Raw genomic sequence first — 57671 nt, 5'->3', positions numbered from 1 at the left:
GCCTACACCGGGCTGGTCTATGAAACCGAGTGCTACTTCCCAGCCTGGGTCATTCCTGAAGACCACATGGTGACAAAAACCACTGAAGACTGCTTCGAACTGCTGTTCGACAAGAAGCCTCTGGTCGATAAGTGGACTTTCTCCACCAATGGCGTTTCCATCATGGGCCGTTACAACATTCCTGTGATTGGCTTCGGTCCTGGTAAAGAGCCGGAAGCTCATGCGCCCAATGAAAAAACCTGGAAGGATCACCTGGTTAAGTGCGCCGCCATGTACGCCGCCATTCCAGGTATGTACCTCCATAACCTGGAAAAATAAATTCCAGTTTCGCTGGCAGGTTGGTTCCCCCTGGGGGAACCAACAACTGAAGCAACGCTAGTCGTCGGCTCTCAAGAGGAAAGTCGACCTACGACTGACTTTTTATAAACAGGTAGGTCGGCGTTCTCCAACAGCCGATGACCGCCCCGAAGATAAAGGGATGGGACCATGAACGTCCTGATAAAAAATGCGACCCTGGTCAATGCGGATACCAGTGAGCGGGCAGATCTTCTGACCCGTAATGGCAAAATTGAACGCATTGCCCCTGTCATAGAAATGACAGATAGCGAGAATACCGAAATCATCAACGCCGCCGGTCAGTATGTGATACCCGGCGGCGTTGACGTTCACACCCACCTGAATATTGATGTGGGCATTGCCCGCAGCTGCGATGACTTTTACAGCGGTACCGTTTCCGCCGCCTGCGGAGGCACCACCACCATTGTTGACCATATGGGCTTCGGTCCGGCGGGCTGCTCCCTGCACCATCAACTGGAACGGTACCATGAGTATGCCCGGGACAAAGCGGTTATTGACTACAGTTTCCATGGCACCATCCAGCATATTGACGACAGCATTCTGGATGAAATGGAGTCCATGGTCGTCGATGAAGGCATCAGCAGTTTCAAACTCTACCTCACCTACAACTATAAACTGGATGACAGCCAGGTTCTGGCCGCTCTTGAACGATTAAACGAGCTGAATGCCCTGACCTGCGTCCACCCGGAAAACGACGGAGCCATTCGGTTCCTGAAAAACAAATTACTGGACAATGGGCAGAAAGCGCCCATTTATCATGCCCTCAGCCGACCACCTGAGTGTGAGGCGGAAGCCGTTGGCAGAATGATCAACCTGGCTACCCTGGCCGGGGACGCCCCCATATATATTGTGCACTTGTCCAATGGCATCGGCCTGGAATACATCCGCCAGGCTCACCAGCGGGGACAGGCAGTCTATGCCGAAACCTGCCCGCAATACCTGTTGCTGAACATCAATAGTTACAACACCACCGGTTCTGAAGAGCACCCCTGGGATGAAGGCCTGAAGTACATCATGAGCCCGCCACTGCGGGATCACTACCACCAGAAGCAACTCTGGGAGGGGCTCAATGATCGTACCATTAGCACCATTGCCACCGACCATTGCGCCTTTACCATGGCCCAGAAACGGGCCGGACGTGATGGCTTCCAGTATTGTCCCAACGGTTTGCCTGGCGTTGAGAACCGGGTTCCCCTGCTCTTTTCCGAAGGGGTGATGAAAGACCGGCTGTCCATCAACCACTTTGTGGAACTGGTCAGCACCCGCCCGGCACAGCTGTTTGGTCTTTACCCCAACAAAGGGTTGATTGCCGAAGGGGCTGACGCCGATCTGGTGATCCTCGACCCGGACCGGGAAGTCACTCTCAGCCAGAGACTGATGCATGGCCGGGCAGATTATTGCCCCTATGAAGGCTTGAAGCTCCAGGGGTATCCGGTCATGACCCTGTCCAGAGGCAAGATCATTGCCCGGGATGGCCAGTTCACCGGCTCACCGGGTCACGGCCAGTTCATACCCAGAAAACCATTGAATGAGTCTTTTCGCTACTGGGTGAATTAATTTTCAGAATTGCCGTCAGTTTTCACAAGCATCAAGGATTATGTTATGTCCGTTGGTACCTCTCAGGAACGCCTGGATGCCCGGGCCAAGGTAACAGGTCGCTGTCGTTTTACCAGTGATCTGACCCTGCCCGGCACCCGTATTGCCAGATACCTCCACAGTACAATTGCCCATGGCAGGGTCAAGGCCATCGACACCTCTGAAGCCGAAGCCATGACTGGGGTAGAGGCCGTATTTACTTTTGCCGATATTCCCAAAATACCTTTTGCCACGGCCGGCCATGCCTTCAATCTTGACCCGGCGGCACGGGATAAAGAAGACCGCCTGCTGCTCACTGAGCATGTTCGCTATCACGGTGATGAAATTGCCGTAGTCGTGGCAGTGGACAGCCTGACTGCCAGCCAGGCCCTGAAAAAAATCAAAGTCACCTATGAAGAATACCCGGCCCTGTTGAGCCACGAACAGGCATTGGCAGAAGGGGCTACGGAAATTCACCCGGGCAGCCAGAACCGGGTGGGTGAACACAGTTACCAGTGCGGTGATGTCCAGCAGTCATTGCAGGATTCCGATATCCGCGTTGAAGGGCAATACCAGACCCAGATGGTTCAGCACTGCCATATGGAAAACCATGTGGCCTGGGCCTACATGGACGACACCGACCATATTGTTGTGATGTCTTCCACCCAGATTCCCCATATCTGTCGCCGTATTGTCAGCCAGGCCCTTGATGTCCCCATCAGTACCGTACAGGTGATCAAACCGGCAGTTGGTGGCGGTTTTGGCAACAAGCAGGATGTGGTGCTGGAACCCATGGTTGCCTTCCTGACGAAAAAACTGGGTGGTATTCCCGTGATGCTGGAGCTGGACCGTGAAGAGTGCCTGACCAGCACCCGCATGCGTCACCCTTTCCGGGTCAACACACAATGTGGGGTCAATAAGGACGGCACACTGAAAGCGCTGACCATGGATGTCTCCTCCAATACCGGCGGCTATGCCTCCCATGGACACTCTATTGCCAAGGCGGCAGGCTCCAAGATTGCCCCACTTTATCCACAGGCGGCACTCTCTTATCAGGCAGTGACTCACTATTCCAATTTGCCCGCGGCAGGTGCCATGCGGGGCTATGGATCCCCCCAACTGGTGTTTGCGGTGGAGTCCACCATGGAAGACGCTGCCCGGCTCATCGGCATGGACAGCATTGATTTTCGTCTGCGCAACGCCGCCCAGACTGGGGATATCAACCCATTGACCGGTAAACCCATTGAGAGCACAGGGATTCGTGAATGCCTGAGCAAAGGCCGCGAACAATTCCAGTGGGATCAGAAAAAAGAGCAACATCAGGCATTTAAAACCGGCAACATCCGTCGGGGGCTGGGCATCGCCGGCTTCTCCTACGGCAGTGGCACTTTCCCCGCCTCAGTGGAAATTGCCGGTGCCCGCATGGTGCTCAATCAGGATGGACGGGTAACCGTACAGGTAGGCGCCACAGAAATTGGTCAGGGCTCCGATACGGTGATCGCCCAGATGGCCGCTGAACGACTGGGTATTCCCACCTCTTCCATTAAAGTGGTCTCCACCCAGGACACCGATACCACACCTTTCGACCCCGGTGCCTTTGCCTCCCGCCAGACCTATATTGTTTGCCAGGCCGTAGCGGAAGCCGCCGACCAGCTTCGCGGAAAAATCCTGGAGCACGCCGCCCTCATGCTGGAAGCTCCTCTGGAGCAGCTCGAACTCGCGGACAATACCATTATCCACAACGGCCAGAACAAACGGCTGCCTCTGGGAGAACTGGCACTGGATGCCTACTATCACAAAACCCGCGGGCAACAACTCACCGCCGATGTTTCACGAAAAGTGACCACTAACGCCTATTCCTATGGCTGCACCCTTGTGGAAGTAGAGGTCGATATCGAGCTGTGCCAGGTAACCATTCTCGGCATTCGCAATGTTCACGACGCAGGTAAGGTAATTAATCCCGACCTGGCTGCGGGACAGGTGTACGGTGGAGTCGGCATGGGCATTTCCGGGGCTCTCAGTGAAGAGCTTCTGACAGATCCGGAAACCGGGTGGATCTACAACAACAATCTGCTGGACTACAAAATTGCCACCATGATTGATGCTCCGGATATCCAGTGTGACTTTGTGGAGACCCACGAGCCCACTGCCGCGTTCGGTAACAAATCCCTGGGTGAGCCTCCCCTGCTGTCCGTTGCCCCGGCCATCCGCAACGCCATATTGGACGCTACCGGTGTCGCCATGAACCAGCTGCCCATGTCACCAAAAGCCCTGTTCAGGGCCTTCCGTTCTGCCGGGCTGATTAAGGAGTAAGGGTATGTTTCCCATTGAGCAGTATTACCGGGCCAGCAGTATCGACAATGCCTGTGCCCTGCTGGCGGATCACCCCGACAGCAAACTGATTGCCGGAGGCACCGATGTGCTTATCCGTCTTCGTGAGGGCAAACGTGGCTTCAGCCAACTGGTGGATATCCACGGAATTGAAGACCTGACCCGAATCACACGCCATGATGATGGTACCCTGGTGATTGGCTCTGGAGTCTGCTTCACCCAGTTGATTGATTACCTGAACCACCATGACCTGTTACCGGCCCTGGTGGAAGGCGCCTCTTCCATTGGCGGCCCCCAGGTTCGCAACATGGCCACCATCGGCGGCAATATCTGTAACGGTGCTCCCAGTGCCGACAGCGCCGCTCCTCTTCTGGCCTATGATGCCGTATTAACCCTGCAGAGCCGGACAGGAACCCGGGAAATGCCGGTCGAGCACTTTTATGCAGGGCCTGGCAAAGTTCACCTTGAACCCGGTGAGCTGGTAACCCGGATCACGGTTCAACCTGACAGTTACCAGAGCACGGATCGTCAGAAAACCGGCAGCCATTTTCACAAATACGCCATGCGCAAAGCCATGGATATCGCCACTATCGGTTGTGCCGCAGCCTGCACAATAGAGGACAACTGTCTTCAATCCATGAAACTGGCTTATACCGTGGCAGCTCCTGTCCCCAGGCGTTGCCGAACCCTTGAAGAACAGGTATCCGGCCAGCCGGTTTCCCGCTCACTCATCCGGGACATAGCCGCCATGGTTCTGGAAGAGCTCTCCCCAAGAAATTCCTGGCGTGCCAGCAAGGACTTCCGGGAGCATATTATCCGCACTCTCGCCGACCGGGTGGTGACTGAGGCCATGATTCGTGCCGGGGCACGACTGGAAAAAGCTGGAGATGCTTTATGAAACAGATTATTCAATGCCAGCTTAATGGCAAACCGGTCGAACTGGTGATCGACGTTAGACAGTCACTGCTGGAAGCACTTCGGGAGCATGGCCTGACCGGCTGCAAGGAAGGCTGCGGCGTAGGCGAATGTGGTGCCTGCACAGTACTGATTGATGATGTACCTGTGGACAGCTGCATCACTCTGGCCATCAGGGCGGAAGGAAGGGCGATTCGTACCATTGAGGGAGAGTCGGTTAATGGGGAACTGTCGTCCGTTCAGCAGGCCTATATTGATGCCGGGGCCGTTCAGTGCGGTTTTTGTACCCCGGGCCTGGTGATGAAAACCACCTCTTTCGTGGAAGGCCTTGCTCAAAAAGGAGGCTGCTGTCAGGATAGCTCTTCAAATAAAAGCGCCAGGGACAACATCCGCCGCGAGCATGCAGGCAACCTGTGCCGCTGCACCGGTTACCAGACTGTGGTTGACGCGGTAGAAAAAAGCATTGAGTACCAGACTCAAAAGGAATAATCACTGATGACCCTGAATCCAGATCCGGTAACGCTGCTGATTGCCAACACGATCAAGCCTGGTAAACAGGAAGAATACCGTATCTGGATGGCAGGCATCAGTGAAGCTGCCCGGAAATTCGATGGGTACGAAGGCACCCAGGTGATCAAGCCCACCCGTGAGGATGACCGCAGCCTTCATACCCTGATCCGCTTTCGTGACCATGTAACCCTGTCGGCCTGGGAAGAGTCGGAAGAACGTTATCAATGGCTGGAAAAACTGCCAGATCTGGTTGAGTCAATTCAGGCAGAAAGACTTGAGGGCATTGAGTTCTGGTTCGAACCGCCCACGAAGGCCCTGCAGAAACCACCCAAATACCGAATGGCCCTGGTCACCCTGCTGGCCATTTATCCACAGATTTTTTTCATCCCGCCCTTCATTTCCATGATGCTCCCAGAGTCCATGCCACGCTTTCTGGCCACGTTGATCAGCTGCCTTTGCACCGTGCTGCTGATGACCTGGGTGGTGATGCCCACCATGACCCGGGTGTTTGCTTTCTGGCTATTTAAAGAAGGCCGCAAAAAGAACCGTAAACAATAGCCGCTTGATCATCACGAAATTAAAACTGTTCATGTTATCTCTGAAAATGGCCAGTGCCTGACCCATAAGAGGTCAGGGCTTTTTCTTTCAGTCAATTCGCTTAATGATCATGTTATTTTTCTCTCCTGCTTGCTTTTCCAGACAGTCTTCTTACTCATATTTTTTTCATAACATTAAGAAACTGCCTGGAAAATACTTCCACAAATAAATCACCTTGATTAGCAGGATGGAAAAATAAGACACGCCACTGTTTATGCGGCTTCTACGACTTCTGCAACAAAATGATGAAAGTGCATTTACTCAAAAGATACCGTCATCACACTGTAGTGCGAGAACTCGATTAATGCCATAAATTAAAAGGCAGTTAACCTCCAGCAACCGGATCTTTAATCACCAGGATTTCCGGTACTTCATTCTCCTGCTGATGTTCACCGGAAAATTTAACAAATGACTCCCGTGTTAAAAGGCCGGCAATTGCCCCGGCAACCACCGCATAAACAATTAACATCATCGCGGACTGAAAATCCCCCAGTGCAGGTTGTTCTGGATGGATTCCCGCTGTACCGGCGATTTGAGCCCACAAACCACTTCCGGAAAGGGCCAGACCGGGAATGGCCATCAAGACACCGGTCCAGAAAAACTGGAGGGTATTCACATGGGAACTGGCAGCCCCCATCAACCGGGCAGGCACCATTGCCAGGGCAATCGGGAAGTTCATAGCCGTTCCACCGGAGAAGAAACCAATCACGAAAAAGACGACCGGGCTGGCACTGGCCGGATGATGAATCAGATAGGTCAGGGCACAGGCATGACCAATAGCTGAAACCACCGTAATCGGGCAGTTCATCCTCACCTTTTCAGAGAACCATACCCAGAACGGACAACCGAAAAGCATTCCCACAAAAGCAAAGGATGAGATGGCGACAGCCTCCGGCTGAGACAGCCCTACCTGGGTCAGAAAGATAGGCCCCCACACAAGACTGACCGCCATATGAGCCCCGAACACCATGCCCGCATGAACCGTATTCAGCCAGAGCCGGGGACGCATCATCACTTCAATCATGCAACTGGCAACCTGCAGTACAAGCCGCTTGATACCAGGCCATACAATGGAAACACTTTCGGGCAGACGGGGTTCACGAATGAACATAAACATCAGCACAGACACAGCCGCGATAATCACCACCAGCATATTCAGCGCCATTGACCAGCCATAGTGTTCCACTGCAAAGCGAATCGCGTTCTGGTTAAAATACGAACCGATGGCACCAATGGCCTGTACCAGACTGAACATGATGCCAAACCGTTGGAGACCGAACCATTTTCCCCCTACGACGCCCGCACCCACAAAGCCAAAGGCCCCGCCAACCGCCAGCAGCAGGTTTGACAGCACCAGCATTTCAAAAGAATTGGCATTGGCAAAACCGATCCCGCCCAGGACCGTGAAGACACTCACAACAGGAAGTACCCGGACGCCGAGGTGGTCCAGAATAGAGCCGGAAAATAGTTGCACACCGGCTACGGCCCAGGTGTAAACCGATGCTATAATCCCCACCTGGGTCAAGGTAAGACCCAGGTCATCAGCAATGAAGGTGCTGGTTACTCCATAGGCTATCGATATTGCAAAACAGGTGATCACATAGAGGGTGGTAACCCCCCAGATAATCCACGCCTTTAGTCCACCTAACTTATCAAATTTTGCCATGTGACCTTCCCCTTTTAGGACTGCATGTACTGTTATTTGTGTGTTACACACCACCAACAAAACCTGACCATTTGGTCAACTTTGTGCCTATCTGAAGCGTCATGCAATCTTTTTGATGGCTTCTTATGATTTAAATCAAAAAAATCGGACAATAATTAACACCACCCGCCATATCTGACCTTTTTTTAACCAGACAGCTGATATTCAACTATTGGAAACGGAAAGAAAGTAACTAATAAGTTCAGAGACAATGACAAGAAAATTGAAACAACCCAATACCCCACAGGAGCTTTAAGATAAATTTTTATCATCATCAAAAATAGCCATCTGAATCCTGATCCCTGCTCTTTTTTCAGGAAATTCTGATTCAGAAAACACACTACAAATGACGTTAAATTTCTGAAGATATAGACTTTCAAATACATCAACCCACAAACATTAAATCAAAAAAAACTGCACAAAAATCAAACAAACCAAAAACAGCTCATCATCATTTAATCAATTTTGTTTACCGTCCATTGATTTTGATCAATTTATCTTTTTCAAGTTATTTCTAGAATCCGCGACTTAAACAGGTCACCAGAGAAATCATAATGAAAAACCGGTGGTTAATCGCAGCTTCCGCAGTGGGTATTCATGTTTCAATAGGTTCTGCCTATGCGTGGAGTGTTTTCAACCTCCCATTGGAATCAACCTATGGCTGGTCCAGAAGCGAGGTAGCCTTTACGTTCAGTCTTGCCATATTCTTTCTGGGCCTTTCTGCAGCGGTGATGGGTCATTTTGTTGAAAAAAATGGGCCCAGGGCCGCAGGACTGCTTTCAACCCTTTTGTTTGGGGCAGGCATGCTGGGTTCCTGGGTCGCCACTGAAATTGGCAGCCTCCATATGCTCTGGCTGAGTTATGGCGTTCTCGGGGGAGTGGGTCTTGGAGTCGGTTATATTGCTCCGGTTTCCACCCTGATCAAATGGTTTCCAGACCGCCGGGGCCTGGCCACAGGGCTTGCGATCATGGGCTTCGGGTTTGGCGCCATGATTGCCGCCCCGATTTTCAGTGCATTGATCAGCCTGATGGGCATCCCCTCTACTTTTCTGACGATGGGAGTCGTGTATTTTGCACTGATGCTGGGTTCATCGCTCTATCTCGAACGCCCTCCCACCGGTTGGATGCCAGACAAAATGCGTGCAGAGATTGCTTCCGGTGAGCGCGAGCACAAAGAAGACCTGTCACAAATGACGGCCTCGGAAGCGGTCAGAACATGGCCCTTCTGGGGGCTGTGGATCATGATGTTCATTAACATTACCTGCGGCATTGCCATTATTTACGCCGCTTCTCCCCTGGCTCAGGAGAGCATTGGCCTGACCCCTGAAGAAGCCGCCGCCATGGTCGGGTTGATGGCTCTGTTCAACGGCGTTGGTCGTCTTGCCTGGGCATCCTTTTCGGACTACTTCGGAAGACCGCAAACTTACGTTGCCTTTTTTATTTTGCAGATCGCCTGCTTTTACTTCCTCCCAAGCCTGAGCAGTGCGCTGCTGTTCCAGGCCACTCTGTTCTTAATCCTGACCTGCTATGGTGGGGGGTTCGCCACTCTGCCAGCCTTTATCGGAGACCTGTTTGGCACCCGCCAGCTGGCGGTGATCCATGGCTACACACTGACGGCATGGGCTCTGGCTGGACTGACAGGGCCTCAACTGGCCGCCTATGTCCGTTCAATCACGGGCAGCTATGCCTCCACCCTGTACCTTTTTGCCGGCCTGTTTTGTGTCGCTCTGGCGGTTTCCCTGATGATCCATGCATACGTCAACCGGAAATCGTCCTCTACTGAAGGAATGGCACAACTCAGCATGGAGTGAAGCATTCTGCTTTTTGACGCCGACTTTTCAGGAACTGCCAGACCCAACCATATAGCAGAGAACGTCGCTGGCAACACAATTTACAGGCTGTGAGTAAGTCAACACACACAGCGGCTTCCGTCGCTTACCTGCAGCCTGGCTCGTTTTAAAGTAAGGAGAAAACATGGCCGAATTCAATGTATTGGGAAAACGGGTGTCCCGGGTGGATGGCCAGGCAAAGGTAACGGGCCGAGCGGTTTATGGCAATGACATTCATATGCCAGGCATGCTCCACGGCGTTTGCCGCTATGCGGATATTCCCGCCGGTGAAATTGTGAACATCGACACCAGTGACGCTGAAAAGGTTGAAGGTGTCGTTAAAATTGCCACCTACAATGACATTCCGGGCAACCCACTGGTTGGGGTTATCATCAAGGATTACCCTCCGATTGTGAAAGACCGGGTTTGCTTTACCGGGGATGTGGTGGCCGTTGTAGCCGCCGAAACCTATGAAGCCGCCTGCCTGGCAGCGGACAAAATCAAGGTTGAATATAACCCTTTTCAACCGGTCTGTGATGTGCACGCGGCCCTTGAAGACGGTGCCCGCCTGATTCATCCGGAGATGGGTTCCGACTCTAATATTGTGGCGACGCACCACACCGTGAAAGGGGACGTTGAACTCGGTTTCAGCCAGTCGGAGCATGTGATTGAGCGCACCTACCAGGTGGGCTTCCAGGAACACGGTTATATTGAGCCGGAGTCAGTAACTGCTTACATCAACCCCACCACCGGCAACCTGGTAGTGACCGGCTCTATACAAAACCCCCACGCAGCAAGAGATGCCGCCGCTGCTTTTCTGGGGCTTCAGCACTGCGACATTGAAGTGGACAAAGCGGTCATGGGAGGGGCGTTCGGAGGCAAGGACCACTCCATTGATAATATCGTCTGCCGTGTCGGCCTGATGGCCAAGCTGACCGGTCGCCCCGTGAAGTTTACCTACACCCGCGAGCACTCCATTCTGGAGAGCACCAAGCGCCACCCCTATCACATGACCTATAAGGTCGGCTTTGGCAATGACGGCCGAATCAATGCCATGAAAATCGACATTCTGGCCGACAGTGGTGCCTACGCTACCTGTACACCCTTTGTAACCTGGCGTTCTTCGGTACAGGCTGCAGGCCCCTATGCTATTGACCATGTTCGTGTGGATATCAAAGGTGTTTACACCAATAACTCAGTCAGTGGAGCCATGCGGGGTTTTGGCTCCCCCCAGGTGGTTTACGCCAATGAATCCCTGATGGATGAAATTGCGGAAATCTGTGGTATCGATGCCATTGACGTCCGTCGGCTCAACGCCCTGAAGCAGGGTGATACCAGCATAACCGGACAGGTGTTCAATAATCACACGGTGTCTGCCACAGAAGTCCTGGAAAAGGCCGTCAGCCAGTCCGAGTACAAAGCCAAAGTGGCAGAGTACCAACGCAGAAATGCCGGGAATGACCCGGTCAAATACGGCATTGGCCTTGCCATCAGTTACCGTGGCTGCTCCATGGGGGCCGAAGGGGTAGACGCCTCATCAGCTCTGGTCTCCGTCAATACCGATGGCAGTGTCAACGTTTCTACCGGGGTCAGCGAAAACGGCCAGGGCCTGCAAACCACCATGAGCCTCATTGCCGCCGAAGAGCTGGGTGTGGATATTACTGCGGTTAAATTCATTGAGCCCTCAACAGCCATGATCTCCGATGGTGGCCCCACCGTTGCTTCCCGGGCCACCATGACGGGAGGAAACGCGGTAAAAAATGGGGCAAGGGAGGTGAAGGAGCGAATCTTCAACGTCATTGCCCCCGAGCTTGAAGTTGAGGAACTGGCTCAAACCCAGTGGCAAAATGGTGTCATCAGCAACAGGGAAAGGCCTGAGCTCTCCATCCCGTTTGCTGAAGCTGCCAACAAAACCAAGTGGGCAGGCAAAAGCCTGGCTGCCTACGGCTGGTATGATCAGCCAGACATTCACTGGGATGAAGAAAAAGGCACTGGAAGCCCTTACGCCACCTGGGTGTATGGCTGCCAGGTGATTGATCTCAAAGTGGATACCAGCACCGGTAAAATTGAACTGCTGGATATTACCGCAGCCCACGACGTTGGTCAGGTGATCAGCACCGTCGGCTATGAAGGCCAGGTGGCAGGAGGCATTGCTCAGGGAGTAGGACTGGGTGTCCTGGAAGACTACAACATTGAGCACGGAGAACTGAAATCCGAAAACCTCGACAGCTACCTCCTGCCCACCATCAAGGATATTCCCGCCATCCATGTTATGGCAGTGGAAAACACCGATCCCGGCGGCCCCTTTGGAGCCAAAAGTATCGGTGAACCCGCCACTGAACTGGCGGCTGCGGCGATCAACAATGCGGTCAGTTTTGCCCTGGGCCAACGTATACGACAACTTCCTTTGACCCTGGAGCAGGTGGTACTGGGCTATAACCTGAAGAAACCCGCCCGCCAGAGCGAACTGATGATGGCATCGGAGGAAAAGAAACATACCCACCGCCTGAACAGTTTTTCCGTTCGCAACCCTGAATCACTGGAGCATGCTCTGGAGTTACTGGCCGATGGCTCCGCCACCACCTTAGCAGGAGGAACCGATGTACTGGTCCAGGGACGATTCCACTCTGAAGAAAGCACACTGATTAATATTTCCTCACTGCCTGGGCTCTGTGATATCACAGAAACTGCTTCAGAGGTGAGCATCGGTGGTGGGGTTACCTTTAATGATCTGACCGATCACCCGGCCATTGCTGAACACTTCCCTCTGCTGGCCACCGCCTGCCACACCATTGGCTCTCACCAGATACGGAACCGGGCCACCCTTGGTGGAAATATCGTCAATGCCGCACCCTGCGCAGATTCAGTGCCCCCACTGGTGATCTACGCAGCGGAAGTCGAACTCCGGTCTTCAACCAATACCCGCAGGATGCCTCTGAGCGAGTTTATTACCGGGGGATATCGAACCCGGCTGGATACCGGGGAGCTGTTAACACAGGTGATTATTCCCAAATTACCCACCGGGGGTTTTATTCAGAAATACAGTCAGCTTGGCCGCCGGAACGCCCTTAATATCACCCGGTTAAGCCTGACCAGTCTGATGAGCTTCGATGAGCAAGGAAAAATCAGTGAGTGTCGTCTGGTGGATGGGGCACTGTTCAGCAAACCTCAACGCCTGACAGCATTGGAAGCAGTGTTAACCGGACACCCCCTGAGTGAGGCCACCCTGGAAAGAGCCGACGGTGTACTGATCGATATGATCGACACGCAGATTGGCGGGCGCTGGTCGGCAAAATACAAACAACCCGTCTTTCTCAATATGTTCAGAGACCTGATGACTGACATTCAATTAGAGATGCAAAAAGAACTGCAAAAGGGAGAAGCCTGATGAACCAGCCTCGTGAAATGACCCGCATCAGTCTCTCTGTGAATGGCGTTCACCATGAACTTGAGGTGGACGGCAACACCCGCCTTCTTGATCTGGTTCGAAACCAGCTGCACCACACGGGCACCAAAGAAGGGTGCTCTGTAGGAGAGTGTGGAGCCTGTACCGTGATTATGAACCAGAAGTCAGTGTGCTCCTGTATGGTGCTCGCAGCCCAGTGCGACGGTGCTGAAATCACGACCATTGAAGGACTGGAGCAGGATGCGGAGGCTCAACGATTGCAGAAAGCATTCATCGAAGAAGGCGGTGTCCAGTGTGGCTTTTGCACACCGGGAGTTCTTATGAGCACAAAAGCGCTTGTGGATAAACACCCCAACCCCACCCGGGAGCAGGTGCTGGATGCCCTGGAAGGCAACCTCTGCCGCTGCACCGGCTATCAACCCATTCTGAAGTCCGTGGAAACCTTCCTGGATGAAAAAATAGTGGATGCCACTGCTTCATAGCGAATGGTCAGAGTAGCAGGCAATTCTGACGGGTTGCCTGCTAGTACAGGAAAGCATATATATCCCTACATGCACATACCCGCAGCGTAAGAGAAAAGCACAGCTTTTGTTGCGCTTCGCTATGCTCAGCAGCAACCTACTGCATTCGTTTACGTAGGTTGCTGCTGAACGCAGTGAAGCGCAACTGAAAAAAACACAGAAGTGAATACAGAAATCAGGACACCCATGGCCTGTCATCTGCCAGCTGTTGCTCAAAGGTACTGATAAAAAAGTCTTTGAACAACTGGCAGCTATGATCCAGCTGCTTCAGTTCGGGGTAGTATAAGTTCAGCACCCAGTCGGCGGTCTTGTATTCCGGGAGCAGCTGAACCAGCTGGCCACTCCGGAGACTCTGCTCCACCACGTAGCGGGGTAGATAGCCAATACCCATGCCCATTTTCGCAGCATCAAACAGAAGATTGGTATCGCTTACTTCAAGGTTATCCGGAATACCCACCAGTTTTACCTGCCCATCCACCTCAAACGCCCACTGTCGTGAATGAGTCAGGGAGTCCGCATACAGACAGGTATGCTCCTGTAAATGCCCTGGCAATCTGGGGACATCACGCCCTTCCAGATAATCCGGCGAAGCCACCAGAACAAAGGGCTCCCGCAGCAGATTTCGCTTTACCAGAGGCAAGTCCCGGCTATCCAGAGGCTGATAGGAAGCCTGGGCGTTGATAACCAGGTCATAGCGCCCATGTTGATCCAGGCCGTATGGATTGATATCCAGGGAAAACCGGACCTTTCGATAATCCCGGTTAAAGGCGTTGATAATGGGCAGTAATACATTCTGGGCAAAGATGGGGGTGCAGCAGATGCGCACCATGCCCTGGGGCTCATCCACGAAGCGCTCCATATCATGGATCAGCGTGCGGATATTGTCACTGATCGGACCAAACCGCTCAAACAGACACCGCCCGGCAGAAGTCAGGGTAAAACCGCCACCCCTGCGGCAATGAAGCTTGGCCCCCAGTTGATGCTCCAGATCACTGAGCCAGCGGGAGCCTGTGGATACAGACAAATTCATCTGCTCAGCAGCCGCAGTGATGGACCCCGTCCGAACCATACGGACAAACAACTCCATTTTTCCCGGCAAACTGTGGTCACTGTGATCAAAGGGGACGTGGGCTCGGGGACTACCTGCTCCATACTCTGGCATAAGATATCCATGCAAAACAGAATCATGGAATGAATTATACCCGTCCATTTTGGTGGCACATTGACCTATGTACAGAACAAAGCTTGCAGCAATAGAAACAAACCAGTCTGACTATTTGCTGCTTCGCTATTCTTTCACATACGCACAGGATACCCTGCCCAGCCTGAACAAGCTGTTGCCGTCCGGAATTGGTGGATAGCAGCAGTGGAAAGGTTGTTTCAGCAACTGAAGCCGTTCCCATAAGTCGCAACTCGCTATGAACGATTTGGTCATAACTACCTGGGAATGCTTCAGTTAGCCGCTTCCTCGACCTGATTGGCGTAATTAAGAACGCCCCTTAGTTCCAGGAAGGGAGGCCTTCATCAAAACATCTGCAACTGGGGGGATGATGATAGGGCGTACACAATTCATTGCAAGGATAATCAGGCCACTGCACATAAGGCTGAGGCTCTTCCTGTATGGAGCGCAACCAATCTTCAGCGTAACTGCTGACGGCTGGAATCTTTTTGGTCATAGAGTAATGTTGGGATATAACTCCAGGCGCCTTGGCTTGTACATTAAGAGATAGGTAGCTATTGCTAATACCAAATGAAGCCGTGACAGTGAAATCACTCTTGCTTTCAATTAAAGCGATCGGGGGCTGTTCGTCACTACTATGGAAACAAGTTAACTTTGCCGGCTTCTCTGACTCATTATTATAATGGATCAGATAACCATCGCCATCGGAAACAACGTCCATATACAATGGCTCTGCAGTCTTCTCTGAATACCACTTGCCCAAAAAATCATCACATACTGCTGCATGCTCTCCAGCGAAAGCTGGAGGCATCAGCATCAAAGTGGAAAATGCAATCAGTATTTTATTTTTCATTAATTTATCCATTTAGTGCGAGCCTGCACTCGCAGTTGCAGCATAAATACCTGTTTCAACTCGCAATGAACGTTGCTTGTCGAGGTATAAAAATAAGCAATAGATGTCTAACAATAGGCTAAACAACATCTTTATAAAATCGAACGAAATGCAAATAAAAACCCATAGATGGTTGATTATCAAGATAATAAAAAAACCAACGATTGCTAGCATATTAAACCACTCAAAAGCACACATTGATCTAAATCAATTATCAGGACACAACCAACTTTCTCCCAGTGATGAGCTTCACATTGTTAATTAAAGAGGTTTTCTTTGTAAGAAAAATAGACACTCTCCTCATGAAATGACTTTTAAAAACAATTATACAAGTCACCTTGGTGATGACCTGTTGATAGCCCTGAACCAAATATATATGCAGCCAGAGGTTACGGCAGCACCACTTCTCACCCCGTACTCAGATTATATCTCTGGCCTTTACACGCTCTATTGCAAATATGCAAAACCCTCCTTTCAGCCCTGATATTCCCCTTCGACCGTGAATAAGAATAATGGAACCTGTTAATTGTTGAGCAGCTTTTGAGAAGAAAAGAGCGTTCTTACCCTCGGCGTCAGCGCTCCAGAAAACTGCAAGGTTAGAAAAGAACAGCAACGGAAGAATCAGAGTATGCAAACCAAACCCCTGCTGTCTCCAAGGGAGGCCGCTGAAAAAATCAAATCCGGTGACCGTGTGATGATCGGTGGTTTTATGGCCACCGGTTCTCCCCTTCGCATCATTGAGAGCCTGGAAGCACTGGGCACATCAGGGCTGAACATCATCGGCACCGATACTGGCTATGCCGACAAGGGCATTGGACGACTGATCTCTAATAAGCAGGCAAAAAGCGTAAAGGCTTCCCACATTGGCCTGAACCCTGAGACCGGTCGTCAGATGACCGCCGAAGAACTGGATGTTGAGTTGATTCCCCAGGGCACCCTGGCTGAACGGATTCGCTGTGGCGGTGCCGGTATGGGCGGTTTCCTCACCAAAACCGGTATCGGCACCATGGTGGAAGAAGGCAAGCAGAAAATCGTTGTAAACGACGAAGAGTATCTGCTGGAAGAAGCGTTGAGAGCCAATGTTGCCCTGGTCAAAGCCTCCATCGTCGATCGTGCGGGCAACTGCATCTTCAACAAAACCACCAAGAACTTTAACCCAATGATGGCCACTGCCGCAGACCTGGTCATTGTTGAGGCGGAGAAAGTGGTTGAAGTGGGAGAAGTTGAAGCGGACCGATTCACCCTCCCCGGCACCTTTATTGACTTTATTGTGCCCGATGATAGCGGCCTGATGGACTGAGGACTTCTGAACCATGGATAAAAAAGCACTGCGCAACCGTATTGTCAAAAGGGTTGCTGAAGAATTGAAACCCGGTTCCCTGGTCAATCTGGGCATCGGCATGCCCACCCTGGTGGCCAACCATGTTACGGATGAAATGGGCATTCTGTTTCAGTCAGAAAATGGCATGGTAGGCATTGGTCAGAATGCCGTTACAGACGATACCCTTGACCCGGATATTACCAACGCCGGAGGCCAACCGGTCTCCACCGTAGCAGAAGTTTCCTACTTTGACAGCAGCCTCTCCTTCGCCATCATCCGTGGAGGTCATGTAGACAGCACGGTACTGGGGGCTCTGGAAGTAGATGCTCAGGGCAACCTGGCCAACTGGATCATTCCCGGAAAAATGGTACCCGGCATGGGCGGAGCCATGGATCTGGTCACAGGTGCCAAGCAGGTCATCATCGCCATGGAGCACTGCAATAAGAAAGGCCAGCCAAAAATTCTTCAGGAGTGCTCCCTCCCTCTGACTGCCAAAGGCCAGGTGAACCTGATCGTGACAGAAATGGCCGTCATTGAGGTGAACGACGAAGGGCTCCTGTTAAAAGAAATCGCAGTGGACACCACTGTGGAAGATGTGATCAAGGCAACTGGCGCTGAACTGAAGGTGGCCAGCAACCTGAAAACCTTTGGAGAAGTTGAATAATGCAGCCCGGAATGCAACAAGAAGTCGTCATTGTCAGCGCCGCCCGTACCCCCATTGGCGTATTCAACGGTTCACTGGCCAGCATCAGTGCCAAGGACCTCGGTATTTGTGCCGCAAAGGGAGTACTTGAAAAGGCAGGCGTCCAGCCGGAAATGGTTGAGGAGCTGATTCTCGGGAACGTACTGGGCGCCGGTCATGGCATGAACATCGCCCGGCAGGTAGCCCTGGGCGTGGGCATGCCAGAAGCAAGCACTGCCTTTAACGTCAGCAAAGTCTGTGGCTCCGGCCTCAAGGCTGTAGCACTGGCCGCCCAGGCTATTGCCTGTGGTGATATAGAAATTGCCCTGGCCGGTGGTTCTGAAAATATGAGTCAGGCGCCTTATGTTATGCCCAAGGCTCGATGGGGGCAGCGCATGGGTCATGGTCAAATGCTGGACACCATGATCAGTGATGGCCTGACCGATGTATTTAACCACTACCATATGGGCATCACCGCTGAAAATCTGGCGGAGCAATATGAAATCAGTCGTGAAGCCCAGGACGAATACGCAGCCAAAAGTCAGCAGCGGGCCCTGGCGGCTCAGGAAGCCAACCGTTTTGCAGAGGAAATCATCCCTGTGGAAGTGGTCAGCCGAAAGAAAACCACTGTTGTCGATAAAGACGAAGGCCCACGGGAAGGCACTACGGCTGAAAAGCTTTCCAAACTTCGCCCGGCCTTTGCCAAAGAAGGCACCGTAACTGCAGGTAATGCCTCCAGCATTAATGACGGTGCTGCCATGGTTCTGCTGATGTCCCGCAGTAAGGCGGAGTCCCTGGGGCTGAAGCCCATGGCCGTTATCCGCTCATCCGCTTCCGCAGGCGTTGCTCCAGAAGTCATGGGTTACGGACCGGTTCCAGCCACCCAAAAGGCCCTTGCCCGGGCTGGACTGGAGATCAATGACCTGGATCTGGTAGAAGCCAATGAAGCCTTTGCTGTACAGGCATTGTCGGTGACCGAGGGTCTGAAACTGGATCCCGAGAAAACCAACGTCAATGGCGGAGCCGTTGCCCTTGGGCACCCCATCGGCGCTTCCGGTGCCCGGATTCTTGTGACCCTGCTGCACGAAATGGAAAAACGACAGGCGAACAAGGGGCTGGCCACGTTATGCATTGGCGGTGGTATGGGCATCGCCATGGTGGTCGAGCGGGAATAACCCGCTTCCTCAAAACCAGGACCTGGTACTCTCCAGCTCCTGGTTTTTTTAACAGTGGATATTAAGAATCTGCCCGTCTTTCTGGAGCGCTTAACCATCACCCAAACGGGTACCTTCTTAATCTCCATTTATCTGTGATATTCGATAATTAGGGGGAACCTGAAATGGTGGAGCTGACCGCAACCTCAAACCATGAAAACAGTACAGACAGCCTGCTGCAACGCTTTGCCGGGGGCTGTGTCGCCCTGGTGCAGAAATACCTGCCCGATCCTTTTATTTTTGCAGCACTATTAACCCTGTTTGTTTTTGTCATCGCCATGCCCATCAGCCATCAGGGGCCCATGGCCCTGGTCAACGCCTGGGCCGGGGGCTTCTGGAGCCTGCTGGCTTTTGCCATGCAGATGGCACTGGTGGTTGTTACCGGTCATGCCATGGCATCGGCTCCGGTCTTCAAGCGAGGACTGGCCCGGATTGCCCAGGCGGCAAAAACGCCCACTCAGGCCATCTACCTGGTTAGCCTGATTTCTGCCCTGGCCTGTCTGATCAACTGGGGATTTGGCCTGGTCATTGGTGCCCTGTTTGCCCGTGAACTGGCTGCCCGGGTAAAAAACGTCGACTACCGTTTATTGATCGCCTCTGCCTACACCGGTTTCCTGTTCTGGCATGCCGGACTGTCAGGCTCAGTGCCCCTGTCCATTGCCACCGAAGGCAACCTTGAGAAGGTTACCCAGGGGGCCGTTACTGGCGTAGTGCCCACTTCTGAAACCCTGTTTGCTTCTTTCAATCTGGTGATTATCGCCATCATGCTGCTGGTCATCCCACTCATCAACCGTGCCATGCATCCCTGTGCCAGCCAGGTAGTCAGCATCGACCCCAACCTGTTAAAAGAAGAACCCGTTGAAACAAAACCACTGGATCAAATGACCCCTGCTGAAAAAATCGAGAACAGCCGTCTGCTGTCACTGATCCTCGGCCTCATGGGTTATGCGTTTATCGTGGGTTATTTTGTTGAAAAGGGTTTCGCCCTGAACCTGAACATTGTCAATTTTGTCTTTCTGTTCACCGCCATTATTCTCCACGGAACTCCCCGTCGACTGCTGGATGCGGTATTCTCAGCCGCACGCAACACCGCAGGCATACTCCTTCAATTCCCCTTTTACGCGGGCATCATGGGAATGATGACAGCAATGGGCCCGGACGGAGTCTCCGTTGCCGGTGCTATTTCAGACGGTTTTGTTGCCATATCCAATGAAACCACCTTCCCCCTGTTTACCTTTCTCAGTGCCGGTGTCGTGAATTTCTTTGTGCCTTCCGGTGGAGGTCAGTGGGCCGTCCAGGCACCCATCATGATGCCCGCGGGCCTCGAGCTGGGAGTGGATACCGCCAAAACCGCCATGGCCATTGCCTGGGGCGATGCCTGGACCAATATGATCCAGCCTTTCTGGGCGCTCCCTGCACTGGGGATTGCCGGTCTCGGCGCCAAGGATATTATGGGCTACTGTCTGGTGATTCTGATTGCCTCAGGGGTATTAATCAGTACTGGATTGATGTTTTTATAGGCACTATCTGAAGGCTTACTCTTAAACATTCTATTACAACCCGGATGGATTCCTGCGGCACGGAACCCAACCGGGTCATGCCAGTAAACGGCTAACCTGGTGCTTTGGCTGCCTCCTGCTTGACATCAGATGCATCACTACGGCCTGAAATAAGCGCATCCAGCCGGTTAATGGACATCAGCATAATGACTGCCATAACTGCAGCCCCAATACCTATCTTGAGAAAGTAGTCTGCATACACCGGCAAAGTAGTCAGTGAATCAACAGCACCAGACGACTCAGGCACAGCGATATAACCGGCCAGATTCGCTGCTATGATGGATGAAACCCCAAGAGTTAATGTCCGGAACCCCAGAGTGAAGCCCATCATGTGCCCAGGCACCAGCTGTGCAAGCACAGATATCCCCAATGCGCTGATCAAGAGCTCACCCAACCCTTGGAAAAAGTGGGTCAAAATCAGCCAGATCGCAGACACACGACCAAAACTGTCCGCCATAAATGAAGCACCAAAAGCCAGTGACAGAAAAGCAAATGCGCAACACACCATGCCCAATGCAAACTTGCCAGACAGGGATAATCCTTTCTTTTGTTTAGCACTCCTTTCATACCAGAATGCAAGAATCGGACTGAGAATAATGATCCAGAACGGGTTCAGTGCCTGACTGGACACCGGATCAAAAGGAATACCCAAAAATACATGGCGGGTATTATGAATGGCAAAGAATGTCAGAGAACTGCCCATCTGTTTGTAAAGAATAAAAAAGGCAACGGAGAAACCCAGTAAGACCAGGCTGGCAAGCATCTTACTTCTCTGCAGCCTGTCCTCCTTACGCATGTATGACAGGAAAATAAAAATGGCTACAACCACTGCAACTATCAACATGACTTCCATAATTTCATGGTGTGCGATCAGCCAGCTTCCCAATCCAGTTAATCCAACCATGCCCAGCACAACCAGAAGAGGCTTGCCAACCCCGATTTTTGCAAAATCAGGGAGAGAACCAACACCTTTAACCCAGCTGCTCAGGGAAAGATAGATCAGAACAGTCAGTATGTTCCAGGCTCCAGCAATGGCAAAACCGACCGCATATGAGTATTTATGAGCAATAACAGGGGTAATCACCAGGGAAATGCAAGAACCCACATTGACCATCATATAATACAGTGTGAAGGCACTATCAATACGAGGATCGTTTTTGTCATAGGCTTTTGAAATCAGGTTTGAAGGGCAGTTATTTGCCATGGCCCTGCTTACACAACCTCCTGCCAACCCCAGCATGGCCAACTGAAAACTGCCAGTGTAAGCGGCAAAACTCAGTACAAACAGAAAAATGACAATAGCCGTATTACCAATAATTAACGAGCGCTTAACCCCCAAATGGCGATCGGCAAGGTAACCTCCCAGCGCATAAATGATCGTTGAAAATGCTGAGGCGGCGCCATTGATCAAAAAAGCCTTCCCCTCAGGCAAACCAAGATCATTGACCATAAACACCGTGACAATAGCGCTCATTCCATACATGGAAAGCATGGCCGGAAGTATGATCATGCACATCAACCGAAATGCAGGAGGCTGGCGCATAAAAGCTATAGACATAAACATCCCCCATTTATAAAAATGGTGACAGGTGAAAAATCAATAAAGTCAGATAGTTACCAAAAACCTGGAAATAACAGGCATCACATCAGTCAACAACAAAACCACACAAGTGTTTTACTACTGCGCCATTTTTTTATATTGATTCAAATCATAGAAAAACATCCAAATACAGATAAGACCACACTTTATCTATCCTCCCCTTTTAACTGGCTCCCTGCACATTTTTCTATCAGCCAGAACCTTGCCCATTTAATAAAAAAAACTACTTATGTAAAAAACAAATATTCACTACGCATTGGATGCACAGAACAGAACTAGAAACATTTCCTAAATCCAAACCAATATTATTGACGATGATCATCTATATGCAATGACTGGAAATTATAAAAATAACATTCAAAAATCAACCGCTAGAATATAAAACCATAGATAACTACCTGGCAATTTTTATTAATTTGAAAGCATGCTCATCTACTTTAAATAACTTTTATAATAAAAAAACAAATTTACGAAAAACATGCCGGATCTCAATCCGGTAATCAGTAAATTCAATCTATTTATTTTTACCCCACTATTCTTTAACCGTTACCGCAAGACATCAATGCCCTGTATGATCAGGACTTTTCTTCTTGTCCATATTTGGGAAGACACGAATATGGCCCTGAGGCACCCTGACTACTGACTGAAAAATAGTCCTTATCACCAATGGGTATTTTATCTACAGATTTGTCTCTGGAGCGGTTTATACTTTCACCGTCAGTTGAGCAGGATTGCAAACTCTCACTTCGCCCTCCCCCTACAGAGGGCTGGCTTCATTAATTCCTCAAAAAATAAACAAACTGTCATTTATTAAACAGCAATTAACAATACGATTAAAGTAAAAGTAAATCAACTCAGCCTCTCTTGACACACATCAACTCCCCCATTTCAAAGCCCATCTATTCTTACCATCATATTCAATAGCGAACACTCGTTCACACACTTACTGCTTCATATCAAACAATTTTTAACCATTCTTTTTTATTTATAACAGCGGGAAAAAATCAAACAACCGGCCATTCAAGCAAGATAATAAAACATACATTAAAAAACAGTTTTCATTTATTTTATTAATGGAAAACAGGAAGCTGTTGTTATTTAAAAAAATCAATCAGCTGATTGATCAGCAGCTTTCGCTCTGAAAAAAGTAACACAACATCATTCACTGGTCATTTTAACCACAAGCGAAGAGTAATAGAACCATGAAAAAAACAATACTTGCCACTGCCATTATGATGGTTTCCGGCACGGTCTATGGTGGCTGGACATCAGAAGACGGCCGTTTAACCATTGGGGGAGACGCCGAGATAAACTTCGATGTCACCAAAGATAAAAATGGTATTGTCTATGGCAGTAGCGACAACCAGGAAACCAATACTGAATTGGCTGATGACTCCCGCTTTAAGCTGGCGGTCGAATGGAAAGACGTAAAAGAGAGCGGGTCTTTCATCACAGCCAAGGCAGAGCCTCTGATCAAAACCAACGGTAACGTCGAAGTGGATGATATGTACTTCGGTTTTGGCGTTGAAAAAACATGGATGTTCCAGATTGGCCGCTATGAAGCCATGGACCTGTTCCCTCTGGGTAAGGATATTGCCATGTTCTATGCCGCCGGTTCCGATGGCATTGGCAGCGGTATCTATTACTATATGGCCAAGGAAGGCAGGGGCCGCAGCGGTGATGCCGGCCAGGCCAGGATTGTCGGGCATATGGACAACTGGACCATGGAAGTTTCCAGCGTCTATGGCAATACGGCTGATATCCTTTCCGGATCCGATCGATACGTGACGGACTATACCAATATTGAGTCTGACAATAACAGTTTCCTTCTCCGTCCTGCCATGAATTACCTGAGTGATGACGGAACCGTCAGTGTCAGCTTCGGTGGGGAATTCGAAACCAATAAAGATTCTGTCACCATTACACGCACCGCTGATGATGAAGTGTTTGATATTGCTAACCGTTATGGTTTATCCGCTACCACCAGCCTGACCTTTGGTCAATTGCTCTGGAATATCAGCGCTGCCCACCAGAAAGCCAAGGATGCATGGAAAGCAACTACTTATAACACCAACATTACCTATAATAATGCAGCGGCAATCGGGGTGTCTTATGCAGAAAACAATTTTGATGCCAAAGACGACAAGGCCAAATCCTATTTAATCTATACCTCCTATACCCTGCCTATTATGGATTTCAAAAATGCCGAGGTTACTTTTGCCTTGTCCTATTCTGACACCAAAAACGCCTTTGGTGTTAAAGACAAAGATGAAAAGACAAACGCTTTCAGAACCCGATTCAACTATTACTTCTAATCCAATCACTCTGTAAACAAACAGCTGCCTGAAAGGTTTCAGGCAGCTCTAACTTGTTTTAAATCGAACAGACAAAAAAATGAAATACAAAAAAACCGGTAACAACCGGCTTTTTTGATATCAACTCTGTAAATCCATATTACTTCTCCTGACGACAGATCAACCCCATCACCAGGCACTGGGCAAGGTGCATGGAGGTACTCAAAGAGCGCATCCCCATCATTTCCGCTTCTTTCACTTTCAGGAAATGATCCACAATTTCCTTGCTGGGATGAATACTGTGATCGGTAATCACCAGGGTTTTACAATGGCGCTCATGGGCCATCTGAATGCATTCATTGGTCTCATCCGCATGGGGGTGATAACTCACACACATCAGAAGATCCTGTTCACTGATTCGCTTCAGCTGATTCTTGTGCATGGCACCAATGCCATCGAGCAGAATCACATCCACATCCGCCCGCATCAGGGCATAGCACAGATAATAGGAAACCGGAAAAGCACGCCTGACCCCGGTGACATAGATGGTTCTGGCGTTCATCATCAAGTCAATGGAGCGGTCAAAATCCGTGGGTGAAATGGCTGTAGACAGGTTATCAATCGCCATGCCCTGGGGACCGGCAAAAGCATCCAGGAGATGGTGCCCTTCCTTCACTGCCGAAGCCGTTCCTGACGCCCTTCGAACCCGCTCCCGATAACCACTTACCTGACCTTTCAACTGACTTCGATAGAGCTGTTGGAGGTCAGAAAATCCCGCAAATCCAAAAAAGTTGGCAAAACGAACCAGTGTGGAAGGCGACACATCAATCTCACCGGCAATGGCCACCAGGTTTTCCAGCGCAACGGTGTTGGGATGTTGAACAAAAAAGTCCCCTACCAGTCTGAGCCGCTTGCTCATGGCATCATACCGGTCAACGATCTGTCCCTGGAGCTCCTCGAGCGTCCGGGGTGGAACAGGTTTCTGAATTGTCTTCATAGGGACCCACTACTTTTCATATCTTCGTACAGTCTTGTGCCAGACCTTATGGCTTGCTCTCAATGCCTTTACATGGGCAGTGCCATTGCCGGAAAAAATAACACAACAATGGCTCTGCAAACATGAACTGCCCTTTAATCTCCCTGAGCACCGTAGAACAGTTCAAGCTGGTGCTTTGCCGCCTCCTCAACCGAAGGCATAACCGCTTCCATAAAAAACAGACGGTCGAACGCCTCGGGATGAGCCATCATGGTTTCCCGTAATTTACGGCCAAAAGCCATTCTCAGCACGGTACCAATATTAAACTTGGCAGCCGCACCACGGCGCATTTTAATCAGATCTGCCTCCGGGATACCACTGGTGCCGTGAATAACCAGGGGAACATCGGTGGCTTCAGCAATGTTGGCCAGGCTTTCATGGTCAATGGTGGCGGTTGGCTGCGTCAGGCGGTGAATATTACCCACAGATACCGCCACAGCATCAACCCCGGACTCCCGGGCAAACGCTTCAGCTTCAAAAGGATCCGTGGCGATGGTCTTGATGTGTGGCCGGATATCGTCGTAGGGCACCGAACCAATTTCTCCCTCTACAGAGACGCCACAGGCGTGGGCCACTTCCACCACCGCACGGGTACGACGGATATTTTCTTCAAGAGGGAGCTGTGAACCATCAAACATCACAGAGCTGAAGCCATGATGGATCCCCTTGAAGACAATTTCTTCCTCATAGGTATGATCCAGGTGGGCACACACCGGTACACTGGCTTCTTCCGCCAGTGATCGAATCATCCGGGCGGCACTGACCACCCCCATGAAATCCACCAGCGTTTTGTTCGCCGCCAGTATGACAGGACGACCGTAGCATTCAGCTGCATTCACCACGGCCCGGGCATCTTCAAACCCAAACACATTGAAACAGGGTACAGCGTAATCGGATTTAGCCGCTTCGGGCAACAAATCCCTTAAATTTACCAGCATTGTCGTTCGCCTTATTTAATGTGGAACTGCAGCCACGGCAAACATGCAGTCTTTGTTATAGCGCTTGTTCAAACTGCATTTCCGGCTCATGGCTGTCTATCCGTTGTTGTTCATTATTTGAATTTGGCAATCATGCCCTTAATACCAGGTATGGTGTTTACCTGGTCCGCATGAGCTGGCTCGAAATACTGGATCAGTGACTTCGAGGTTTCCCCGACAATGATGGTGAAGTAGTACATCTGGTACCCCGGGGCCGCTACGCTGGGGTGGTAGCCCTTATCGATGGCAATGACACTGCCATCCTTAACCATATAACAGGGGCCGCATTTCTCTTCTTCGGTATAAAGGAACTGGGCGCCAAACCCCTGGGGTGGGTCAAAACGGAATTGATAGACCTCTTCATAACGGGTCTCAATCCCTTCACGGTCTTCGTCGTGTTTATGGGTCGGAAAGCCTGACCAGCCTCCCTTGCCAACGGTGAACAACTCACTCACCAGCAGGCGACCGCGCTTGTCCGCATTCCCCTGCCCCAGGACGTGCTTGATCTTGCGGTGAGTCTTGGTGTCATCACTGCCATACTGCACCACCTGCACGTCATCGGGACGGACAGCGAAGGCTTCCAGTTTTTCTTCGTAACGGCCACCGGCAATCATCACTTCTGCATTGTCAGTCAGGCATTCAATTAATACTTCACTGTCGATGGGGGCATAAACGGCACTGGGGTGTCCATCCCAGATACGTTCACGTTCGCCGATGTTGTCAAATACCTCTCCGTCCACCGTAATACGACAAGTACCGCTGGCCAGGACGGCAGCGGTTTCATAGTTGGCCAGGTGATACCTGTGGGTTCCACCTTTGCTTAGTTGAACACTGTTGAAATAACACAGTGGTGTGGTGTCATCGTTTTCACCAATGATGGCTTCGTTGCGATTGTCAAACGGCTCTATATGCTTGCCCATGGTATTTCCAGAAATAAGTTTCTATCGGTAGGAGCGCTGCATATGTCGGTCGGCATTCTTCTGGCTATTGGCATAGCTTGGCCATAATGAGTGTGCTGACAAGGTGCCAGCGCTCTGTTTTGCCGGCTTAGTTGCCGACTTCCTTCCCTGAAGGAAGCCGGGCTGCTGTTGACGAATTAAGAAGCGCTCTCGCTTTTTCAGAACCGGGGAGGCGCTGAAAAAATCTTCTTGGTACACACTGCCTGTGGGTTTTCCCGGCTTTCAATAAAATCAGCCAGTTCCTGAGTGGTCGGCATGGCCTCTGTACAGGTGTCTTTGGAAACGTTGATGGCGGCGGCGGCAGACCCCATTTTCACAGCTTCCCTGAGGCTTTTACCCCGGATCAGCGCCAGCAGAGTGGTCCCCGCATAGGAGTCACCGGAACCAAACGGTTTTTTGACCTCCACCGTAAAAATGCCCTGCTCAAAACGTTCACCCGAGCGGGTGTAGACCTTGGAACCCAGCTCACCGGCTTTGAGCAGAATGACCCGGGTGGCTCCGGTCATAAAACGCTCAGCTGTGGCGTCGTCGTCTTTATTGTCGGGTGCCACCAGGGCCTCCAGCACATCAAACTCCTCCCGGTTGCCAATCAGAATGTCGGACATGGCCGCAGCCTGGGTGTAGTAAATGGCGGACTCAGCTTCAGATCCCCAGGAATAAGCCCGGTAGTCCAGATCAAGAGCCACCACCGTACCGGCTTCCCTGGCCAGGCCCATGGCATGGAAGGCTGCCTCTCTGGAGGGGCTTTCCGACAGCGCCGTCCCGGTTATCAACAGTACTTTGGCACTGGCAATGTAATCGGCATCAATGTCTTCCGGGGTCAGGGTCAGATCAGAAGCATTATTACGGTAGATCACCACTGAGCCGCCGCTGGGTTTGATTTCGCAGACGGACAGGCTGGTTCTTGAACCAGAGTCGTCCACTTTGACGCCTCTCAGATCCACACCAAACCCTTCCAGATGGTGGCAGACAAACTGACCAAGAGGGTCATTGGATACCGCGCTGATCAATCCAGGACGGCCACCCTGACGGGCAATCGCAGCGGAAATATTGGCGGGAGAGCCCCCAACCGATTTGTTGAATCCGGCCACGTCCCTGAAATCGGTATTGGCCTGCTGGGCGTACAAATCGACGCCCGCCCGGCCAAAACTGATCACATCAAGCGGACGCTCCTGCTTGAAGATGAGATCGGTCATACCGCTACCCACTTGCTGTCGTTGTCCGCAGACTCAACACAGCGCTCAATGAAACGAACCCCTTCGATGCCATCATCAATACCCGGGAACCAGATGTCAGCCAGCTCCTGCTGGGCATCGTTATCCGCAGCGACCATGGCATGGCCCATGTTGCGGTAGAGGTTGGCCCAGGAGTCGAACAGACCTTCAGGGTGTCCGCCACCAATGCGCTCGAAGCGAGCCGCTTCATACAGATAACCCAGGCCCCGGTCCAGTTTGCGGAACGGCTCACCCAGTGGAGCGTACTCAATCTGGTTGGGGTGCTCATCCCACCAGCGGATGGAGCCTTTCTCGCCAATCACTTCCACCTTGAAAGAGTGGATATTGCCCACAGCCACTGCAGATGCCCAGAGAGTACCCACTGCCCCGCTCTTGTACTTAAGCATTACGTGGGCATCGTCTTCCAGCTGGCGGCTTTCCACAAAGCTCTTGCGCATGCAGCTCAGGCTTTCCATCTCCAGGCCACTGATCAGGTGACCCATCTGCAGGCAGTGAGTACCGACATCACCCAGCACATAGGAAGGTCCGGAGGCTTCCGGAGAAACCCGCCAGGCCAGGCCGGGATCGTTCTTTTCGACTTCTTCAGCATGGAAACCGTGGGCAAACTGCATATGAACAATGCGAACCTTGCCGATATCCCCACGCTCAACCATCTCCCGGGCCTGGGCTATAGTTGGATAACCGGTGTAACCATACATGACACCAAACACCCGATTGTGCTTCAGGGCGATTTCCTTGAGCATTTCGGATTCAGCCGCAGTAAACGTCAGTGGCTTTTCACAGACCACATGCATACCGTGCTCAAGGGCCATTTTGGAGATTTCAAAATGAGTTTTGTTGGGGGTGGCAATGCTCACCGCCTGAATGCCGTCTTCGCGCTGGCTTTCAGCAGTAATCATCGCTTTGTAGTCGGTGTAGCAGCGGTCTGCTTCCAGGCCCAACTCTTCAACACCAAACGCACGACCACGGTCAGGGTTGATATCAAACGCGCCCGCTAACAGCTTGAAGTTACCGTCACGCTGGGCAGCGTCCCGGTGGATATAACCGATCTGACTGCCCTTGCCACCACCAATCTGGCCCCAGCGCAGTGGCTGCTTGAGATTATCTTTGCGGATCATGGTTCACTCTCTGAATCTGGTCTTTAAAATGGTCTTCTATCTGCAGAGTCGGCTTCCCCACCGGCCCTGCAGTTGCTCTGATTGTCTTTTCAGGAATAGCCTTTCGCGATCAAACGCCAGGACGCTGGTGCCTGCGGTTTTCTTCCCAGTCGGCCACCGCTTTGGCAGTGCGCTCATCACGGGTCACCCCGGGCAGCCCTACTTCCCACCAGCAGTCACACTTGGACCAGGCGTTGGGGTCAATGTCCACTACGATCACCGCCGTACGGTCCGCAGCCTTGGCCCTGGCAAAGGCGTCATCAAACTCATGCATACCATTGATCTTGATGGCCATGGCGCCCTGGGCTTCGGCGTGCTTGGTGAAATCAACCCGGGCCAGTTCACCGGTATTCTGGCTTCGGCAGTCCTTGAGCAGGTTATTGAACGACTCGTTACCGGTATTGTTCTGGAGTTTGTTGATTACCGCGAAACCGGCATTGTCACAGACCACCACGATCATCTTGTGACCGGTCAGAACAGAACTGTAGATGTCGGAGTTCATCAGCATGTAGGAGCCATCACCTACCAGAACCACTACGTCGTTATCCGGGTTGGCAATCTTGGCGCCCCAGCCACCGGCAATTTCGTAGCCCATGCAGGAATAACCAAACTCAATATCGAACTTGCCAATCTGGGTGTTCTGCCAGTTCATGGCCAGTTCCGCAGGCAAGCCACCAGCAGCGGTCAGAACCGTGTCGCCTTTTTCGCTGAGACGATTCACCGCCCCTACCACCTGAGCATAAGAGGCCATTTCCCCGTCAACAGGCGTGCTTCGCTTTACAACCAGAGCCTTCCACTCATCCGTGACTTCCACGCCTTTGGCAGACCACTCTTCGCTGAAGCGGACACTGTCCAGCTTCTGGCTAAGCAATGACAGTGTGGTTCTGGCATCACCAATCACCGGCACAGAGCGGTGCTTGATGGCGTCAAAATTGGCAACATTAATGCTGACAATCTTCAGATCTTCATTGCGGAACACAGACCAGGAGCCCGTGGTGAAATCCTGCAGGCGGGTACCCACCGCCAGAATCAGGTCCGCATGACCCGCCATGTAGTTGGCGGAATCAGAACCGGTCACACCAATGGGTCCACAGTTCAAAGGGTTGTCCTGGAGCATGGTGGCTCGCCCGGCAATGGTTTCCACCACTGGAACATTATGGGCCTCGGCAAATGCCTTCAGCTCATCACTGGCTTCAGAGTAATGAACACCACCACCGCTGATGATCAGAGGACGCTCAGCCTTTTTGATCAGCTCAACCGCTTCTTCCAGCATCACCGTTTCAGGCTGTGGACGACGGATACGATGCAGTTTCTCTTCGAAGAAGCACTCAGGAAACTCAAAGGTATGTCCCCAGACATCCTGTGGAATACCCAGGAAGGCAGGCCCGCAGGTGGCAGGGTCCAGCATGGTATCAACGGCATGGGGCAGAGAGTGAATCAGCTGCTCGGGATGGGTGATGCGATCCCAATAGCGGGTCACTGCCTTAAAGGCATCGTTGGTGCTGATCGTAGGGTTGTGGAAATGCTCAGTCTGCTGCAGCACCGGATCCGGCAGGCGGCTGGCATAGGTATCACCGGAAACCATCAACATGGGCAGACGGTTGGCATGGGCCACCCCTGCGGCAGTGATCATATTGGCTGCACCGGGGCCAATGGAGGTGGTGGCAACACCAATTCTCTGACGCTTATTGGCCTTGGCATAGGCAACGGCAGCCATGGCCATGGACTGCTCATTCTGGCCACGCCAGGTTGGAATAGTGTCTTCTATATTTTTAAGCTGCTGGGAAAAACAGGTGACATTCCCGTGACCGAAAATGCCAAAACAGGTGCCAAAGAGCTGCTCAACCTTGCCATTAACTTCTATTTTCTGGGCAACCAGGTATTTGGCCAGGGCTTCTGCAGTGGTTAAACGTATCCGTTTCATTGCCAATTAAACTCGCTGTTAGTCGCTGGTGAACCAGCTTTTTTTCCCGGAGATTCTTTTACAGACCCGATCCGAAAGAGTTGTTCTTTTTTCGTCCATTTCATTCCCGAACAATAATCCCCCTTTTTTGCTCCATCCGTAGAGCAGGCAGGGGGAACACCCCGGGAAAACAGATTTACGGTGTCACTTACAGGCCCGCCTTTTCCACATAGCGGGTCAGGTTCTCATGGGCCATGTTGGCGTAAGTCTGAGGATGAGCGACCGCAGGATCCTGCTCCGCTTCTACCACCAGCCAACCTTCATAATCAAAGCGCTTCAGGGCGGCAAAGATCTCATCCCAGTTCAGGTCGCCATCACCGGGTACAGTGAATACACCGTTCAAAACCGCTTTCAGGAAAGGCAGGTCTTTTTCCCGGGCATCCTTCATCACATCCAGGCGCACGTCCTTGGTGTGGAAGTGAACAATCCTTTCACCCACCAGGCTGATCAGTTCAGCAGCATTACCTCCGCCATAGGTGGCGTGAGCAGTATCAAATGTCAGACCAACAGAAGGGCCGGTGTACTGGATGAACAGTTCAAAGTCCCGAGGGGTTTCACAGATGGTGCCCACGTGATGGTGGAATGCCAGGCGAACACCGTGCTCCTTCAGGTAGTCGGAAAATTCAGTCAATTTGGCGCCATACTCTTTCCACTGCTCTTCCGTTAGCTCAACGCGCTGGGAAAGGGGCTTTTCAATATCGCCGTGTACGGTATTGCTGACTTCACCGGCAACCATCACCTTGCAGCCACAGCCTTTCATCAGGGCCAGGTGGCTCTGCACTGCAGCAATTTCTTCTTCAACACTGCGGGAGCACAGCTCAAGGCTGTACCAGCCGGAAGCCAGTACCAGACCATTCTCTTCCAGTTTTGGCTTGAGTTCTTCAGTAGTGCGTGGGTATTTCACGCCCATTTCCGACCCTTTGAAACCGGCTTCATGCATGCCGGCCAGGCAGGTTTCCAGAGGAATTTCTCCCCCCAGGCTGGGCATATCATCATTGCTCCAGGTCAAAGGACTGATCGCCAGTTGAACCTTGCTCATTGTTCCAGCTCCTCAATTTTGCTATGAAGGAAAGTCCTTCCTCGCTTATTAAAAAGTTCGCTAAAAATCAGTTGTCACGGCTTGGGGTCTATCTAACAAAAAAAAATAATTTCCAGTCAACTTAAATATAGAAATTTATTTTTAAACGATAACCTTTTTTGACAGACGTCAACATTTCCAAAAAGCAAAACACGCATTCTAAAAAACATTCCAACGGTCACGGCGACTTTTGCCATTTCAACCGGGGCATACCAACACTGCACCGCCTGGCTTTTTGCGGTTTCAAAAAACGGGTATTGCCACCGGAGAGTGAAAAAACCTAGAAGAATGAGGAAAGCTGGATGAGTGACAGTCAAACGCAGACGCACGACTTGCGATACATCACCAAGATTTGTCTGGTGACAGCTCTGGGGGGGCTACTGTTCGGGTACGACACCGCAGTAATCTCTGGAGCCATTGGGCCTCTCAGAGAGTACTTTTCACTCTCTCCGACCATGACGGGATGGGCTGTATCCAATGTGGTGGTCGGCTGTATCATCGGCAGTTTTTTTGCTGGCCGGATCAGCCTGGCCATTGGGCGGAAAAAAGCCCTGGCCCTCTCCGCCGGGTTGTTTTTCATCTCTGCCCTGGGTTCAGCCATCGCACCTGACTTCACAATTTTCATCATAATGCGCATGGTGGGAGGGCTGGCGGTTGGCCTGGCCTCTGTGGTCTCTCCCATGTACCTGTCTGAGGTGTCACCCAGGAATTATCGTGGACGCGCCACCAGTCTTCATCACCAGTCGGTGGTTATTGGTCAGACCGTGGTTTTCTTTATCAACTACCTGATTGCCAAAGGTGCCACAGAAGCCTGGCTGGTGGACTGGGGCTGGCGTTATATGCTCGCCTCTGAAGTGGTCCCGGCCCTGTTGCTCGGCAGCCTTCTGTTTATCATTCCGGAATCACCTCGCTGGTGCGCCCTGAAAGGCCGCGATGAAGAAGCCCTGGATACCCTGAGCCGGATATCCAACCCTAAGCATGCCAGGGCAGTGCTGGCAGAAATCAAGAATTCAATGAAGAGCAGCAACACCTCTGCCAAAGTCAGTCTGCGCAAATCGGGGGTTATGCCCATTCTGGTCATTGGGATAATGATTGCCTGTATACAACAAGTGACGGGTATCAATGTGATCATGTATTACACCCCGGAAATTCTTAAACCCCTGACCGGGGCAACCGATACAGCCCTGCTGCAGACAACCATGCTTGGGATTGTGTTTATTTTCAGCAACTTTCTGGGCATGTACCTGATTGATCGAACCGGCAGGCTGCCCCTGATGAAGACCGGTTCCATTGGCAGCTTTCTGGGAATGCTGCTGGCCAGCTGGGGCATCTTTAACCCGACCACCGGTTATGTTGCTCTGCTGGGCCTGGTCGTCTACCTGATTTCATACTCCATCAGCTGGGGTTGCTGCACCTGGGCATTGATTTCAGAAGTGTTCCCTAACCGAATCCGTTCTCAAGCCATGGCCCTTGCGGTGTCAGCCCAGTGGGTTACCGGCTTCCTGGTTACCCAGGGCTTCCCAATGCTCAATGGCAATGCCTGGCTCCAGGACAAGTTCAACGGAGCCTTCAGCTTCTGGCTGTTCAGTCTCTGTTGCCTGTTTGCCTTCTGGTTTATCTGCCGTTACGTGCCAGAGACCAAGGGAGTCAGCCTGGAAAAAATGGAAGCCCATTTAATGTCCCGGTTCAAACCGTCCTCTGACCAGAAAATCAGCACATCAGCGGTGCAACCAAACCTGTAATTCACCCAATTTTCACTCCAACTTTTCATTCAATGTCAGGAGATCAAACAATGAAGTCCACCGGCAACCGCTTCAAAATTGCCAATGCTCCCTGTTCCTGGGGCGTGGAAGACCCTAACAATCCGGATAACCCACCCTGGCAGCAGGTGCTGGACGAAGCCGCAAAGGCCGGATACAAGGGCCTTGAGCTGGGTCCTTACGGTTTTCTGCCTACAGACCCGGCCGTATTACGGGATGAACTGGGTCAACGTGACCTGTCGATCTGTGCAGGCACTATTTTCGAGCCACTGTGGGATAAAAACCAGCAGGACAACACCCTGGAAAAAACCCGCAATATCTGCAAACTCCTCAGCACTCTTGGTACTGAGTATCTGGTGGTGATTGACAGTGTCAATGACCTGAGAAGTTCATTTGCCGGGCTGAAAGACCTGGCCCCCAGGCTGGAAAAGGACCAGTGGCAGACCATGATGACCACCATCAACCGGATTTCCGACATTGCCCTGGACGAATACGGCATCAAGCCGGTACTGCACCCTCATGCCGGTGGTTATATTGAGTACGCCGATGAAGTCACCCGGGCCATGGACGATCTGGCTCCTGAAAAAATAGCCCTGTGCCTTGATACCGGACACTGTGTGTATGCCAGCATGGATCCCGTTGAGTGGCTCCGTGACTGCAAAGACCGCCTGGCTTATGTTCACTTCAAGGATGTGCGGGCGGAGCGCCTTGAGCATTGCATCTCCACCCGGATGGGTTTCTGGGACGCGTGCAAATACGGCATTATGTGCCCCATTGGTGAAGGCTGTGTGGACTACCCTGCCGTCAAGCAGGTACTGACTGAAATAGACTACAAAGGCTGGATTGTTATTGAGCAGGAAAGAGATCCAAAAGCCGCTGGTACTTCTCTGGAGGATGTCCGGAAAAGCCTGATGCACCTTGAGAAATCTGGCTTCTGCTAGCCGGCAAGCTCCCGCCTGCTTCCACAACATGCGAAGCAGGCCGGGACGCTATCCGGGCGATTTCCCCAGAAAACAGTTGGGCTGATACTTTCGAGAGCAAAACTCAATAGGTCGAATGTTCGTAAGCCCTGCAGCCTGCCCTCAGCTTCAAAGGTAATGGGTATAGACAATGAAATTTGCACTACACGGCATGTGCTCGCTGCACAGTAATTTACTCAGCGATATTCGCCTGGCCAGGGAAACCGGATATCAGGGACTGGAAATACACACAGAAAAATTGTGGCGCTATATTCACGCGGGCCTGACCAGCGACCAGTTGCGACAACGATTGCATGAGGCACACATTGTCCCAACCGCAATAGACATCATTGGACGCGTAGAAGCGCCTGACAAAGACACACAGGCAGAGGTGTTTAAGGAAGCAGCCATCTTATCTGAATTTGCCCATGATATTGGCGCAGAGACCATCCAGCTGAATGCCTTTGAAGCCCTCAATGCCTTGTCAACCGAACAGAATATTCGAGTAACCGCCCGGAATATCCGGCAGATATGCGATATCGGCAAGGATCATGGCATACGCTTCCAGTATGAAGGTGCAGCCTGGACACCCATTGCAACCCTGGAGGATTACTATCGACTGTTTGACGCCGTTGGCCGTGATAATTTCGGCTTTGTCATTGATACATGGCATCTATGGGCATGCCGTGGCGCCGCTCCAGAAGACATTGCCCGCATCGACCCATCTTTAATCTACAACGTCCATATTTCCGATGGCCATCGACCACAGGCGGGTGCGCCATGGCCCGATGAACGGGAGTTGCGTGGCTGTGTTATTGGCAATGGAGACATCCCTCTGAAAGAGTGGGTCAGTGCCATCCGGGAAACCGGCTACACCGGCTTTTATTCCGGTGAGTTCCTTAATGACCAGCTCTGGGAGTCCGATCATTACGAAATCGCCAGCGATATGCTGACAGGAATGCAGTCTCTGTTTTGCTGACTGTCAGGAACCATTAATACCCAGGATCCTGTTGCGCTTCACAAAGTGAAGCGCAACAAAAAAGAACACATTTACTGCCAGGCACTTTAACGACAGTTGCATGGCGTGTGGCTGTGCCCGCTTGAAATCCCCTCCAGCCAGCATTCCAAACGGAAAGTTTATGGAATGTTTTTTTCATAAATCAAAATAAAAAATAATATTTTCCACACTATTGACATGCATCAACACAGAATAAACAGATTTGATCAAACTATACCGGCACATCATCGGCACTACGCTCAACTCAGAGATCACCTGAGCAGGGGATCGCTGCTTTTTATGTGAAAGCAGCACGAGCCGTTCTTTATGAAGAAAGTGCAGCCTGCGTACAGCAATGAGTAGGCCGCCCGCCGCTCAGGCAGCTGCATTTCATAAAAAAAATCCAGTGACACCCCAGGGGGGATATGATGAAACATCTGACAAAAATGCTATCGGTTTCCATCTTTGCACTTCTTGCAGGCTGTAGCAGCCAGGACGATGGCCGCATCAAGATCGGAGCCTCATACTGCGCCTTTAACGACACTGGACAGATGTACATCAAAGACGCCATGGACGCCAAAGCCAAGGAGCTGGGTGATGTGGATATCGCTTACACCGATGGCAAGGAAGACATCACTCTTCAACTCAATCAGGTAGAAAACTTTATTGCCCAGGGCGTGGACAGCATCATCGTCTGCCCCACCAACTCCGATGCCGCAAAATCCATCTCCGACGCCGCCATTAAGGCCAACATCCCCCTGGTGTATATGAACCGCAAGCCCACTGAGTTGCCAGAAGGGACTTATTATGTGGGTTCCGATGAGCGCACCGCAGGCCAGATTCAGGGCAAATACGTTGCTGAAAAGCTCGACGGCCACGGCAAGGTCGGCATTATCATGGGATTGCCCGGTATGGATAACTCTGTAAACCGGACAGAAGGTGTCAAAGACATCCTTAAAGACTTTGCCGATATGGAAGTGGTTCGGGAACAAACCGGGCGCTGGTTGAGAGACCAGGGCATGACCGTCGCGGAAAACTGGATTGCCTCCGGCGATGACCTGAAAGCCATCATTGCCAATAACGATGATATGGCTCTGGGTGCCGTGGCTGCTCTGGAAGCCAACAATATGAAAGACAAAGTCCTGGTTATGGGAATAGACGCCACTCCTGATGCCCTGGCCTTCATGAAAGAAGGGCGGCTGGATGCCAGTGTATTTCAGGACCTGTCCGGGCAGGGTGAAGCCAGTCTGATGACTGCTTATAACCTGGCCAAGAAACAACCCGTTAAAAGGGAAGTCCTGATTCCTTTTGCTCTGGTTACTCCGGAAAACTACAAAGACTATATGTAAGCACCTGAAGCAGGGAGAGCAGCTTGCAGACGCTCATTCGTAGCTCTTTTGAAAAGCTCTTATGAAAAGCTCTCATTAAAAGCTCTCCCTGTCACCGCAACACTTTCAGGCCGCATCACCAGAATCCGGGCGCGCACAAGACAGAAGGCGCACATAGCAGGGGCAGCCTGAATCAGAACGGAGGCAATATGCAATCAGAGGCAGAAGTGGTTCTCGACATGCGGGGGATTTCAAAATCCTTCCCTGGTGTCAAGGCTCTGGATAATGTTCAGCTGCGCCTGAAAAAGGGTGAAGTGATGGCGCTGATGGGTGAAAACGGCGCTGGCAAATCCACCCTGATGAAAATCCTGTTTGGTATGTACACCCGTGACAGCGGCACCATCACCCTGGATGGTCAGGAAATTCAGTTTGATGATGCCCTGGACGCCCTGGAAAACGGTGTATCCATGATTCACCAGGAACTGGCCCCGATTCTCCATCGAAACGTGGCTGAAAATATCTGGCTGGGGCGTGAACCCGTCAAAGGTGCCCTGAAGCTGGTGGACCATGAGAAAATGATGGCGGACAGCGCCGAGCTGCTCAACAATCTGGATCTGAAGATCGACCCGAAAACGATCATGGCTGACCTGACCGTCGCCCAGATGCAGATGATAGAGATCGCCAAAGCCATCTCCTATGACGCCCGCATCATTATTATGGATGAACCCACATCCTCCCTGACCGACAAAGAAGTCACTCACCTGTTTGACATTATCCGCCGACTGAAAAGCGAGGGCGTCTCCATCGTTTACATCAGTCACAAAATGGATGAAATCTTCCAGATATGCGATGAAATCACCGTATTTCGTGACGGCCAGTATATCGACTGTGTGCACACGTCCAACACCAGCCAGCCTGAACTGATCAACATGATGGTGGGACGTGACCTTAAGGATATGTTTGTCCGGGAGTTTCACGCCATTGGCGAACCCATGCTGGAAGTGGAAAGCCTCTGCCTGGATAAAAAATTCAATGATGTCTCCTTTATGGTGAAAAAAGGTGAGATTTTTGGCATTGCCGGACTGGTGGGAGCAGGCCGGACCGAGTTGATCGAAACCATTTTTGGCGTACGTGAAAAAACCAGCGGCCATATCCGGATTGATGGCAAAGCGGTCAATATCGGCTCACCTTCAGAAGCCATTAAACATGGCATGGCTCTTTTAACGGAAGATCGTCGTGCTTCAGGGCTCAGTCTGATGCTGTCAGTAGAAGACAATGGATGCATTGCCAATATCGACAGTTACGTTAACCAGTTCAAACTCCTTGATCTGGCCCGCCTGAAAGGGGATACCCGAAAGGAATGTGAAAAAATCCGGGTTAAAACCCCTGCCATGTCGACCCAGATCGGCGACCTCAGCGGTGGCAACCAGCAGAAAGTCCTGTTAGCCCGGTGGCTTCTGACTCAGCCCGATATCCTGTTTCTGGATGAGCCCACCCGGGGTATCGATGTCGGCGCCAAGGCAGAGATTTACAAACTGGTCAGCCATCTGGCCGCCGAAGGAAAAACGGTCATTGTCGTTTCATCGGAAATGCCAGAGCTGCTGGGGCTGTGTGATCGCATTCTGGTCATGCATGAAGGCAAGGCAAAAGGAGTTGTGGGCCGGGAAGAGGCCAGCCAGGAATCCATTATGGATATAGCCCTGAATTAATCAGCCAGAAAACAGCCACCCGATGAAATACGGCTTCGAACGACCATAACCACCGCCGTATTCCATAAAAGGTAATGATCCAATATCCAGGTAATTGAGTTATGCCCACTACAGCCATATCCACCAGCGAAAAAAGTCTGGGATGGGATGAAAAGAAAACGCTACTGAAATCCATCGTCAGCAAATACGGCATCTATTTTGCGTTTATCGGCATGGTGATCTTCATGTCGTTCATGCACCCCGCCTTTCTGACGGTGACCAACCTCCTCAATATTGTCCGCCAGGTGACCAGTATTGGTCTGATCGCCCTTGGGGTAACCATCATCATCATCACCCGGGGGATTGACCTGTCTTCCGGCTCTCTGCTGGCTCTGGTTTCCGTTGTGGCCGCCTCTCTGGCCCAGAACCCGGAATGGGGTACCCGAATGTACCCCGGCCTGCCCGTACTGCCCGTCATCGTACCCATTGTTGCCGGCCTGGCCATTGGAGCCTTGTGCGGTGGTATCAACGGCTTTTTCGTTGCCAAAACTGGCATACCGCCGTTTATTGCTACCCTGGGCATGATGATCGCCGCACGGGGTGCCGCCATGATCTACAGTGATGGCCGCCCGGTCAGCTCCCTGATACCGTCCTATAACTTTATGGGACAGGGGGAGATACTCGGTATTCCCTTCCCGGTCATCCTGTTCGCCATTATGGCCATTATCTGTTACATCCTGCTGAACCACACCCGCTTTGGCAAATACGTTTATGCCATTGGGGGCAATGAGCAGGCCGCGTTTGTTTCCGGGATCAACGTCAAGAAATACAAAATTCTGGTTTATGTTCTGGGCGGTGTCCTGTCTGCATTGGCAGGTCTGGTCCTGTCAGCCCGGATCAGTTCCGGACAGCCCGGCCTTGGCAATATGTTCGAACTGGACGCCATCGCTTCAGCCACCATTGGCGGCGTCAGCCACTCGGGTGGTATTGGCACCATTCAGGGAACAGTGGTTGGCGCTCTGATTATCGGTGTTATGAACAACGGCCTGGACCTTCTGAACGTCTCCGCCTACTGGCAGATGGTGATCAAAGGTATGATCATTGTCGCTGCCGTGGTCTTTGATATGCGCAAGAACGCGAAGAAGAACTGAGGTTGTCTGTGATTACCGTCCCCGATCCCGCCTTTTTCCTGGTTGCCATTCCTGCTGTCGTGATCAGTGGCCTGGGCAAAGGCGGCCTCGGTGGCGCCCTGGGCATGATTGCCGTGCCCCTGATGTCTCTGGTGATGTCGCCGCTTCAAGCCGCGGCCATCATGCTTCCTCTGCTGCTGACCATGGATGGCTTTGCCATCTGGGGCTGGCGTCATCATGTGGACTGGCGGATCATGAGGATCATTCTGCTGCCCGGTCTGCTGGGTGTGGTTCTGGGGGTTCTGATTTTTTTCCAGCTACCGGAAAAAGGGATCCGCCTGATCATCGGGGTGATCGCCCTGCTGTTCTGCCTCCATCACTGGCTGGGAAAATACCTCCAGTCACCGGGCAAGCCCGGAGCAGTAGCCGGGGTTTTCTGGGCAACGGTCAGCGGATTTACCAGCTTCGGGCTCCACTCCGGTGGCGCCCCCATGAGCATTTATCTACTGCCCCAGAAACTGGACAAACAGGTACTGGCAGGCACCATGGCGGTGTTTTTTGGCATCATTAACTTTTCCAAACTACCGGCCTACGGTCAGATGGGACAACTGACCACCAGTAACTTACTGCTCTCCCTGATTCTGCTGCCCTTATGCCCTATCAGCGTCCGCCTGGGCATGAGACTGGTTAATCGACTCAGGGAAGAGTTGTTCTACCGGGTGCTTTATATGGGGTTATTTATCACTGGCCTCAAACTGGTGTGGGATGCTATTTGACACCAACCCTCACCAGGGTTCTGGATAAGATGTTGAAAGGAACCTCTCCTCTCACCCTTTTTTCGCCAGTGACAGAATCAGTCCCTGAATCAGGCACAGAGAGGTGGACAACCCCCGCACTCCGGCGGCCTCGGCATCCCTGACGCAAAGGGAGAGGTCCGCCTCTTCCGCCAGAGGGCTTACCTCATTATCCGTAAGAGTAATCAACCGGGCCTCTCTCATTCGGGCATGCTGCTGCATCCATAGCGTCTCTTCCCCATAGGGAAAATAGCTGATCAGAAAGACCAGGTCTGTCCTTCTCAGACCCGCCACTTCCTCCTGGTGCAGCCCCCCTCTATCACCGAGCAGTACACAACGCCGGTCCAGTTGCCAGAGGCCATAGGCCAGGTAAGTCGCCACCGGATGCGCCCGGCGAACCCCCATGACATACACCGTATCCGCCTGCTCAATCAGGTTCACTGCTCTGAGCACATCCTGTTCGCTGATGTCCTGCTCCATGGCCCGAAGAGACGCACAGGCTGTCTCAACCAGAGGGGAAAGAACCCCCTGCTGTGGACTTCCCTGGTAAGCGGCCTGAACCCTCTCCGCATAGGAGCCGGTATAGTGCAGCTGAGTCCTCACCGTTCGACGCATCTCACTGAAGCCGTTAAAACCAAGGGCGTTGGCAAGCCGTATCACCGTTGAGGGAGGCACCCCGGCTTCACTGGCCAGCTCAGCAACGGTGCAAAGGGCCAGGCGGTCCGTGTTATCCAGCAGATAGCGGGCCAGCTGCTGAAGTCGTTTACTCAACTCAGGGTAATGCTGCTGGATAATAGTCTGAAAGGCCTGTTTTTCAGCAGGCTGATCGTTGGTGGTTACCATCAGTATCCGACGTCAGGTGTCATTAAAGAGAAACAGAGGGCTGACAGGGTATCTGCCGGATCGCTCCTCATCAAGAGAACTATCTTATCGCAGCGGTAATACTCCGCCGGATTGTCACAGGTCAACGTTATGCAATATTTATTTCACTAACATCAATATTGAATTATTTTTTTCACAAAATAAGCCTGAAAACAACGGCATATTCATAGTAACAAGGTGTGTTTCCATGTCTGAATTACTGGTTAAGGCCAGCCCGGTACCAGCCGGTTCACAAGAGGACGGGCGCTCAATCGTCCATATCCAGCGTAGCAATAACAACAGCATTAACTCAGGTCTCAAATATGTGGGCTTCCAGGTACTCAGACTGAATAAGGGTGAAACCTTTACCCGGCAGCCCTGCGAAGAAGAAACCTGTGTTGTTATCCTTGAAGGCAAAACCACGGTTACCGCCAGAACCACGAAAAATGAAACGACTTTTGAGCATCTGGGCAGGAGAGCTTCGGTTTTCGACCAGATCCCCACGGATTCGGTTTACGTTCCTGCAGGACACGAGATCAGGCTCAACGCCGAAACCACCGCGGAAATCGCTTTGTGTCAGGCCCCGCATCTCGGCCAACATCAGGAAGTGCGCAAAATTCCGGCTGAATCCGTCGAAATACTGGAGCGGGGCGAAGGCACCAATAAACGTTTTATCCACAACATCATGATGGCCAATGAGTCAGCGGACAGTCTGCTGATCACTGAGGTTTACACCCCTGGTGGTCACTGGTCCAGCTATCCTCCCCATAAACACGACACTGACGCACTGCCGGAAGAATCTTTTCTGGAAGAGACTTACTATCACCGCCTCAACCCACCCCAGGGTTATGCATTGCAGCGGGTGTATACCGATGACCGCAGCATTGACGAAACCATCAGCGTTGAGAACCGGGACACGGTTATGGTGCCACGGGGATATCACCCGGTTGGTGCTCCCCATGGCTATGACCTCTATTATCTGAATGTGATGGCAGGCCCAAAGCGGGAGTGGAAATTCAAAAATGACCCTGCCCATGAGTGGATGCTGCAGACAAACGACAACAATAAATAATACTCGTCTTAAAGCCCTTTCCCTCTGGGAGAGGGCAAAAGCCAGCAATATTCACCCCCGGAGCTTTTTGCCAGGAGCCACCGGATTTTCAAAAAACTCTTTCATCTTTTCTTAACATTAATTTAATACCCGACACCTAACCTGAAAGGGCTGAACCATTCAGCAAAGCCTTACTCATTCCGGTTTCAGTGGCCCCATTGAAACCCGGAGATTCCATAAAAAAAACCATTAAGCAGGGACTCTATGAAACTGAAATTTCTGGCCAGATGGCTTATGCCACTGCTGCTGACCCAGTACGCTTTTGCTGGAAGCAAAGCATTACTGGTAGGGATTGACGGAGTGCAGTATGAAAAGCTGCAGGCTCTGGCCCCCCCCAATTTTAACCGCCTGACCATTACCAAAGCTTATACCGGCGGAATTACCGGTCAGAACAGCGAACAACTCACCTCTTCCGGCCCGGGCTGGGCTACTATCCTCACCGGCGTATGGGTCGACAAACACCAGGTGGTTGAAAACGGTTCAGGCCTGGCCAACCCGCAATTCCCCAGTATTTTCAAACGAATTGCCACCGCTCTTCCTGAAGCCCGCACCGCCAGCATTATTAACTGGTCGCCCATTAACACCCAGTATTTCACCAATGACCTGAATACCGTTGAAGTTGTCCTCAATGGGTTGAATGATGATGCCGTGGTTGAGAAAGCCATCGAGTTTATCAACAGCGGCGGTGACTTCACATTTGTCCACCTGGATGAACCGGACGGCGTCGGTCACAGCACCGGCTTTGGCGGGTTATACAACAATTCACTGATAAAAGCGGATACCCGGCTGGGCCTGCTTCTGGATGCAGTGGAGAAAGAACAGGCCAGAAGTGGAGACGACTGGCTGGTTCTGGTCACCACGGACCATGGCCGCGACAGTTTTGGTTACAACCATGGCAAGCAGACCACATCGGAAAAAACCATCTTCATTGCCAGTAACCAACCTATGAATGAAGAGTTCACCACACCGGTCAACCCACCCGCCAATACCGACTTCAAGGGTCTTTACGGATTTTCGGCCCAGGCCAGCATCGTCCCAACCCTGCTGCGCCACCTGGGGATTGAGCCCGACAGAGAGTGGTTGCTGGACGGAATCCCCCTCAATGGCAAACTGGCTGTGCGCAAACTTGAAGCCGGTAATGGCAGTGATTTGCAATGGGTCAGCCAGGCCCCCACAGAAGTCGATATTTTCCGTAATGGCAATCTGGCTGCAACCGTTCCTGCCACACTTCAGCAATGGGATGATCCGGCCATACCCACAGGAACCGTTGACTATGTTGTCCTGCAAAACAAGACTCCCGCAGCGGTTCGAAGTGTACGCCTGGACATCACAGCCGGTCTGGACTGGGATCCAACCCGGGCTTATTTCTTCAGAAATGATCAACAGTATATCCGTTATGCCAAGGTGCTCGACCGTGCCGACAGCGGTTATCCGAAAACCACCAGCAACAGTACCTGGCCAGGGCTCGAAGCTTACCGGGATAACATCGTCGCCAGCTTCCGAAAGGACACCGGCACCAGCTACTTTTTCCTGAAGGACGGCTCATACATTAACTACGATAACACTCTGGATAAGGCCCGGAGCGACTACCCCCGACCGGTCAATGATGCCAACTGGCCCGGCCTGGCCCCTTATGGCAAAGACATTATCGCCACCCTTCGCTGGCCAGGTAACAAAGTCTATTTCTTCCTGAACAATGGGAACTATCTTCGATACGACCTGAACAGGGACCGGGTAGACAACGGCTACCCAAAGGCGGTCAATAACCACACCTGGCCTGGGCTGGAACCCTATGCCAAAGAGATCACCGCGGCGGTTCAGTGGAGTGACCAGAGAGCCTACTTTTTCCTGAACGGTCAGCGCTATATCCGCTACAGCATCAGTGATGACCGGACCGATGCCGGTTACCCGCAAAAAGTAAACAATGCCACCTGGCAGGGGTTGATGAAGCCCTGACAAGACCTTGTTGCGCTTTGCAAGGCGAAGCGCAACACAAAAGGACGCAGGCGCCATCCGTACTCGTTTTTCAAAAGAACCGCCCACTTCAGCTCTTTTCTCCTTAATCCTGAAACAGCCCCCTCAAAGCTTGCCCCAGATCAAAAAAAACATAAATTCCACATGTTAGAAATATGAAACAAATATTTCACTTTATTCAGGGCTGAACCAGAACGCTTCAAAACAGCCCCAGGAACGACCGGTGACCAGCACAATGAAAAAAACCTTGGACGTTATCTGTATTGGCCGGGTGGCCGTGGATTTCTATGCCCAGCAGATTGGCAGCCGACTGGAAGATGCCACCAGCCTGGCCAAGTACCTGGGGGGATCTTCCGGCAATGTCGCCTATGGCACCGCACGGCAGGGGTTAAAGTCCGCCATGCTGGCCCGGGTAGGCAACGACCATATGGGCCGCTTTCTCAAAGAAGAGCTTGAGCGGGTGGGCTGTTCACCGGAACATCTGATCACGGATCCTGAACGGCTGACAGCCCTGGTGGTACTGGGTATTGAAGACCAGGATACCTTTCCGCTGATCTTCTATCGTGAAGACTGCGCAGACATGGCACTGTGTGAAGCCGATATCCAGGAACAGGCCATCGCTTCTGCCAGCGTTCTGCACATTACCGGCACTCATTTTTCTACCCCAACGACGGATGCCGCTTGCCGTAAAGCCATCGAATTCGCCCGCAGAAACGGCACCCGAACCTCCCTGGACATTGATTACCGCCCGGTTCTCTGGGGCCTCACCGGGAAAGCAGAGGGGGAAAACCGGTTTGTGGCCAATGACAAAGTCACTGAGCACCTGCAAAGCATTGTGCCTCTATTCGACCTGATTGTGGGTACTGAAGAAGAACTGCATATTGCCGGTGGTACTACTGACACCCTGGCGGCACTGCGCAAGGTTCGTGAACTCAGTCATGCCACTATTGTGCTCAAGCGGGGAGCCCTGGGTGCCAGCGTTTACACCGGGGCCATTCCGGACGATCTGGACGGTGGCATCAACGGCATGGGGGTTCGCATTGAAGTCCTGAATGTACTGGGTGCTGGCGATGCCTTTATGTCAGGGCTGCTCAGGGGATTCGTCCGCAACGAAAGCTGGGAGCAGACCCTGAGATACGCCAATGCCTGCGGAGCCCTGGTGGTGTCCCGCCATGGCTGCGCCCCGGCCATGCCTTCCAGTGAAGAACTGGACTATTACCTGGAACGTGAACAGGAGATTCTCCGTCCTGACCTGGATGAACACCTCAATTATCTCCACCGGGTCACCTGCCGGGATGTGCAATGGCCTGAACTCAATGTTCTGGCATTTGACCACCGTCGTCAGCTTGAGGAGATGTGCGAAGAAGCAGGCGTAGAAGCCAGCCGGATCCGCCCCCTGAAACAACTGATTCTGGAGGCAGCCCGCAGAGGCGCTGCAGAAATGGGGCTGGAAGGAAAGGCCGGCATTCTCTGTGATGACACCTATGGCCAGGCCACGCTGAATGAGGCAACCGGCAAAGGGTGGTGGATAGGCCGCCCTGTGGAGCTGCCGGGTTCGCGGCCACTGCGTTTTGAACATGGCAACCATTCCGCAGCCAGCGTCGCCAGTCGCCTGGTCAACTGGCCTGCAGATCATGTGGTGAAGTGCCTCTGTTTCTTCCATCCCGATGACGAAGCCGAGCTGCGGCTTGAACAGGAGCATCAGGTCCAGTCGATCTACAACGCCTGCCTGGCCAGTGGTCATGAATTCCTGCTGGAGCTGATTCCACCGAAAGATTCATTGGTAGACGACCATACACTGGTTCGGTCCATGGAACGCTTCTACCAGATCGGGGTTCGCCCGGATTGGTGGAAAGTGCCCTCCCCCAGCCGACCCGCCTGGCTCGCCATTGAGTCACTGGTTCAGGAGCAGGCCCCTCACTGCCGAGGCGTTATTCTGCTTGGCCTGGATGCCCCCGAAGCAGCATTAAAAGAAGGTTTCAATGCCGCCGCAGGTATTGATATCTGCAAAGGATTCATGATCGGCCGCACCATTTTCGGCCAGCCTTCCAGAGCCTGGCTGGCAGGAGAGATTGACGACAATGAACTGATACGTCAGGTGTCCGGCAACTATATCCGCCTGATTCAATACTGGCAGGAACGTCGTTTCACAGATGAATAAGAGCGATTAATAACAACGTCTCGCGCCCAGCAGGCACGAGAGTGTTGCCCTCCAGGTTCCCACAGTAAGCGTGGGAACCCTGCTTTTTAAAAGAACTGAGTAAAAAGAACCGAGTCTTTCAAGGAACCCACTATGGAAACCATCGGCAACTACATTAACGGGGTATTTCAGGCCAGCACCTCCGGTCGGACCAGCCCGGTCTATAACCCGGCCACCGGCGAGCAGACCCATGCCGTCAGCCTCTCTACCGCAGACGAAACCGCCCAGGCCATTGCCGCCGCCAAGGCCGCTTTCCCGGCCTGGTCATTAACCAGTCCTCTCAAGCGGGCCCGTATTATGTTCCGTTTCAAGGAACTGGTAGAAGCCAATATTGATGAACTGGCCCACATCATCTCCAGCGAGCACGGCAAAATACTCTCTGACGCCAGAGGCGAAATGGTGCGGGGTCTGGAAGTGGTGGAATTTGCCTGCGGCATTCCTCACCTGCTTAAGGGTGAGCATTCCCTCAATGTGGGCACCAGTGTCGACAGCTGGTCCCAGATGATGCCCCTGGGGGTTTGTGCCGGTGTCGTGCCTTTCAACTTCCCGACAATGGTACCCATGTGGATGTTTCCGGTAGCCCTGGCCGCAGGCAACACCTTTGTCCTCAAACCCTCCGAGAAGGTGCCCGGAGCCATGATGCGCATGGCTCAGCTGCTGGCGGAAGCGGGCCTGCCTGAAGGTGTTTTCAATATCGTTAATGGTGACCGGGATGCGGTGGATGTATTGCTGACCCACCCGGATGTGGAAGCCATCAGCTTTGTGGGTTCAACACCGGTGGCTGAATACATCTACAACCGGGGCTGCCAGCACGGCAAGCGGGTTCAGGCACTGGGGGGAGCCAAAAACCATATGGTGATCATGCCCGATGCGGATATGGAAGCCGCAGTCAATGCCCTGATGGGGGCCGCCTATGGAGCAGCCGGTGAACGCTGTATGGCGGTGTCCGTTGCGGTTCCGGTGGGCGAAGGCACCGCCGAACGTCTGCTGGAAGTGCTGAAGCCCAGAGTGGAAGCTCTGCGGGTGGGCCCAGGCATTCTCAATAGCTCTCCTGACAATAAAGAGGCCCGGGAAAATGAAATGGGTGCTCTGATCAGTGCCCAGCATCTGGAAAAAGTGACAGGGTATGTGGATCAGGGGGTGGCCGAAGGCGCCCGGCTGTTGATTGATGGTCGCGGCCTGAAAGTTCCAGGCCATGAAAACGGCTTCTTTATCGGGGGCAGCCTGTTTGATCATGTCACTCCCGAGATGAGCATCTACAAAGAAGAGATCTTTGGGCCCGTACTGAGCATCTGTCGTGTGGATAACTTCAAAGACGCAGTAGAGCTGATCAACAACCATGAGTTCGGCAACGGCACAGCCCTGTTTACCCGAGATGGCAAGGCCGCCCGTGAGTTTGCCCAGCATATCCAGGTAGGCATGGTAGGGATTAATGTGCCCGTGCCCGTTCCCATGGCCTTCCACAGCTTTGGTGGCTGGAAGCGCTCCCTGTTCGGCCCACTGCATATGCACGGCCCCGATGGCGTCCGCTTCTATACCCGTATGAAGATGATCACTTCCCGCTGGAATGAGCACGACGCTTCTCAATCGGCCTTTTCCATGCCGACCATGAAGTAAACTGCGCCCATCTAGCTAAACTCCGTTGCGCTTCGCGATGCTCAGCAGCAACCTACGAATGTTGAACACAGGGTAGGTTGCTGCTGAACGAAGTGAAGCGCAACACGACACAGGTTTGAGACGGATTAATCTCTCAACTGCTCAATTTACATCCCATAGGAATCACCCAACCCCTTTATGCAAAAAAACGCCCTGCCGGAAAATCCGCCAGGGCGCTGATGAGTATAGAAAAAGAGGATTGATTTTCAGGGTAATTCTGAAACCATCAGATATCCCATTTCACACTGACCGAGAAGTTACGGCCCGGCTGAGTGAAACGGTCCAGGCCTGCATAATCAGAAGTACGTCCCTGGATGTCATCCCACTGGTGATACTTCTTATCCGTAATATTGAACAGACCGGCTCTCAGGGTAACGTCCTCAATGGGCATATAGTAAGCGGTCAGATCCACCAGGCCATAACCACCGGGGTTAAACTGGGTTTTGCCATTTTCCACATCCTTATTGCTGACATCAGAATCGCTTTTTCCTTTCACCAGGGTCCAGGCTAACTCTCCCCCCCAATTTCCGGAAATGTCATCATAACCAAGGCCAAAGACCGCGGTCAGAGGGGACACGCTATTCAGTTTCTCTCCATTTTCCCTGTTTTTACCTTCAGCAAAGGCAACAGAACTTCTCAGAGTTGTGCCCACGGGGGCACCCAGAGCTTCATCCAGCCAAAGCTGGCCACGGAATTCGACCCCTTTGATCTCTGCCTTGGCAATATTCCGGTATTGAGTCACACCGTAGGGATATCCTGGCACAGAATAGTCAGTCACCGTGTCAATGAAGTTGCTGTAGCGGTTGAAAAAGCCGGCCACCTCAAAGCTGCCAAGGTGATTATCCCCACGCAACCCAAGCTCAATGGAGTTGCTCTCTTCTGGTTTCAGGTTTGGATTGGCAAGTTGCTTATACATCCCAACCGTGTCTTTGGTGTAATACATTTCATACAGCCCAGGTGCCTTGAACCCTTGACTGAACTGACCAAAAACAGCAAGAGTCTCACTGAGGTCATAAACAGCGCCTAACCTTCCGGTCAACCGGCTGCCTTTACTGTCTTTAGCTTCTTCACCGCCCGTTGTCACACCTTTTGGACTGTATTCATAGCTGTCATAACGCAGTCCAGGAGTCAGCCTGAAACGATCCGTAACTTTCATTTCATCCTGAACAAAAACCCCGTAAGTCAGATTATTCACCTGGGGAATATAAGCCTCATCCTTTGATGGCTTGCCTGTCTCATAAGTAACGTTGTCGTTAGTCGTTTTGACATGTTTGACATCAACACCGTACATAAGATCATGTCCGACAGTACCGGTAACGAAGGCTTTTTCAAACTGCGTCGCCAGCTTCAGGCTTTCCTCTCTGTAGGCATAATCCTTAACACGGTCTCCATAAGAGCCGTATGCCGGAATATAGGTCTTCTGATGAGTCTTTGAATCCTGCCAGTCAAACTGCCATCTCATGCTGTCAAATGCAGCGACTTCAGCCTCCCACTCATGGAATACACCCAGGCGTTTGCGCTCCAGCTTGTCCTTACCTGTCGTATTACCTGGCAGGACATTATCTCCTGACTTCAACTCAACATCGGTTCTCGAGTCCAGATACTCGGCATTAAGGCCTATACGATTATCGTCGTTCACCTGATATTGAAGCTTACCCAGCAGATTATTACTTCCAGTATCCAGAGGATCCGCCTGGCCACGAGCAGAACCGGTTACATCAGCTCCTTCGAAGGTTTCAGTTTCCTTGTAGTCCCGGCGCGTATAAAGCAGCATGCTTTCCAGGTCACCGGTTCGATTTGCCAGGGTAAAGGTTTCAGCAAAGCCTTTATCTGAACTGGTGTAACTGCCCTTCACAGAGGCTGCAGTGTCATCCCCTTCCGGCTTGAGATAATCCTCAGGATCTTTGGTCTGAAAAGCAACAATACCGCCAATAGCATCACTGCCGTAAAGGCTGGATGAAGGACCTTTGACAATTTCAACCGCTTTCAGAGAGTCCACATCAATAAAGTTTCTCTGGGATCGCTGGTAAGTAAATCCTGAGTCAAACTGCTGGGGCTGATCGACCCCATCCACCATAATCTTGACACGGTTACCTCCCATTCCCCGGATATTGAAACCTTTTGACCCGGTCCGACCATCGGAACCCACATTGACTCCCGGCTCGTAACGAACCAGGTCTTTAATATCCGTCGCCAGCCCTTTTTCAATCTGCTCTTCATCCACCACAACCACAGAACCTGCAATATCTTTCAACTGCTTTTCAGTCCTGGCCGCGGATACGGTCACCTGATTCATCAGGGTTGGCTGGTATTTTTTATAGGTTGGGTTTTCAGCCTGCTTTTCAGGAGAGCTATGAGGAGAAGAGCCGGTCTGGGCATGGGCCAGAGAGACGGAGGCGGCCATCACCGCCAGCGCCAGGGTGTGTTTGGAGAACTGCATGTTGTGCTTTTACCAGTGCTGGCTCTGGCAGCCGGTCAAACGTGTTTCCGCCTGCTGACAAGAGCCTGTGTCTACTTCAGTGAACCAGGATAGCTGAGCAACACTGGTCGTCTACTTAAAAGAGCACCCGGCTGTTTCTCCCCCTGGAGTCCGAAGCAATTCTCAATGCAGAGACACAGCGGGCACGATCAAACTGCCGTTAGTCCACTATGACTTTGCAGAGTATGGTATTTACAAAACACTTAAAATGCAAATCATTATCATTTAGCTTTTGTTTGGCGGCATTTCTCAGGGAGACTGTCGAACTACCCGGACAAGTTGGCTGCAACAGCCTCAATCCATGGGAACCAGAATAAGGATGCCTCACTCCCATGCCAGAACATGAGAGTGAGGATGGAGGCAATAGAAACCGATATCGATCAGAACTGGTAACGGAGATTCAACCGATAGCTGCGTCCAGGCTGATACAATTCCTGCCAGGCAACCCGGTAATATTGATCGGTGATGTTCTTGATCAGAAAGTCGGCTTTCAACCCTTTCAGAGGGCCTGTGGCTGGCTCATAGGTAGCGTAAAGGTCCACCAGGTCATACCCTTCGTAGCTCTGGGCCGGGCTGTCACTTTCCGGGCTGACACGGTTCTGTTCATTAACATGGGTGTATCGGGTACCCAGCTTCAGGTCCCCATGAAGGGGCAGCCAGGCCAGGTCAGCCACCACTTTATCGGCCGGAATATTATCCAGAGCCAGCCCGGTGTTTTTGTCCTCACCCCGGGTCTGTCCGTAAGAAAGACCGGTTTCAATACTGTGGACCCGGTATTTACCAGAGACTTCAAAGCCTTTCAGCACCACCTCTTCCACATTTTCCCAGCTGGTTTTACTTGGAATGCCAAACACTAAGTCATAGGTGTATTGATTAATAAAATTATTCACATCGTTCCGGAAAACACTGGCATTCACACTGAGTTCATCGCCCCCCAGCAGTTCAACAAACTGCATCCGGGCAGTAATCTCCTTGTTTTTGGCCTTTTCCGGCTTCAGATCGGGGTTTGGTACGAATACATTCTGTACCGGCCCAGCCACAAAGTGCGTACCTGTGGAGAACATCTCTTCCATACCCGGGGCCCGGAACGCTTCCTGATAACCTGCACTGAATGTTAACCAGTCCGTTGTCGTCCACATCAGACCAATGGAAGGCGACACGGCCTGATCCGTTTTCTTTTTATTGGTCACATCCGAGTCGGCACGGCTGTCTTCCGCGGAAAAGTGGTCATACCGGACACCGGTTTGCAGGGTCCACGCCTGAGCCAGGGGAATAGAACCCTGAACAAAAGCCCCCAGGGTCACCGACTGGCCATCCAGCCCCTCCGGGCGGGAATCGTCGGCACTTCCGGTGGTATCACGTACCGTAGTGACCTTGTTCTGGTATGCATCCAGCCCGTAGGTCAGCTCAATATCGTTGATCAGGGAGAGGTTCGTCAGAGCCAGCCCATAGGTTTTATAACGGGTATCGTCATGCTGCCCCTGGGCGACACGGTCCTCTTCGTAGCGGGTATCGGTATAAAACAGCTGCAGCTTTCCATCCACCCGGGGACTGTCCGGGTTATACCGCCAGGCGGCAGACAGATTGGTATTTTTAGAGTTCCGGTCGATCAGCGGGGACGAGCTGCCGACATTGGTCGCAGGGTTACTGGGAACCCCGGCATCCACCAGAAGGTGCTGCGCTTTGAACTCAAGACGGCTGTCAGCGTTCACCTCCCAACCAAGCTTGGCCATCCCCCCCTGCTCCCGGGATCCGGAGTTCTGGAGATCTTCACCATTACCCAGTTCATAGTTACTGCCATCGTTGTAATAGGCATTCAGCAGCCAGTCCAGCTGGCCACTCAAGCCATAGAAAGCACCGCTAGTGAGGGACCGGCTGTTATTGCTGTGGTACCCCTGAGAAACATAGCCCCCCAGTGCTTTGCCCTCATCCAGCATATCTCTGGCATTTTTGGTGTTCTGAGCCACCACCCCGCCAATGGCACCAGAGCCCCAAAGACTGCTGGCAGGCCCCTTGACCACTTCAATGGATTTCAGCAATTCCGGGTCGGTGAAATACGTGCCCCGATGACCATTGGTAAAATTCTGGCGCACTCCATCCACCACCTGAAGCACCCGGATACCTTCCAGTCCCCGAATATTAATGCTGTGGGAGGTCGCTCTGGGGCCACCACTCACGGCGACATTGGGGAGATGATCAATGGCTTCGGCTACAGAAGGCGCCTGCTGTTGCTCAATCTCATACTGATCCACTACTTCGATGTTTTGTACGACATCAGTCAGAGATTTTTCACTTCGGGTTACAGTAACGGTCACCTGGTTGAGCTGGGTAACCCCTTCCTGAGCACTTTTTTCGGCGTGAACAACCCCTGCTGTCACGGCCATAACCGCAACAGCTAAACGGCTTTTTATAAAGGTCATGGGATTCTCTTTGTTGTAATCCGCCTCTGGCTCAACACCTGATCAGGGCAAAGGACTGGCAAGAGGACTCGGTCTGGTCAAAATTGATTGCTCATTGTGTATTACAACTGCAGCTCTTCGGCTTCCCCCTGAAAACCGATACCCCTTTAAGCCACAACCACAATCGAGCGCATAGTAAACAACGATAAAAATAAATGCAAATCATTATCATTAGCAATAAGAGGCTGAGTTTTTCAGGTCAAGGTGGGTACCTTTCACCTTCTGTCGAAAAAAAAGCTGCCTCTTAGAATATTTCCCTGGCTTAGCGATGTTCAGGCCGGCCCCAATCCCCCTTTTCCATGATTCAACACTTCCCCGAACATTTATGGGTTCTATAAAAACAACAGCGGAAAATATCGGTTTGTGAGAAACATCACAGAAAATTGATCTATATCTATACAACTATTTTCATAATCCGTATGATTCAAACGGTCAAAACAGCTCAGAAAATCGCCTGCACATACGACAAAAGCTTAATAGGCGAACCTGCACCCAGAAAAGCCCTGGATCTCCGGAGGCTTACTCTCGCCATGCATGCGTAGCTATACGTATCCCACCCAGCTGTTAAGTTACCGTTAAGTTTCACCCTGTTATTTTTTGCCCACAGAATTTGCAGGCAACCCAACCCCTTTGACGTGCCCTGAACGGTGGGTGCCTGTTTTCAATATTTTCAAACGCTTTTACGGTCAGGGCATTAAGGTAGAACGATTTTCTGAGGTTTCCATGGTTAACATTGTGAGCCGTACTGTTGCCAGTGCGTTATTGCTGATTCTCTCTGTCAGTGCTTCAGCCCAGGCGGCTGAAAAGCTGGAATCCCGCATGGATGCCTTTGTGGTCACCTCCAAGAAAGGTGAGGAAATTCTTAAGCCTGCTACCACCGCGGAACCAGGCGACACCCTCGAATACCGGTTAGCCTACACCAACCGCACCCAATCCCCACTGGCCGCTCTCAAGATTGCCGTTCCTGTGCCTGCCAATACTGAATATCAAAAAAGCTCAGCCCATACCGCTGTTGCCGGCGCCTTTGAGGTGAGTATTGACGGCGGCGCTACCTGGCAAATCCCCCCGGTCAAACGCTGGCAGAAAGATGCTAACGGCAAGCGGGTCCGGGTAGACGTTCCTGCATCGGAATACACCCACCTGCGCTGGCGGGTGAAAGAGTCTATCAAGCCCGGTGAAGTGCAGACCTTCAGTTACCGCACCCGGGTTCTCTGAACCCTGGCGATCAATATTCGCTGATCCCCTGATGACTTCAAGCTCACACTGCCCACCGGCAGTGTGTGGGGACCTGTGCGCTCATTTTCCTATAACAGTCAAACGATGCTGATTTGATAACTGAAATAAAAGTGTCGTTTAAAAAACATATTGAATAGCCATGAGCGGAAAATGCCGCCAGCTCTGAACCATAAAAATGGCTTCGGGGTCTTATAACGCCGCATTTTCATAAAAAACCTTATTAAAAAGCATCGCCCACAAAGGGCTGTGCCTGAAAAAACACCAAAACCATCCCAAGCATTACAAAGAGGTGAATACAGTCGATGTACCGCAATTCAAAACAGCCAGTTTCGGCTCAGTTTATGGCTTTATGGGCCTTTGCCCTAATGGCCATGACGATGCTTTGGGGGGCATCGGCACAGGCGGCCATCACCCCCGCTGGCACCGTGATTAAAAACCTGGCGACGGTCACATACGAGGACGGCCTGGGTAACGCCTATACCGCCAAGTCCAATGAATCCGTGGTCACCGTGGCAGAAGTGTATGCTCCGGACCTGCAAAACGACCAAACCAAAGACGCTGCTCCCGGGCAAACGGTCTACTTCGCTCATCAGCTGATTAACGGCGGTAACGTAAAAGAGACCTTCAGAGCCCTGAACGCTGAGCTGCCTGGGCCCAACGCCGCCACATTTGACATTTACCATGACATCAATGGCAATGGTCAACCAGATTCCGGTGAGCCAAAAATTACCGAACTCACCGTCGACGCTGGCTCCGTTGCCAACATTGTTGTTGCTGTCAATGTAGCCGCCGATGCCACCTCATCTGACCAATACGTCATCGCGGTAACAGCTCAACCGACAACCGGCCCTATTCTGTACAATACAGATACCGTCAATATCACCAATGGCCCGGTACTGGTTGCAACCAAGAAGGAACTGAGCCATACCCCTGCCACTATGGCGAACACCGGTATTGGTACTGTTGAGTATGCAATTACGGTTAAAAACAACGGTACTGATGCTAAAAATGCAGAAATCTATGACTTCCTGCCAAACCTGCTCGGCGCAGCAGCCCAAATAGGAAGCGACCCTCGTCTGGTCAATTTTGATGCCGTAAAGGTTGCCGACGCCAGCAGTCTGCCAGTTTCTGTAACACTGCCGGATTACGTCACCAAGGACAAAGCGGTTTACGCTAAAATCCCTGAGCTGAAAGCCGGTGAAACCGTCACTCTGAAGTTCAGGGCAACTTACCTGTATACCGATGCAAACTCATTCTCTGCCAACGACACTCTGCGCAACAAAGCCTACGTGTTTTATGGCAAGTCCGGCGATCTGACCAGCAGCCCGGATAAAGTGGTGGTTGAAACCAACGAAGTCACTACCAAACTGCCTGCTTTCCACAGCTTTGATGCTTTTGGTAGAGACAGCACCTGGAAAGCCAAAACCGATACCGTGCCCCATGCCAACTCTGGCGATGTGGTGATCTTCAAAGCCAAGATCCACAACAAGGGCAATAGCGCAGATGCGTTCAAACTGGCCATTCCTGACGTTCCAAAAGGGTCCACAGATACAGCCCTTTTCCCGGCCGGCACCACGTTCACATTCTGGGATCAAACCGGAACCCTGAAGTTGAACAAGGAGACCCCGGAAGTGGCCAAGGGGGGCGAATATATTGTCACCATTAAGGCTCAACTGCCGGACAGCGGTAAGAAGACAGGAAAATCCGAAGCCAAGCTGAGCCTGGTTTCCGCGGGCGATAACACCAAAACCGATGAAGTGACTCTGATTCTTAACTCAGTCAAAGACTCCACGGGTTCTGTTGACCTGTCCTATAAAGGCACAGGGGGGGACGCTGACCGGGACCCATACCCGTCCAATGCGATTGATAAAACCGCCGGCAGCAAAAACTTCAGGGATGTGGCTCCAGGCAGCACCGCTACCTATGAATTCACCCTGTATAACGAATCTCCGGTTTCCCGCTCCTTTAAACTGAACGCCTACACCGGTGTCACCGGCTCAAAGCCCGGCTACCAGAAAGGTCAGCCACTGCCAGCAGGATGGGCGGTAGTGTTTGCTGATGAGTATGGCAACACAATATCGGCCACTCCCACGGTACCAGCCGGACAATCCATCAACCTGCAGGCAAAGCTGACAGTGACCAAAAG

General features: G+C 51.9%; 41 protein-coding genes (2 of these 41 cut by a window edge). 27 read left to right on the top strand and 14 right to left on the bottom strand.

The features are described from left to right. The 6 genes from ACNRUY_RS00420 to ACNRUY_RS00395 form a co-directional block, all read left to right on the top strand. A protein-coding gene (locus tag ACNRUY_RS00420) for a YgeY family selenium metabolism-linked hydrolase (protein ID WP_488109656.1) crosses the window boundary here: on the top strand, window positions 1–318 show its end. It extends 906 nt beyond the left edge of the window; 318 of the gene's 1224 nt are visible here — the last part of the coding sequence; its start codon lies beyond the left edge, outside the window; it ends in the stop codon at window positions 316–318. A gap of 168 nt (window positions 319–486) precedes the next feature. Further along, the gene (gene hydA / locus ACNRUY_RS00415) at window positions 487–1914 is read left to right on the top strand and encodes a dihydropyrimidinase (RefSeq protein ID WP_488109655.1); all 1428 of its coding nucleotides are present in this window, start codon (window positions 487–489) and stop codon (window positions 1912–1914) included. A 45-nt stretch (window positions 1915–1959) separates the two neighbouring features. Continuing rightward, on the top strand, window positions 1960–4245 hold the full coding sequence (gene xdhA, locus ACNRUY_RS00410) for a xanthine dehydrogenase subunit XdhA (RefSeq protein ID WP_488109654.1): 2286 nt from the start codon (window positions 1960–1962) through the stop codon (window positions 4243–4245). A gap of 4 nt (window positions 4246–4249) precedes the next feature. Beyond that, the gene (xdhB, locus tag ACNRUY_RS00405; protein ID WP_488109653.1) at window positions 4250–5161 is read left to right on the top strand and encodes a xanthine dehydrogenase subunit XdhB; all 912 of its coding nucleotides are present in this window, start codon (window positions 4250–4252) and stop codon (window positions 5159–5161) included. Further along, window positions 5158–5667, top strand: a complete 510-nt coding sequence (locus tag ACNRUY_RS00400; protein WP_488109652.1) for a (2Fe-2S)-binding protein — start codon at window positions 5158–5160, stop codon at window positions 5665–5667. The genes xdhB and ACNRUY_RS00400 overlap by 4 nt, the downstream gene beginning before the upstream one ends. A gap of 6 nt (window positions 5668–5673) precedes the next feature. After that, entirely contained in the window at window positions 5674–6246 is a 573-nt protein-coding gene (locus ACNRUY_RS00395) for a hypothetical protein (RefSeq protein WP_488109651.1), read from the top strand. A 364-nt stretch (window positions 6247–6610) separates the two neighbouring features. Here ACNRUY_RS00395 and ACNRUY_RS00390 read toward each other — a convergent pair whose 3' ends face one another. Continuing rightward, complete coding sequence (locus tag ACNRUY_RS00390) at window positions 6611–7951, bottom strand: MFS transporter (RefSeq protein WP_488109650.1); 1341 nt, start codon at window positions 7949–7951, stop codon at window positions 6611–6613. Window positions 7952–8544: 593 nt separating this feature from the next. Here ACNRUY_RS00390 and ACNRUY_RS00385 point away from each other — a divergent pair. The 3 genes from ACNRUY_RS00385 to ACNRUY_RS00375 all read left to right on the top strand — a co-directional run bounded on the left by ACNRUY_RS00385 (window position 8545) and on the right by ACNRUY_RS00375 (window position 13707). Beyond that, entirely contained in the window at window positions 8545–9801 is a 1257-nt protein-coding gene (locus ACNRUY_RS00385; protein WP_488109649.1) for an L-lactate MFS transporter, read from the top strand. Between the two features lie 163 nt (window positions 9802–9964). Next, entirely contained in the window at window positions 9965–13207 is a 3243-nt protein-coding gene (locus tag ACNRUY_RS00380; protein ID WP_488109648.1) for a molybdopterin cofactor-binding domain-containing protein, read from the top strand. After that, on the top strand, window positions 13207–13707 hold the full coding sequence (locus ACNRUY_RS00375; RefSeq protein WP_488109647.1) for a (2Fe-2S)-binding protein: 501 nt from the start codon (window positions 13207–13209) through the stop codon (window positions 13705–13707). The genes ACNRUY_RS00380 and ACNRUY_RS00375 overlap by 1 nt, the downstream gene beginning before the upstream one ends. A gap of 214 nt (window positions 13708–13921) precedes the next feature. Here the strand turns inward: ACNRUY_RS00375 and ACNRUY_RS00370 are convergent, their stop codons facing one another. Next, on the bottom strand, window positions 13922–14908 hold the full coding sequence (locus ACNRUY_RS00370) for a LysR family transcriptional regulator (protein ID WP_488109646.1): 987 nt from the start codon (window positions 14906–14908) through the stop codon (window positions 13922–13924). 337 nt (window positions 14909–15245) lie between these two features. Then, window positions 15246–15791, bottom strand: a complete 546-nt coding sequence (locus tag ACNRUY_RS00365) for a hypothetical protein (RefSeq protein WP_488109645.1) — start codon at window positions 15789–15791, stop codon at window positions 15246–15248. Between the two features lie 655 nt (window positions 15792–16446). Between ACNRUY_RS00365 and ACNRUY_RS00360 the strand changes: the two genes are divergently transcribed. From ACNRUY_RS00360 to ACNRUY_RS00345, 4 genes are all read left to right on the top strand, one after another. Further along, window positions 16447–17118 carry a CoA transferase subunit A gene (locus ACNRUY_RS00360; protein ID WP_488109644.1) on the top strand — a complete coding sequence of 224 codons (672 nt, stop codon included), beginning with the start codon at window positions 16447–16449 and terminating at the stop codon, window positions 17116–17118. Window positions 17119–17131: 13 nt separating this feature from the next. Beyond that, window positions 17132–17803 (top strand): 3-oxoacid CoA-transferase subunit B, encoded by a 672-nt coding sequence (locus ACNRUY_RS00355; protein ID WP_488109643.1) that lies wholly within the window; start codon window positions 17132–17134, stop codon window positions 17801–17803. 11 nt (window positions 17804–17814) lie between these two features. Further along, window positions 17815–18996 carry an acetyl-CoA C-acetyltransferase gene (locus ACNRUY_RS00350; RefSeq protein ID WP_488109642.1) on the top strand — a complete coding sequence of 394 codons (1182 nt, stop codon included), beginning with the start codon at window positions 17815–17817 and terminating at the stop codon, window positions 18994–18996. A 212-nt stretch (window positions 18997–19208) separates the two neighbouring features. Continuing rightward, the gene (locus ACNRUY_RS00345) at window positions 19209–20555 is read left to right on the top strand and encodes a short-chain fatty acid transporter (protein WP_488109694.1); all 1347 of its coding nucleotides are present in this window, start codon (window positions 19209–19211) and stop codon (window positions 20553–20555) included. Window positions 20556–20646: 91 nt separating this feature from the next. Here the strand turns inward: ACNRUY_RS00345 and ACNRUY_RS00340 are convergent, their stop codons facing one another. Further along, complete coding sequence (locus ACNRUY_RS00340; protein WP_488109641.1) at window positions 20647–22152, bottom strand: oligopeptide:H+ symporter; 1506 nt, start codon at window positions 22150–22152, stop codon at window positions 20647–20649. Between the two features lie 1244 nt (window positions 22153–23396). Between ACNRUY_RS00340 and ACNRUY_RS00335 the strand changes: the two genes are divergently transcribed. Then, on the top strand, window positions 23397–24509 hold the full coding sequence (locus tag ACNRUY_RS00335; protein ID WP_488109640.1) for a carbohydrate porin: 1113 nt from the start codon (window positions 23397–23399) through the stop codon (window positions 24507–24509). 139 nt (window positions 24510–24648) lie between these two features. Here ACNRUY_RS00335 and ACNRUY_RS00330 read toward each other — a convergent pair whose 3' ends face one another. The 7 genes from ACNRUY_RS00330 to iolE all read right to left on the bottom strand — a co-directional run bounded on the left by ACNRUY_RS00330 (window position 24649) and on the right by iolE (window position 32854). Further along, window positions 24649–25485 carry a MurR/RpiR family transcriptional regulator gene (locus ACNRUY_RS00330; protein ID WP_488109639.1) on the bottom strand — a complete coding sequence of 279 codons (837 nt, stop codon included), beginning with the start codon at window positions 25483–25485 and terminating at the stop codon, window positions 24649–24651. Window positions 25486–25619: 134 nt separating this feature from the next. Further along, window positions 25620–26462 carry a class II fructose-bisphosphate aldolase gene (locus ACNRUY_RS00325; RefSeq protein WP_488109638.1) on the bottom strand — a complete coding sequence of 281 codons (843 nt, stop codon included), beginning with the start codon at window positions 26460–26462 and terminating at the stop codon, window positions 25620–25622. A gap of 113 nt (window positions 26463–26575) precedes the next feature. Then, window positions 26576–27421, bottom strand: a complete 846-nt coding sequence (locus ACNRUY_RS00320) for a 5-deoxy-glucuronate isomerase (RefSeq protein WP_488109637.1) — start codon at window positions 27419–27421, stop codon at window positions 26576–26578. Between the two features lie 197 nt (window positions 27422–27618). Then, complete coding sequence (iolC, locus tag ACNRUY_RS00315; protein ID WP_488109636.1) at window positions 27619–28656, bottom strand: 5-dehydro-2-deoxygluconokinase; 1038 nt, start codon at window positions 28654–28656, stop codon at window positions 27619–27621. After that, window positions 28653–29813: a Gfo/Idh/MocA family protein gene (locus ACNRUY_RS00310; RefSeq protein ID WP_488109635.1), complete on the bottom strand. Its 1161-nt coding sequence runs from the start codon at window positions 29811–29813 to the stop codon at window positions 28653–28655. Before ACNRUY_RS00310 ends, iolC begins: the two co-directional genes overlap by 4 nt. A 109-nt stretch (window positions 29814–29922) precedes the next feature. Beyond that, window positions 29923–31776, bottom strand: a complete 1854-nt coding sequence (iolD, locus tag ACNRUY_RS00305; RefSeq protein ID WP_488109634.1) for a 3D-(3,5/4)-trihydroxycyclohexane-1,2-dione acylhydrolase (decyclizing) — start codon at window positions 31774–31776, stop codon at window positions 29923–29925. Window positions 31777–31963: 187 nt separating this feature from the next. Beyond that, window positions 31964–32854, bottom strand: a complete 891-nt coding sequence (iolE, locus tag ACNRUY_RS00300; RefSeq protein WP_488109633.1) for a myo-inosose-2 dehydratase — start codon at window positions 32852–32854, stop codon at window positions 31964–31966. 341 nt (window positions 32855–33195) lie between these two features. Between iolE and ACNRUY_RS00295 the strand changes: the two genes are divergently transcribed. The 7 genes from ACNRUY_RS00295 (at window position 33196) to ACNRUY_RS00265 (ending at window position 41531) form a co-directional block, all read left to right on the top strand. After that, the gene (locus tag ACNRUY_RS00295; protein WP_488109632.1) at window positions 33196–34635 is read left to right on the top strand and encodes a sugar porter family MFS transporter; all 1440 of its coding nucleotides are present in this window, start codon (window positions 33196–33198) and stop codon (window positions 34633–34635) included. Window positions 34636–34685: 50 nt separating this feature from the next. Then, a complete protein-coding gene (locus ACNRUY_RS00290; protein ID WP_488109631.1) occupies window positions 34686–35594 on the top strand; it encodes a TIM barrel protein in 909 nt (302 codons plus the stop codon). Window positions 35595–35763: 169 nt separating this feature from the next. Then, window positions 35764–36591 (top strand): sugar phosphate isomerase/epimerase family protein, encoded by an 828-nt coding sequence (locus ACNRUY_RS00285; protein WP_488109630.1) that lies wholly within the window; start codon window positions 35764–35766, stop codon window positions 36589–36591. 446 nt (window positions 36592–37037) lie between these two features. Continuing rightward, complete coding sequence (locus ACNRUY_RS00280) at window positions 37038–37958, top strand: sugar ABC transporter substrate-binding protein (protein WP_488109629.1); 921 nt, start codon at window positions 37038–37040, stop codon at window positions 37956–37958. Window positions 37959–38146: 188 nt separating this feature from the next. After that, on the top strand, window positions 38147–39646 hold the full coding sequence (locus tag ACNRUY_RS00275; protein ID WP_488109628.1) for a sugar ABC transporter ATP-binding protein: 1500 nt from the start codon (window positions 38147–38149) through the stop codon (window positions 39644–39646). 101 nt (window positions 39647–39747) lie between these two features. Then, window positions 39748–40776, top strand: coding sequence for an ABC transporter permease (locus ACNRUY_RS00270; RefSeq protein ID WP_488109627.1), 1029 nt, complete (start codon window positions 39748–39750; stop codon window positions 40774–40776). Window positions 40777–40784: 8 nt separating this feature from the next. Next, window positions 40785–41531, top strand: coding sequence for a sulfite exporter TauE/SafE family protein (locus tag ACNRUY_RS00265; RefSeq protein WP_488109693.1), 747 nt, complete (start codon window positions 40785–40787; stop codon window positions 41529–41531). A 51-nt stretch (window positions 41532–41582) separates the two neighbouring features. On the opposite strand, the gene ACNRUY_RS00260 is transcribed toward ACNRUY_RS00265, so the two are convergent. Then, window positions 41583–42392 carry a MurR/RpiR family transcriptional regulator gene (locus ACNRUY_RS00260; RefSeq protein ID WP_488109626.1) on the bottom strand — a complete coding sequence of 270 codons (810 nt, stop codon included), beginning with the start codon at window positions 42390–42392 and terminating at the stop codon, window positions 41583–41585. Between the two features lie 226 nt (window positions 42393–42618). Between ACNRUY_RS00260 and iolB the strand changes: the two genes are divergently transcribed. The 4 genes from iolB (at window position 42619) to ACNRUY_RS00240 (ending at window position 49312) form a co-directional block, all read left to right on the top strand. Beyond that, the gene (gene iolB, locus ACNRUY_RS00255) at window positions 42619–43482 is read left to right on the top strand and encodes a 5-deoxy-glucuronate isomerase (protein WP_488109625.1); all 864 of its coding nucleotides are present in this window, start codon (window positions 42619–42621) and stop codon (window positions 43480–43482) included. 243 nt (window positions 43483–43725) lie between these two features. Further along, on the top strand, window positions 43726–45477 hold the full coding sequence (locus ACNRUY_RS00250; protein ID WP_488109624.1) for a hypothetical protein: 1752 nt from the start codon (window positions 43726–43728) through the stop codon (window positions 45475–45477). Window positions 45478–45730: 253 nt separating this feature from the next. After that, entirely contained in the window at window positions 45731–47656 is a 1926-nt protein-coding gene (locus tag ACNRUY_RS00245) for a bifunctional 5-dehydro-2-deoxygluconokinase/5-dehydro-2-deoxyphosphogluconate aldolase (protein WP_488109623.1), read from the top strand. 132 nt (window positions 47657–47788) lie between these two features. Next, window positions 47789–49312, top strand: a complete 1524-nt coding sequence (locus tag ACNRUY_RS00240) for a CoA-acylating methylmalonate-semialdehyde dehydrogenase (protein ID WP_488109622.1) — start codon at window positions 47789–47791, stop codon at window positions 49310–49312. A 265-nt stretch (window positions 49313–49577) separates the two neighbouring features. Here the strand turns inward: ACNRUY_RS00240 and ACNRUY_RS00235 are convergent, their stop codons facing one another. Continuing rightward, window positions 49578–51791, bottom strand: coding sequence for a TonB-dependent hemoglobin/transferrin/lactoferrin family receptor (locus ACNRUY_RS00235; RefSeq protein WP_488109621.1), 2214 nt, complete (start codon window positions 51789–51791; stop codon window positions 49578–49580). Window positions 51792–52210: 419 nt separating this feature from the next. After that, complete coding sequence (locus ACNRUY_RS00230) at window positions 52211–54250, bottom strand: TonB-dependent hemoglobin/transferrin/lactoferrin family receptor (protein WP_488109620.1); 2040 nt, start codon at window positions 54248–54250, stop codon at window positions 52211–52213. Between the two features lie 762 nt (window positions 54251–55012). Between ACNRUY_RS00230 and ACNRUY_RS00225 the strand changes: the two genes are divergently transcribed. After that, the gene (locus tag ACNRUY_RS00225; RefSeq protein WP_488109619.1) at window positions 55013–55504 is read left to right on the top strand and encodes a hypothetical protein; all 492 of its coding nucleotides are present in this window, start codon (window positions 55013–55015) and stop codon (window positions 55502–55504) included. A gap of 386 nt (window positions 55505–55890) precedes the next feature. Beyond that, window positions 55891–57671, top strand: partial view of a COG1470 family protein gene (locus ACNRUY_RS00220; RefSeq protein ID WP_488109618.1) — the 5' portion only. The gene runs 880 nt beyond the window's last position; the window shows 1781 of its 2661 coding nt (coding positions 1–1781); it begins with the start codon at window positions 55891–55893; its stop codon lies off the right edge, out of view.

The organism is Endozoicomonas sp. Z74 (assembly GCF_057680865.1).
Note: the sequence above shows the minus strand (reverse complement) of the source record. Positions and strands in the feature narration are given on the sequence as shown.

What these genes read in the sequence shown, in the direction of transcription:
- hydA (WP_488109655.1), top strand. Translation starts at nt 487, where the DNA reads ATGAACGTCCTGATAAAAAATGCGACCCTGGTCAATGCGGATACCAGT.
- xdhA (WP_488109654.1), top strand. Translation starts at nt 1,960, where the DNA reads ATGTCCGTTGGTACCTCTCAGGAACGCCTGGATGCCCGGGCCAAGGTA.
- xdhB (WP_488109653.1), top strand. Translation starts at nt 4,250, where the DNA reads ATGTTTCCCATTGAGCAGTATTACCGGGCCAGCAGTATCGACAATGCC.
- ACNRUY_RS00400 (WP_488109652.1), top strand. Translation starts at nt 5,158, where the DNA reads ATGAAACAGATTATTCAATGCCAGCTTAATGGCAAACCGGTCGAACTG.
- ACNRUY_RS00395 (WP_488109651.1), top strand. Translation starts at nt 5,674, where the DNA reads ATGACCCTGAATCCAGATCCGGTAACGCTGCTGATTGCCAACACGATC.
- ACNRUY_RS00390 (WP_488109650.1), bottom strand. Translation starts at nt 7,951, where the DNA reads ATGGCAAAATTTGATAAGTTAGGTGGACTAAAGGCGTGGATTATCTGG.
- ACNRUY_RS00385 (WP_488109649.1), top strand. Translation starts at nt 8,545, where the DNA reads ATGAAAAACCGGTGGTTAATCGCAGCTTCCGCAGTGGGTATTCATGTT.
- ACNRUY_RS00380 (WP_488109648.1), top strand. Translation starts at nt 9,965, where the DNA reads ATGGCCGAATTCAATGTATTGGGAAAACGGGTGTCCCGGGTGGATGGC.
- ACNRUY_RS00375 (WP_488109647.1), top strand. Translation starts at nt 13,207, where the DNA reads ATGAACCAGCCTCGTGAAATGACCCGCATCAGTCTCTCTGTGAATGGC.
- ACNRUY_RS00370 (WP_488109646.1), bottom strand. Translation starts at nt 14,908, where the DNA reads ATGCCAGAGTATGGAGCAGGTAGTCCCCGAGCCCACGTCCCCTTTGAT.
- ACNRUY_RS00365 (WP_488109645.1), bottom strand. Translation starts at nt 15,791, where the DNA reads ATGGATAAATTAATGAAAAATAAAATACTGATTGCATTTTCCACTTTG.
- ACNRUY_RS00360 (WP_488109644.1), top strand. Translation starts at nt 16,447, where the DNA reads ATGCAAACCAAACCCCTGCTGTCTCCAAGGGAGGCCGCTGAAAAAATC.
- ACNRUY_RS00355 (WP_488109643.1), top strand. Translation starts at nt 17,132, where the DNA reads ATGGATAAAAAAGCACTGCGCAACCGTATTGTCAAAAGGGTTGCTGAA.
- ACNRUY_RS00350 (WP_488109642.1), top strand. Translation starts at nt 17,815, where the DNA reads ATGCAACAAGAAGTCGTCATTGTCAGCGCCGCCCGTACCCCCATTGGC.
- ACNRUY_RS00340 (WP_488109641.1), bottom strand. Translation starts at nt 22,152, where the DNA reads ATGTCTATAGCTTTTATGCGCCAGCCTCCTGCATTTCGGTTGATGTGC.
- ACNRUY_RS00335 (WP_488109640.1), top strand. Translation starts at nt 23,397, where the DNA reads ATGAAAAAAACAATACTTGCCACTGCCATTATGATGGTTTCCGGCACG.
- ACNRUY_RS00330 (WP_488109639.1), bottom strand. Translation starts at nt 25,485, where the DNA reads ATGAAGACAATTCAGAAACCTGTTCCACCCCGGACGCTCGAGGAGCTC.
- ACNRUY_RS00325 (WP_488109638.1), bottom strand. Translation starts at nt 26,462, where the DNA reads ATGCTGGTAAATTTAAGGGATTTGTTGCCCGAAGCGGCTAAATCCGAT.
- ACNRUY_RS00320 (WP_488109637.1), bottom strand. Translation starts at nt 27,421, where the DNA reads ATGGGCAAGCATATAGAGCCGTTTGACAATCGCAACGAAGCCATCATT.
- iolC (WP_488109636.1), bottom strand. Translation starts at nt 28,656, where the DNA reads ATGACCGATCTCATCTTCAAGCAGGAGCGTCCGCTTGATGTGATCAGT.
- ACNRUY_RS00310 (WP_488109635.1), bottom strand. Translation starts at nt 29,813, where the DNA reads ATGATCCGCAAAGATAATCTCAAGCAGCCACTGCGCTGGGGCCAGATT.
- iolD (WP_488109634.1), bottom strand. Translation starts at nt 31,776, where the DNA reads ATGAAACGGATACGTTTAACCACTGCAGAAGCCCTGGCCAAATACCTG.
- iolE (WP_488109633.1), bottom strand. Translation starts at nt 32,854, where the DNA reads ATGAGCAAGGTTCAACTGGCGATCAGTCCTTTGACCTGGAGCAATGAT.
- ACNRUY_RS00295 (WP_488109632.1), top strand. Translation starts at nt 33,196, where the DNA reads ATGAGTGACAGTCAAACGCAGACGCACGACTTGCGATACATCACCAAG.
- ACNRUY_RS00290 (WP_488109631.1), top strand. Translation starts at nt 34,686, where the DNA reads ATGAAGTCCACCGGCAACCGCTTCAAAATTGCCAATGCTCCCTGTTCC.
- ACNRUY_RS00285 (WP_488109630.1), top strand. Translation starts at nt 35,764, where the DNA reads ATGAAATTTGCACTACACGGCATGTGCTCGCTGCACAGTAATTTACTC.
- ACNRUY_RS00280 (WP_488109629.1), top strand. Translation starts at nt 37,038, where the DNA reads ATGAAACATCTGACAAAAATGCTATCGGTTTCCATCTTTGCACTTCTT.
- ACNRUY_RS00275 (WP_488109628.1), top strand. Translation starts at nt 38,147, where the DNA reads ATGCAATCAGAGGCAGAAGTGGTTCTCGACATGCGGGGGATTTCAAAA.
- ACNRUY_RS00270 (WP_488109627.1), top strand. Translation starts at nt 39,748, where the DNA reads ATGCCCACTACAGCCATATCCACCAGCGAAAAAAGTCTGGGATGGGAT.
- ACNRUY_RS00260 (WP_488109626.1), bottom strand. Translation starts at nt 42,392, where the DNA reads ATGGTAACCACCAACGATCAGCCTGCTGAAAAACAGGCCTTTCAGACT.
- iolB (WP_488109625.1), top strand. Translation starts at nt 42,619, where the DNA reads ATGTCTGAATTACTGGTTAAGGCCAGCCCGGTACCAGCCGGTTCACAA.
- ACNRUY_RS00250 (WP_488109624.1), top strand. Translation starts at nt 43,726, where the DNA reads ATGAAACTGAAATTTCTGGCCAGATGGCTTATGCCACTGCTGCTGACC.
- ACNRUY_RS00245 (WP_488109623.1), top strand. Translation starts at nt 45,731, where the DNA reads ATGAAAAAAACCTTGGACGTTATCTGTATTGGCCGGGTGGCCGTGGAT.
- ACNRUY_RS00240 (WP_488109622.1), top strand. Translation starts at nt 47,789, where the DNA reads ATGGAAACCATCGGCAACTACATTAACGGGGTATTTCAGGCCAGCACC.
- ACNRUY_RS00235 (WP_488109621.1), bottom strand. Translation starts at nt 51,791, where the DNA reads ATGCAGTTCTCCAAACACACCCTGGCGCTGGCGGTGATGGCCGCCTCC.
- ACNRUY_RS00230 (WP_488109620.1), bottom strand. Translation starts at nt 54,250, where the DNA reads ATGACCTTTATAAAAAGCCGTTTAGCTGTTGCGGTTATGGCCGTGACA.
- ACNRUY_RS00225 (WP_488109619.1), top strand. Translation starts at nt 55,013, where the DNA reads ATGGTTAACATTGTGAGCCGTACTGTTGCCAGTGCGTTATTGCTGATT.